Source organism: Sphingomonas sp. P2_B6, from assembly GCF_056404755.1.
The window spans coordinates 56,081-109,966 of the sequence record NZ_JBFUDK010000003.1 but is presented as its reverse complement, the minus strand read 5'-3'; the positions used below and the strand labels follow the sequence as shown (position 1 = coordinate 109,966).

General features: G+C 66.9%; 63 protein-coding genes (1 of these 63 running past the window's edge). 34 read left to right on the top strand and 29 right to left on the bottom strand.

From position 1 onward, the window contains the following. The 3 genes in view from AC1DX5_RS05065 to AC1DX5_RS05055 are tightly spaced (at most 31 nt apart) and all read right to left on the bottom strand, a layout consistent with a single transcriptional unit that may run on beyond the window. Positions 1–1,151 carry the 5' portion of a glycosyltransferase gene (locus AC1DX5_RS05065; RefSeq protein ID WP_465170882.1) on the bottom strand. The gene continues 43 nt to the left of window position 1, outside the view, so the window shows 1,151 of its 1,194 coding nt (coding positions 1–1,151); the start codon lies at positions 1,149–1,151; its stop codon lies off the left edge, out of view. 8 nt (positions 1,152–1,159) lie between these two features. Continuing rightward, positions 1,160–1,654, bottom strand: coding sequence for a DUF2141 domain-containing protein (locus AC1DX5_RS05060; protein WP_465174004.1), 495 nt, complete (start codon positions 1,652–1,654; stop codon positions 1,160–1,162). 31 nt (positions 1,655–1,685) lie between these two features. Then, positions 1,686–2,612, bottom strand: coding sequence for a hypothetical protein (locus AC1DX5_RS05055; RefSeq protein ID WP_465174999.1), 927 nt, complete (start codon positions 2,610–2,612; stop codon positions 1,686–1,688). A gap of 188 nt (positions 2,613–2,800) precedes the next feature. Here AC1DX5_RS05055 and AC1DX5_RS05050 point away from each other — a divergent pair, with 188 nt between their 5' ends. Then, positions 2,801–3,898 carry a glycosyltransferase gene (locus AC1DX5_RS05050; protein ID WP_465170880.1) on the top strand — a complete coding sequence of 366 codons (1,098 nt, stop codon included), beginning with the start codon at positions 2,801–2,803 and terminating at the stop codon, positions 3,896–3,898. On the opposite strand, the gene maiA is transcribed toward AC1DX5_RS05050, so the two are convergent. The 6 genes from maiA to pyrE all read right to left on the bottom strand — a co-directional run bounded on the left by maiA (position 3,882) and on the right by pyrE (position 8,380). Next, entirely contained in the window at positions 3,882–4,517 is a 636-nt protein-coding gene (gene maiA / locus AC1DX5_RS05045; protein ID WP_465174998.1) for a maleylacetoacetate isomerase, read from the bottom strand. The two genes, AC1DX5_RS05050 and maiA, sit on opposite strands and share 17 nt — an antisense overlap. Then, positions 4,514–5,581: an AI-2E family transporter gene (locus AC1DX5_RS05040; RefSeq protein WP_478014417.1), complete on the bottom strand. Its 1,068-nt coding sequence runs from the start codon at positions 5,579–5,581 to the stop codon at positions 4,514–4,516. Before AC1DX5_RS05040 ends, maiA begins: the two co-directional genes overlap by 4 nt. A 2-nt stretch (positions 5,582–5,583) precedes the next feature. Then, positions 5,584–6,534: a signal peptidase I gene (gene lepB / locus AC1DX5_RS05035; protein WP_478014416.1), complete on the bottom strand. Its 951-nt coding sequence runs from the start codon at positions 6,532–6,534 to the stop codon at positions 5,584–5,586. 8 nt (positions 6,535–6,542) lie between these two features. Continuing rightward, positions 6,543–6,947: a holo-ACP synthase gene (gene acpS, locus AC1DX5_RS05030; protein WP_465170876.1), complete on the bottom strand. Its 405-nt coding sequence runs from the start codon at positions 6,945–6,947 to the stop codon at positions 6,543–6,545. 123 nt (positions 6,948–7,070) lie between these two features. Beyond that, entirely contained in the window at positions 7,071–7,799 is a 729-nt protein-coding gene (locus AC1DX5_RS05025; RefSeq protein ID WP_465170875.1) for a pyridoxine 5'-phosphate synthase, read from the bottom strand. Continuing rightward, positions 7,796–8,380, bottom strand: coding sequence for an orotate phosphoribosyltransferase (gene pyrE, locus AC1DX5_RS05020; protein WP_465170874.1), 585 nt, complete (start codon positions 8,378–8,380; stop codon positions 7,796–7,798). The genes AC1DX5_RS05025 and pyrE overlap by 4 nt, the downstream gene beginning before the upstream one ends. A gap of 197 nt (positions 8,381–8,577) precedes the next feature. Between pyrE and coxB the strand changes: the two genes are divergently transcribed. The 11 genes from coxB to AC1DX5_RS04965 all read left to right on the top strand — a co-directional run bounded on the left by coxB (position 8,578) and on the right by AC1DX5_RS04965 (position 17,938). Continuing rightward, positions 8,578–9,708 (top strand): cytochrome c oxidase subunit II, encoded by a 1,131-nt coding sequence (coxB, locus tag AC1DX5_RS05015; protein ID WP_465174996.1) that lies wholly within the window; start codon positions 8,578–8,580, stop codon positions 9,706–9,708. Positions 9,709–9,711: 3 nt separating this feature from the next. Beyond that, positions 9,712–11,376: a cytochrome c oxidase subunit I gene (gene ctaD / locus AC1DX5_RS05010; protein WP_465170872.1), complete on the top strand. Its 1,665-nt coding sequence runs from the start codon at positions 9,712–9,714 to the stop codon at positions 11,374–11,376. A gap of 80 nt (positions 11,377–11,456) precedes the next feature. Further along, positions 11,457–12,362, top strand: a complete 906-nt coding sequence (locus AC1DX5_RS05005; protein WP_465170871.1) for a heme o synthase — start codon at positions 11,457–11,459, stop codon at positions 12,360–12,362. Then, positions 12,362–12,496 carry a hypothetical protein gene (locus tag AC1DX5_RS05000; RefSeq protein ID WP_465170870.1) on the top strand — a complete coding sequence of 45 codons (135 nt, stop codon included), beginning with the start codon at positions 12,362–12,364 and terminating at the stop codon, positions 12,494–12,496. Before AC1DX5_RS05005 ends, AC1DX5_RS05000 begins: the two co-directional genes overlap by 1 nt. After that, a complete protein-coding gene (locus tag AC1DX5_RS04995; RefSeq protein WP_478014415.1) occupies positions 12,493–13,029 on the top strand; it encodes a cytochrome c oxidase assembly protein in 537 nt (178 codons plus the stop codon). Before AC1DX5_RS05000 ends, AC1DX5_RS04995 begins: the two co-directional genes overlap by 4 nt. Positions 13,030–13,064: 35 nt before the next feature. Then, positions 13,065–13,979, top strand: a complete 915-nt coding sequence (locus tag AC1DX5_RS04990; protein WP_465174994.1) for a cytochrome c oxidase subunit 3 — start codon at positions 13,065–13,067, stop codon at positions 13,977–13,979. A 7-nt stretch (positions 13,980–13,986) separates the two neighbouring features. After that, positions 13,987–14,493 carry a DUF3291 domain-containing protein gene (locus AC1DX5_RS04985; protein ID WP_478014414.1) on the top strand — a complete coding sequence of 169 codons (507 nt, stop codon included), beginning with the start codon at positions 13,987–13,989 and terminating at the stop codon, positions 14,491–14,493. Further along, positions 14,435–14,866, top strand: a complete 432-nt coding sequence (locus AC1DX5_RS04980; protein WP_478014413.1) for a DUF983 domain-containing protein — start codon at positions 14,435–14,437, stop codon at positions 14,864–14,866. The genes AC1DX5_RS04985 and AC1DX5_RS04980 overlap by 59 nt, the downstream gene beginning before the upstream one ends. A 53-nt stretch (positions 14,867–14,919) precedes the next feature. Continuing rightward, positions 14,920–15,480, top strand: coding sequence for an SURF1 family protein (locus AC1DX5_RS04975; RefSeq protein WP_478014616.1), 561 nt, complete (start codon positions 14,920–14,922; stop codon positions 15,478–15,480). A gap of 42 nt (positions 15,481–15,522) precedes the next feature. Then, positions 15,523–16,923, top strand: coding sequence for a threonine synthase (thrC, locus tag AC1DX5_RS04970; protein ID WP_478014412.1), 1,401 nt, complete (start codon positions 15,523–15,525; stop codon positions 16,921–16,923). 145 nt (positions 16,924–17,068) lie between these two features. Then, on the top strand, positions 17,069–17,938 hold the full coding sequence (locus tag AC1DX5_RS04965) for a class I SAM-dependent methyltransferase (RefSeq protein ID WP_465170864.1): 870 nt from the start codon (positions 17,069–17,071) through the stop codon (positions 17,936–17,938). A 124-nt stretch (positions 17,939–18,062) separates the two neighbouring features. On the opposite strand, the gene AC1DX5_RS04960 is transcribed toward AC1DX5_RS04965, so the two are convergent. The 3 genes from AC1DX5_RS04960 to AC1DX5_RS04950 are packed head-to-tail and all read right to left on the bottom strand — an operon-like array spanning position 18,063 to position 19,698. Further along, positions 18,063–18,707: a heme exporter protein CcmB gene (locus tag AC1DX5_RS04960; protein ID WP_478014411.1), complete on the bottom strand. Its 645-nt coding sequence runs from the start codon at positions 18,705–18,707 to the stop codon at positions 18,063–18,065. Then, a complete protein-coding gene (ccmA, locus tag AC1DX5_RS04955; protein WP_478014410.1) occupies positions 18,704–19,288 on the bottom strand; it encodes a heme ABC exporter ATP-binding protein CcmA in 585 nt (194 codons plus the stop codon). Before ccmA ends, AC1DX5_RS04960 begins: the two co-directional genes overlap by 4 nt. Beyond that, the gene (locus tag AC1DX5_RS04950) at positions 19,285–19,698 is read right to left on the bottom strand and encodes a metallopeptidase family protein (protein WP_478014409.1); all 414 of its coding nucleotides are present in this window, start codon (positions 19,696–19,698) and stop codon (positions 19,285–19,287) included. Before AC1DX5_RS04950 ends, ccmA begins: the two co-directional genes overlap by 4 nt. A gap of 49 nt (positions 19,699–19,747) precedes the next feature. Here AC1DX5_RS04950 and AC1DX5_RS04945 point away from each other — a divergent pair, with 49 nt between their 5' ends. After that, positions 19,748–20,041, top strand: a complete 294-nt coding sequence (locus AC1DX5_RS04945; RefSeq protein WP_465170860.1) for a 4a-hydroxytetrahydrobiopterin dehydratase — start codon at positions 19,748–19,750, stop codon at positions 20,039–20,041. Between the two features lie 121 nt (positions 20,042–20,162). Here AC1DX5_RS04945 and AC1DX5_RS04940 read toward each other — a convergent pair whose 3' ends face one another. After that, positions 20,163–20,969: an SDR family oxidoreductase gene (locus AC1DX5_RS04940; protein WP_478014408.1), complete on the bottom strand. Its 807-nt coding sequence runs from the start codon at positions 20,967–20,969 to the stop codon at positions 20,163–20,165. Positions 20,970–21,026: 57 nt separating this feature from the next. Here AC1DX5_RS04940 and AC1DX5_RS04935 point away from each other — a divergent pair, with 57 nt between their 5' ends. Together AC1DX5_RS04935 and AC1DX5_RS04930 are read left to right on the top strand one after the other, a co-directional pair. Then, a complete protein-coding gene (locus tag AC1DX5_RS04935) occupies positions 21,027–21,803 on the top strand; it encodes an ATP-binding cassette domain-containing protein (RefSeq protein ID WP_478014407.1) in 777 nt (258 codons plus the stop codon). Next, on the top strand, positions 21,800–23,332 hold the full coding sequence (locus AC1DX5_RS04930) for an ABC transporter permease/substrate-binding protein (protein ID WP_478014406.1): 1,533 nt from the start codon (positions 21,800–21,802) through the stop codon (positions 23,330–23,332). The genes AC1DX5_RS04935 and AC1DX5_RS04930 overlap by 4 nt, the downstream gene beginning before the upstream one ends. Before the next feature lie 114 nt (positions 23,333–23,446). Here AC1DX5_RS04930 and ubiG read toward each other — a convergent pair whose 3' ends face one another. Continuing rightward, positions 23,447–24,178, bottom strand: a complete 732-nt coding sequence (gene ubiG, locus AC1DX5_RS04925; RefSeq protein WP_478014615.1) for a bifunctional 2-polyprenyl-6-hydroxyphenol methylase/3-demethylubiquinol 3-O-methyltransferase UbiG — start codon at positions 24,176–24,178, stop codon at positions 23,447–23,449. Positions 24,179–24,235: 57 nt separating this feature from the next. Between ubiG and AC1DX5_RS04920 the strand changes: the two genes are divergently transcribed. Together AC1DX5_RS04920 and AC1DX5_RS04915 are read left to right on the top strand one after the other, a co-directional pair. After that, positions 24,236–25,495: an aspartate kinase gene (locus AC1DX5_RS04920; RefSeq protein WP_465170856.1), complete on the top strand. Its 1,260-nt coding sequence runs from the start codon at positions 24,236–24,238 to the stop codon at positions 25,493–25,495. Positions 25,496–25,628: 133 nt separating this feature from the next. Further along, entirely contained in the window at positions 25,629–26,615 is a 987-nt protein-coding gene (locus AC1DX5_RS04915) for an NAD(P)H-dependent flavin oxidoreductase (RefSeq protein ID WP_478014614.1), read from the top strand. Between the two features lie 317 nt (positions 26,616–26,932). On the opposite strand, the gene AC1DX5_RS04910 is transcribed toward AC1DX5_RS04915, so the two are convergent. The 5 genes from AC1DX5_RS04910 to AC1DX5_RS04890 are packed head-to-tail and all read right to left on the bottom strand — an operon-like array spanning position 26,933 to position 30,251. Then, the gene (locus AC1DX5_RS04910) at positions 26,933–27,337 is read right to left on the bottom strand and encodes a VOC family protein (RefSeq protein ID WP_478014405.1); all 405 of its coding nucleotides are present in this window, start codon (positions 27,335–27,337) and stop codon (positions 26,933–26,935) included. 57 nt (positions 27,338–27,394) lie between these two features. After that, positions 27,395–28,828, bottom strand: coding sequence for a hypothetical protein (locus tag AC1DX5_RS04905; protein WP_478014404.1), 1,434 nt, complete (start codon positions 28,826–28,828; stop codon positions 27,395–27,397). Continuing rightward, on the bottom strand, positions 28,828–29,562 hold the full coding sequence (locus tag AC1DX5_RS04900; RefSeq protein WP_478014403.1) for an ABC transporter ATP-binding protein: 735 nt from the start codon (positions 29,560–29,562) through the stop codon (positions 28,828–28,830). The genes AC1DX5_RS04905 and AC1DX5_RS04900 overlap by 1 nt, the downstream gene beginning before the upstream one ends. Before the next feature lie 46 nt (positions 29,563–29,608). Continuing rightward, a complete protein-coding gene (locus AC1DX5_RS04895) occupies positions 29,609–29,821 on the bottom strand; it encodes a helix-turn-helix transcriptional regulator (RefSeq protein ID WP_478014402.1) in 213 nt (70 codons plus the stop codon). Next, a complete protein-coding gene (locus tag AC1DX5_RS04890; RefSeq protein ID WP_478014401.1) occupies positions 29,814–30,251 on the bottom strand; it encodes a hypothetical protein in 438 nt (145 codons plus the stop codon). The genes AC1DX5_RS04895 and AC1DX5_RS04890 overlap by 8 nt, the downstream gene beginning before the upstream one ends. Before the next feature lie 124 nt (positions 30,252–30,375). Between AC1DX5_RS04890 and ybgC the strand changes: the two genes are divergently transcribed. From ybgC to AC1DX5_RS04845, 9 genes are all read left to right on the top strand, one after another. After that, complete coding sequence (gene ybgC, locus AC1DX5_RS04885; protein ID WP_465170851.1) at positions 30,376–30,843, top strand: tol-pal system-associated acyl-CoA thioesterase; 468 nt, start codon at positions 30,376–30,378, stop codon at positions 30,841–30,843. Positions 30,844–30,875: 32 nt separating this feature from the next. After that, a complete protein-coding gene (gene tolQ / locus AC1DX5_RS04880) occupies positions 30,876–31,544 on the top strand; it encodes a protein TolQ (protein WP_465177184.1) in 669 nt (222 codons plus the stop codon). Continuing rightward, entirely contained in the window at positions 31,545–31,982 is a 438-nt protein-coding gene (tolR, locus tag AC1DX5_RS04875) for a protein TolR (protein ID WP_478014400.1), read from the top strand. A 28-nt stretch (positions 31,983–32,010) separates the two neighbouring features. Beyond that, positions 32,011–32,898, top strand: a complete 888-nt coding sequence (locus tag AC1DX5_RS04870; protein ID WP_478014399.1) for a cell envelope biogenesis protein TolA — start codon at positions 32,011–32,013, stop codon at positions 32,896–32,898. Between the two features lie 5 nt (positions 32,899–32,903). Then, positions 32,904–34,298 (top strand): Tol-Pal system beta propeller repeat protein TolB, encoded by a 1,395-nt coding sequence (gene tolB / locus AC1DX5_RS04865; protein WP_478014398.1) that lies wholly within the window; start codon positions 32,904–32,906, stop codon positions 34,296–34,298. A gap of 113 nt (positions 34,299–34,411) precedes the next feature. Next, complete coding sequence (gene pal / locus AC1DX5_RS04860) at positions 34,412–34,918, top strand: peptidoglycan-associated lipoprotein Pal (protein WP_465170847.1); 507 nt, start codon at positions 34,412–34,414, stop codon at positions 34,916–34,918. A gap of 127 nt (positions 34,919–35,045) precedes the next feature. Next, positions 35,046–35,948, top strand: a complete 903-nt coding sequence (locus AC1DX5_RS04855; protein WP_465170846.1) for an SPFH domain-containing protein — start codon at positions 35,046–35,048, stop codon at positions 35,946–35,948. Positions 35,949–35,957: 9 nt separating this feature from the next. Then, positions 35,958–36,176 carry a type II toxin-antitoxin system antitoxin gene (locus AC1DX5_RS04850; protein WP_465170845.1) on the top strand — a complete coding sequence of 73 codons (219 nt, stop codon included), beginning with the start codon at positions 35,958–35,960 and terminating at the stop codon, positions 36,174–36,176. A gap of 100 nt (positions 36,177–36,276) precedes the next feature. After that, on the top strand, positions 36,277–36,549 hold the full coding sequence (locus AC1DX5_RS04845; RefSeq protein WP_478014397.1) for a hypothetical protein: 273 nt from the start codon (positions 36,277–36,279) through the stop codon (positions 36,547–36,549). Positions 36,550–36,702: 153 nt separating this feature from the next. Here AC1DX5_RS04845 and AC1DX5_RS04840 read toward each other — a convergent pair whose 3' ends face one another. From AC1DX5_RS04840 to AC1DX5_RS04825, 4 genes are all read right to left on the bottom strand, one after another. Further along, the gene (locus tag AC1DX5_RS04840; protein ID WP_478014396.1) at positions 36,703–37,563 is read right to left on the bottom strand and encodes a S1/P1 nuclease; all 861 of its coding nucleotides are present in this window, start codon (positions 37,561–37,563) and stop codon (positions 36,703–36,705) included. A 48-nt stretch (positions 37,564–37,611) separates the two neighbouring features. Beyond that, positions 37,612–38,529 (bottom strand): isoaspartyl peptidase/L-asparaginase family protein, encoded by a 918-nt coding sequence (locus AC1DX5_RS04835; RefSeq protein WP_478014395.1) that lies wholly within the window; start codon positions 38,527–38,529, stop codon positions 37,612–37,614. Then, positions 38,526–39,701, bottom strand: a complete 1,176-nt coding sequence (locus AC1DX5_RS04830) for an acyltransferase family protein (protein WP_478014394.1) — start codon at positions 39,699–39,701, stop codon at positions 38,526–38,528. The genes AC1DX5_RS04835 and AC1DX5_RS04830 overlap by 4 nt, the downstream gene beginning before the upstream one ends. A gap of 108 nt (positions 39,702–39,809) precedes the next feature. Further along, positions 39,810–40,973, bottom strand: a complete 1,164-nt coding sequence (locus AC1DX5_RS04825; RefSeq protein ID WP_478014393.1) for an acyltransferase family protein — start codon at positions 40,971–40,973, stop codon at positions 39,810–39,812. 128 nt (positions 40,974–41,101) lie between these two features. Here AC1DX5_RS04825 and AC1DX5_RS04820 point away from each other — a divergent pair, with 128 nt between their 5' ends. The 6 genes from AC1DX5_RS04820 (at position 41,102) to AC1DX5_RS04795 (ending at position 45,426) form a co-directional block, all read left to right on the top strand. Continuing rightward, entirely contained in the window at positions 41,102–41,902 is an 801-nt protein-coding gene (locus AC1DX5_RS04820) for a LytTR family DNA-binding domain-containing protein (RefSeq protein WP_478014392.1), read from the top strand. Positions 41,903–41,963: 61 nt separating this feature from the next. Further along, on the top strand, positions 41,964–43,082 hold the full coding sequence (gene ispG / locus AC1DX5_RS04815) for a flavodoxin-dependent (E)-4-hydroxy-3-methylbut-2-enyl-diphosphate synthase (protein ID WP_465174970.1): 1,119 nt from the start codon (positions 41,964–41,966) through the stop codon (positions 43,080–43,082). A 135-nt stretch (positions 43,083–43,217) separates the two neighbouring features. Continuing rightward, on the top strand, positions 43,218–44,123 hold the full coding sequence (locus tag AC1DX5_RS04810; protein ID WP_478014391.1) for a DMT family transporter: 906 nt from the start codon (positions 43,218–43,220) through the stop codon (positions 44,121–44,123). Next, positions 44,120–44,599, top strand: a complete 480-nt coding sequence (locus tag AC1DX5_RS04805; protein WP_478014390.1) for an N-acetyltransferase family protein — start codon at positions 44,120–44,122, stop codon at positions 44,597–44,599. Before AC1DX5_RS04810 ends, AC1DX5_RS04805 begins: the two co-directional genes overlap by 4 nt. A gap of 1 nt (position 44,600) precedes the next feature. Beyond that, on the top strand, positions 44,601–44,921 hold the full coding sequence (locus tag AC1DX5_RS04800; RefSeq protein WP_478014389.1) for a DMT family transporter: 321 nt from the start codon (positions 44,601–44,603) through the stop codon (positions 44,919–44,921). A gap of 145 nt (positions 44,922–45,066) precedes the next feature. After that, a complete protein-coding gene (locus tag AC1DX5_RS04795; RefSeq protein ID WP_478014388.1) occupies positions 45,067–45,426 on the top strand; it encodes a TfoX/Sxy family protein in 360 nt (119 codons plus the stop codon). On the opposite strand, the gene AC1DX5_RS04790 is transcribed toward AC1DX5_RS04795, so the two are convergent. The 4 genes from AC1DX5_RS04790 to AC1DX5_RS04775 form a co-directional block, all read right to left on the bottom strand. After that, entirely contained in the window at positions 45,350–46,063 is a 714-nt protein-coding gene (locus AC1DX5_RS04790; protein ID WP_478014387.1) for a hypothetical protein, read from the bottom strand. The two genes, AC1DX5_RS04795 and AC1DX5_RS04790, sit on opposite strands and share 77 nt — an antisense overlap. A gap of 7 nt (positions 46,064–46,070) precedes the next feature. Further along, positions 46,071–46,628, bottom strand: a complete 558-nt coding sequence (gene ppa / locus AC1DX5_RS04785; RefSeq protein WP_465170832.1) for an inorganic diphosphatase — start codon at positions 46,626–46,628, stop codon at positions 46,071–46,073. Positions 46,629–46,722: 94 nt separating this feature from the next. Next, complete coding sequence (locus AC1DX5_RS04780) at positions 46,723–48,642, bottom strand: M61 family metallopeptidase (RefSeq protein WP_478014386.1); 1,920 nt, start codon at positions 48,640–48,642, stop codon at positions 46,723–46,725. A gap of 590 nt (positions 48,643–49,232) precedes the next feature. Further along, entirely contained in the window at positions 49,233–50,171 is a 939-nt protein-coding gene (locus tag AC1DX5_RS04775) for a LysR substrate-binding domain-containing protein (protein WP_478014385.1), read from the bottom strand. Positions 50,172–50,264: 93 nt separating this feature from the next. On the opposite strand from AC1DX5_RS04775, the gene AC1DX5_RS04770 reads away from it, so the two are divergent. Both AC1DX5_RS04770 and AC1DX5_RS04765 read left to right on the top strand, forming a co-directional pair. After that, positions 50,265–51,344 carry a hypothetical protein gene (locus AC1DX5_RS04770; protein ID WP_478014384.1) on the top strand — a complete coding sequence of 360 codons (1,080 nt, stop codon included), beginning with the start codon at positions 50,265–50,267 and terminating at the stop codon, positions 51,342–51,344. Beyond that, the gene (locus AC1DX5_RS04765) at positions 51,341–52,222 is read left to right on the top strand and encodes a TolB family protein (RefSeq protein ID WP_478014383.1); all 882 of its coding nucleotides are present in this window, start codon (positions 51,341–51,343) and stop codon (positions 52,220–52,222) included. The genes AC1DX5_RS04770 and AC1DX5_RS04765 overlap by 4 nt, the downstream gene beginning before the upstream one ends. A 12-nt stretch (positions 52,223–52,234) precedes the next feature. On the opposite strand, the gene AC1DX5_RS04760 is transcribed toward AC1DX5_RS04765, so the two are convergent. Beyond that, complete coding sequence (locus tag AC1DX5_RS04760; RefSeq protein WP_465174961.1) at positions 52,235–52,876, bottom strand: glutathione S-transferase family protein; 642 nt, start codon at positions 52,874–52,876, stop codon at positions 52,235–52,237. A gap of 264 nt (positions 52,877–53,140) precedes the next feature. After that, the gene (gene bdcA / locus AC1DX5_RS04755) at positions 53,141–53,854 is read right to left on the bottom strand and encodes an SDR family oxidoreductase (RefSeq protein WP_465170826.1); all 714 of its coding nucleotides are present in this window, start codon (positions 53,852–53,854) and stop codon (positions 53,141–53,143) included. Between the last annotated feature and the right edge of the window lie 32 nt (positions 53,855–53,886).

Sequence of the window (53,886 nt, the reverse complement as noted above, 5' to 3'; positions counted from 1 at the left end):
ACCAGCTCGGCATAATAGGCCATCAGCTCGACCGTATGCTCGCGATCGCTGCGCACCTTGCCGGCGGCGACCTTCGCGGCGCGTCGCAGCATGGCGGGATCGCGCTCGAACAGGCGATGGATCGCCAGCGCGGCGGACTGCGCATCGCGGGCGGTATAGAGCTCGGAGCAGAGCGGATCGGCGATCTCCGCGCAGCCGCCGGTGTCGGGCGCGATCAGCGGCAGCCCGGCTGCCATCGCTTCCGAGGCGACCAGCCCGAACGGCTCGGCTTCCGATCCATGGATCAGCGCGTCGCAACTCGCCACGATCCGGGCGAGTCGCTCGCGGTCATAGACCGGGCGGAACATGCGGATATGCGGCGACCCGGCGATCCTTTTCTCGATCGCGCGGCTCTCGATGCCCGCGCCGAGCAGGATCAGCCCGACCGGCAGGTCGGCGCCGGCACGCTCGGCCGCGTCGATCACCAGCCGCCAGCGCTTCTCCGGATGGTGCCGGCCGAGACCGAGCAGCAAATGGCCCTCGGGCGGCAGGCCGCATTGCGCGAGCAGCGCCGCCCGCAGCGTCTCGTCGCGCAGCGCCGGCGAGAAATGGCCGCGCTCGATACCGAGCGGCATGGCCGCGTCGATCCGCACGCCGCGCGCCTTCAGCCGCTTTTCCAGCGCCGGGCCGTTGGTCACCACCGCGTCGTAATTGTCGAGGAAGCGGCTCATATAGCGGCTGTACCAGGCAAAGGCGCGTTCGATCCGGTCAGGCGCGGCCAGCCCCTCGAACCAGCGCATCGCGTAGGCAGCGACATTGTCGTTGTGCATGAAGAACACCTTGGCGGCGTCCCCTTGCCATTGCCCGACGATCCAGGCGGGGCGCCACGGCGACGATGCCTCGACCAGGTCTGGCTTCAGCGCGTCGAGCAGCTTGGTGACCGGCGCCGCATCCCAGAACAGGCCGTAATTCTTGTCGAAGATCAGGCGCGAGGCCTTGACGTAAATGATCTTGCCGCCGCCCGGACGCTCCTCGACCTCGTCCTGGCGGCCCGGGGCGATCACAATCAGCTCATGCCCAAGTTCGGACATGATTCCCATCTTGCGGTCGATATAGGTCCGCACCCCGCCGCCGGTCGGCGAGTAGAACTCGTTGACGTCGACGATTCGCATGGCGACCCTCAGTCCTTCGGCTTGATCGGCCCGAAGCCGCCAAGGCCGCGCAGATATTGCGCCTGGATATCGGTGGTGGTCACGCCGGAGCCGACATTGATCGTCGCCATGTTAAGCTTGGGGCGCGTGCGCCCCAGCTTCACGTTGCTGGGGAAGCCGGCGCCGTCGCTCCAGAAATCGAACTTGTTCTTTCCATCCCGATTATGGGTGAACAGCAGCGCATATTGGCCCGGCGCCGGCGCCTTGATGCACATGATCACGGCGCCCGCCTGCGGTGTCGGCACGCGCACCCGGCGGAAGAACTTGCCTTCCTTCAACAGGTCACGGTCGTCCTTCAGGAAATCCGCGTCGGTCGCCGGATACAACTCCAGCTTCAGTTCGCCGACACGATCCTTCAGCCCGCTGACATTGACCCGGATTGCCGGGCCGTTGCCATTGATGCAGGCAGGGCTGTCCGGACCGAGCACACCGGCCTGGGCCTCGACCGTCAGGGGGATCAGCATCGCACCGCTCAGGGCGATGCCCGCGATAAATTTATGCAACGACATTCTTCGTCCTCAGCAAACCATGCAGGCTGAAGGAAGCGATCAGGGCGATGTGCACGAGCAATACGAGGGCCGCGGTCATCGCCATCAATTCCGAAAGCTCTGCATCCTGCCCGATCAATAGGATCGCGAAATTGGCGAAAAGAAGGTCCTTGTTCGGCACCAATGGGAGGCGCGAGACCAGCAGCCGCGCCGCGCCGAGGATCAGCCACATGCCGATGGAGACGGTAGGCAGCGCGTAATGCCAGGCGAAGGCGAGGAAGATCGATCCCGAGATCAGGCGGATGCAATGGACCATGAAGATCCACCACAGGGTCCCCCGCGGCAGCGAAAAGACCCGCTTCGAGAAGATCAGGAAGGGCAGCGACATCGCGAAGGTGATCGCCGCCGAGGTTTCTACCGTGTGGAGCTGAAGCGGGGTGAGCAGGCCCGCGCCAAGCGGCAGCGCGAGCGCGATCATCGCCAGCGTGACGGCATTGCCGGCGATGGCGGACAGGATGGAAACGTCCTTCACTGCGCCGAACGGTGCCGCCACCATCTGCGCGCGCTGCCGCGCCCAGGCGTAGAAATAGGCTTCGCCCGAATAGCCGAGCACCACGTCGTTCGCGATCCGCTTCTTCAGCAGCGCGGTCAGTCCTGACAGCGGGATGCGCCATAGCCGCCTGAAAATGATATAGTCGCCCACCGGCGGCGCGAGATAGAGCAGCGCGAACGCGACATAGAAGAGCGGATTGTGCGGCACGGCGCGGCTCAGGCCCGCGAGCCCCGATCCGAACAGCTCGCGGCCCAGCCCGGCGATCATCGCGATCGTCACGATCGCCCCGATCACCATCGGCCAACGCCGCTTCAGCGTCTGCACGGGCTCCAGCCCGGCGAGGTCGGGGACCGTCACCAGTGGCGCTTTGGCATTGTCCATCATAGGAATTTTAGATCCCAGTCCGTCCACATTAGACCCGTTTTGTTTTGTTTCCGGTCTCGACCGGGTAGGCGCGCCCTAGTTAAATTGCGTGTCCAGGGCAATTTTCAACCTGCACCAAAATAATGTCCGTATTGTGCTGCGCTGCGAAATTTTCGCCGCAATAAGGGCTTATGGTGTTCTTTCCGATGCTGAAACCCTCGCCCGAAGCGGCCAGCATTCTGGCCTATGCGCAGACGCTGAACGGCGGCGGGGTGGAACGGGTGCTGTTGCGACTCGCCCGCAGCTGGGGCGATCTGGGGCGTCGCGTGACGCTGGTGATCGGCGAGGCAAGCGGGCCCCTCGCGGCGGAACTGCCCGCCAATGTGGATGTCCGGATCCTGGGCGATCCGTCCCATATCGGCCTGCGTGCGGTCGCCGGAATCGCCCGGAGCGTGACGCCCGATCTGATCTTCTGCCCCGGCAATCATTATACCGGCATCGCGCTCCTCCTGCGCGCGCGGCTGGGCCGGCGCTGCCCGCCGATCGTCGCCAAGGTATCGAACCGGCTCGACCGGACCGATCAGGGCGCGCTCGTCTCATTCGGCTATCCCCTTTGGCTGCGCCTCCATCCGCGCTTCATCGACCATGTCGTCGCGATGACGCCGGCGATGCGCGAAGAGGCGATCGCGGCGATGGGGATCGTGCCCGACCGCGTCAGCGTCATCGCCAATCCGCCGGCACCGGGATCGTCCGGGGAGCTACCTTCATGGCTGCCGGCTGGCCGTTTCCTGCTCGGCGTGGGCCGGCTCGCGCCGCAGAAGCGCTGGGACCGGATGATCGCGGCGCTGCCCCGGCTTGCCTCCGACGACGTACATCTGGTGATCCTGGGCGAGGGCGCCGAACGGTCCGCGCTCGAAGCCCAGATCGCCGCGCTCGGGCTGCGGCGCCGCGTTCACCTGCCGGGCTATGTCACCGAGCCACGCTCAGCGCTGGCCCGCGCGGCCGCGGTGGTGCTGACGTCCGATTTCGAGGGCGTGCCGGGCGTGCTGCGCGAGGCGCTGGCCGAGGGCACGCCCGTCATCTCCACTGAATCGAGCGTCGCCGTGCGCGAGATCGTGAGCGACCCGACCCTGGGCAGCGTCGTGCCGCCCGGCGACGACCAGGCGCTCGTCGCGGCGCTGGATCACTGGCTCGCGCCGGGTCGCGCCCGTCCCGCGCCGACGCCCGAACCGGGCGTCGATTCGGGGCAAGCCTATCTCGACCTGTTCGATTCGGTCGTGGCGGACGTCAGGCGGCGGGCCTGACCCTGTCGGGATGCGCGGCCGCGATCTCGGCGATCGCATTGGCCGCTGCGTCCGCCGCCACCAGCCGCGGAAACGCGTCGAGCGTCACCTCCAGGCGGCGCGCATTGAACATCTGCGGCACCAGGCAGACATCGGCGAGATTGGGCGCGTCGCCGCCCAGCAACGGCCCGTCACCCGTCTCGGCGAGTTTCTCCAGGGCCGTGAAACCTTCCACGATCCAGTGGCGATACCAATCGTCCTTCGCCGCCTTGTCGGCACCGAACTGGCTCTCCAGCCGCTTCAGGATGCGCAGATTGTTCACCGGGTGGATGTCCGCCGCGATCACCAGCGCCTGGGCGAGCACGCGCGCGCGGGCAAGGGGATCGTGCGGCACCATCGGCGGATCAGGGTAGAGCGCGTCGAGATAATCGATGATAGCGAGGCTCTGCGTAATCGGCACGCCGTCCACCTCGAGCGTCGGCACGAAACCCTGCGGGTTACGCGCGAGATTCTCCGGCGCGCGGTGCACGCCCTCGAGCAGCGCGATATCCTGGCTCTGATAGGGCACGCGCTTCAGGTTGAGCGCGATGCGCACGCGGTACGCTGCCGAGGAACGCCAATAATCATAGAGCTTGATCATGTGCCGCCCGAATCCTCCGCGATGGCGCGTTCCGAATTGCGCTCGAGCGCGACCTTGATCATCGCGACGATCGGGTCGGCCAGCGCAAGCCCGAGCACGCCGAACAGGGTGCTGGCCAGGATCTGCGACGACAGGGTCAGCGCCGGGGGCAGGTCGACGGTCCGCCGCGCCACCATCGGGATCACGACATAGCCGTCGAAAGTCTGGACGCCGAAATAGACCGCGATCGCCCATAGCCCGGTATCGACCCCGGCGCTGAAGCCGACCGCTACCATCARCACGCCGCTGGTGAAGGCGCCGATATTGGGAATGAAGGCAAGCATGCCGGTCAGGATGCCGAGCAGCAGGGCCATCGGCACGCCGACCGCCCACAGGCACAGCCAGGTCAGCACGCCTTCGAACAACATGCCGGCCAGGCGCCCGGCAAGCAGCCGGCGCATCGTCGCGGCCATGCGCTCGATCGTGATGGCGAATTCGGCGCGCACGTCGGACGGCACCATCCATTGCAGCCCGCGATCATAGATGCGCGGCTCCATCGCCACGAACAGGCCGATCACCACCACCATGAACAGGCTGGTCAGCGCGCCGACCGCGGTGCCGACCCAGGACGTGAGCTTGCCGAACGAGCCCATCGCCTGCTGGGCCAGCCCGTTCAGGTCGGCCCGGCGCGGCATCAATCCGCTGGCCGATGCCCAGTCGATCAGGCGGTTCGCCTGCACCTCCAGGGTCACGCGCAGCTGCTCGGCCTGTGCCGCGACCTGGACGCCGGTCATGTAGAAGACGCCGAGGATGAAGGCCACGGCGCAGACCATCACGATCATCAGCCGCAGCCCGCGTCCGATCGGCAGGATCCGCCCGAGCAGCCGCACGCCGCCATCCAGCATCGCGGCGAACACCAGGCCCGCGAAGATGATCAGCAAGGGCTGGATCAGCAGCACCACCAGCGCCATCGCCGCGGCGAGGCCCAGCCATACCGTGGCGCGCTTCAGCTCCTTGCGGACAAAGGGATCGCGCAGCTCGTTCGGGCCGGGTTCGGGATCGATCGGGGCTGACGCCTGCTCCATCGTCATTCCTTCGGATTGTCCCGCGCCGCGTGAAGCGAGGTGCCCGCGCGGCCCGGCCGGAAGCTCTGGCCCCAGGTGAAGGGGTTCCAGCTGCCATTGCCGCTCTTCGAGAAGGTGATGAATTCGGCGCGCCCGCCCAGATTCTCCCAGGGCACGTCGCCGCCCAGGCCCATCGCGGCAATGGCGAAGCGGCTGTCGGCGCTATGGTCGCGATTGTCGCCCATCAGGAACACATGGTCCGGGCGGATCGTGATCGGGCCGTAATTGTCGCCGTCGCTCGGGCCGCTCTCGACCGTGTCGTAATGGCGGCCATTGGGCAGGGTCTCGGTGACCAGCGTCAGGCGGCAATATTGCCTGCCGTCCGTGCCGGTTTCGAGCGCGCCGGGATATTGCTCGGGATCGCACACCGTCTTCTTGTCGACCGGGATCAGCGAATCGTGCGGGGTCCCGCGCTTCACCGCCACGCCGTTGATGAACACGGTGCCGTCGATCACCTGCAACCGGTCGCCCGGCAGGCCGATCAGCCGCTTGATATAATCGGTGTTGCGGGTCGGCGGGGTGACGATGACGACGTCGCCGCGCTCGGGCATCTTCCCGAACAGGCGGCCATGGATGAAGGGCAGCTGCACGCCCCAGCTCTCGACTTCCTGGTGCAGCACCAGGCTGCGGAACATCGCCACGGGATTGGGGATGGTCGGCGAGACGAAGGACCAGCCATAGGCATATTTGGTCACGATCAGCTGATCGCCGACCTGAAGCCCGGGCAGCATCGATTCCGACGGGATGTAAAAGGGCTTGGCGATGAAGCTGTGGAAGCCCAGCACCGCCAGGATCAGCCACAATATGCCCTTCACTTCGCCCCACCAGTCAGTGGTCGGGCGCTTCTCCACGGTCTCCGGCGCGGGTGCGGCCTCCTGATCGGGCACTCCCTGCAACGCCAACTCCTCACTCATGTATCGTCCTACTCGGTCCTGATCGCTTCGATCACCACAAAGGCCTGCGCCCAGGGATGGTCGTCCGTCAGCGTCAGATGCACATGGGCGACGTGGCCTGCGGGGGTCAGCGCGTCAAGCCTCGCCCGGGCGCCGCCGGTCAGCGCCAGCGTGGGCGCGCCCGAGGGCGCGTTGATCACGCCGATATCCTTCATGAACACGCCGCGCTTGAAACCGGTGCCCACCGCCTTGGAGAAAGCCTCCTTCGCGGCGAAGCGCTTGGCCAGGGTGCCGGCCTTGGTGAAGGGACGGCGATCGGCCTTGGCACGCTCGATCTCGGTGAAGACGCGCTGCTCGAACCGCGCGCCGAATCGATCGAGCGACGCCTGGATCCGCTCGATATTGCAGAGGTCCGAGCCGAGGCCGATGATCACTTCAATTCCCCCCCCGCTTGCGGGAGGGGTTAGGGGAGGGCATGTCGTCAAGGGGGTCGCCATCGGAACAGGCCCTCCCCCGACCCCTCCCGCAAGCGGGAGGGGAGAAGGTGCGTCGCCCCCTCACCGCGCCGAATCCATCGCGGCGCGCATCGTGCGTACTGCCGCGCCCAGCCCGACGAACATCGCTTCGCCCACCAGGAAATGGCCGATATTCAGCTCGCGCACCTGCCGGATCGCGGCGATCGGGGCGACATTGTCATAGGTCAGGCCGTGCCCGGCATGCACTTCGATGCCGTTCTTCGCGGCGAGCGCGGCCGCGTCGGTAAGCCGGCGCAGCTCCTCCGCCTGCGCCTCGCCCTCCAGCTCGGCATAGCGGCCGGTATGCAGCTCGACCACTGGCGCGCCGAGGCGCAAAGCCGCCTCGATCTGGCGCGCGTCGGGCTCGATGAACAGCGAGACGCGGATCTTCGCCGCGCCCAGTTCGCTGACCAGCGACGCGAGCTGGTTATGCTGCCCCGCCGCGTCCAGCCCGCCCTCGGTGGTGCGCTCCTCGCGCTTCTCGGGAACGATGCAGGCGGCATGCGGGCGGTGGCGCAGCGCGATCGCGAGCATCTCGTCGGTCGCCGCCATTTCGAGGTTGAGGGGGATGGTCAGCTGTTCGGACAGCCGCGCGATATCGTCGTCGGTGATATGACGCCGGTCCTCGCGCAGATGCGCGGTGATGCCGTCGGCGCCGGCTTCCGCCGCGACGATCGCCGCACGGACCGGATCGGGATAGCCCGCGCCGCGTGCGTTGCGGACGGTCGCGACATGGTCGATATTGACGCCGAGCCGCAGGAAATCGCTCATGCCGCTGCCCGGCTGCCTGGCTTGATCGCGGGCAAGGCCGCCAGCTCGGGCGGCAGCGATTCGGCATTATAGGTCGGCACGTCGACCCGAATCAGCGGGAAGAAGGGCACGCCCAGATCGGCGGTCCCGCCCGACCGGTCGACCAGCGCCGCCGCCGCGATCGTCTCGCCCCCGGCGCGCCCGATCGCCGCGATCGCCTCACGGGATGAGAGACCGGTGGTGACGACATCCTCCATCATCAGCACTTTCGCACCCGGCGTCAGGCGGAAACCGCGGCGCAGCTCGAACACGCCCTCGGGGCGTTCGAGGAACATCGCCTCGACCCCCAGCGCCCGCGCCATTTCGTGCCCGGCGATCACCCCGCCCATCGCGGGCGAGACCACCACGTCGATGCGCGAGCGGATCGCGGTGGGGATGCGCGTCGCCAGCTCGGTGGCCAGGCGCGCGCCGCGCGCGGGATCCATCAGCACGCGCGCGCATTGCAGATAACGTGAGGAGCGCAGCCCCGAGGACAGGATGAAATGCCCTTCCAGCAGGGCGTCGGCGGCACGGAACTCGGCCAGGATCTCGTCGTCGGTCATCAACACGGTCTTTCGTGAAAGCGAGCGGTTGATAGGAGCCCCATAAGGGCCGTGCAACGCCCACAACCCATGGTGTGTCAAAAAACGACCCGACACGCTTGAGACACCAGCACCTCCCGCGTATAGGCCCATCGCAACGAGCGTATTCCCGCTCGCGCGCCGTGGATGGAAAGGCGCAATCAGGGGTGACGAGACGCATGCGCAGTAAGGGGTTGAAGTCGATCGTGCTGGCGGCAGGACTCGCGATAGCGGGTATCAGCCACGCCGCGGCACCGGCGCCACAGGCGGCCACGCCTACCACCACGGCGGCTCCGGCGACGACCAGCGCTGCACCGACGACCGCGGCGCCGGCGGCGGCTGTGCCGACCGATCCGATGCTGGCGCTCGACGGCGGTCCGGACGTGAAGCCGAAATTCGGTGTCGGCATGCCGGTCAACGGCCACTGGACGCTGCAGGATCAGGTGACCCCCAATGGCCGCCGCGCCCACTGGTTCCATGACGCCATCCTGTTCCCCGTGATCGTCGTCATCTCGCTGTTCGTGCTGTTCCTGCTGATGTGGGTGATGTTCCGCTATCGCCGCTCCGCGAACCCGGTGCCCTCCAAGACCTCGCACAACACCTTTATCGAGATCATCTGGACCGGCGTCCCCGTCATCATCCTCGCGCTGATCGCCGCGCCCTCGATCGGGCTGCTGGCGGCGCAGTTCAAGCCGGCGCCGGCCAATGCCGTCACGCTCAAGGCGATCGGCAACCAGTGGTACTGGAGCTATCAATATCCGGATCATGGCGGGTTCGAGATCACCGCGAACATGCTGAAGGAGAAGGACCAGGTCCAGCCGGGCGAGCGTTCGCGCACTGACGCCGACGGGCCGAAGCTGCTGGCGACCGACAACCGCGTCGTGCTGCCGATCAACACGCCGATCCGCCTGATCACGACCGCGAACGACGTGATCCATAGCTGGGCGATCCCGGCCTTCTGGATCAAGCTCGACGCCGTCCCCGGCCGCCTGAACGAGACGAGCTTCACCATCGAGAAGGAAGGCGTCTATTTCGGCCAGTGCTCGGAGCTGTGCGGCGCGCGCCATGGCTTCATGCCGATCACCGTCGTGGCGGTGAAGCCCGCGGTGTTCGCTGCCTGGGTGAAGGCGAAGGGCGGCACCATGCCGGCCCCGGGCGGCGCCAAGCCGTCCGACGCCGAACTGGCGCCGCCGGCGGACAACGCCGCCGCCAACACCGCCGGGCCGGTCGAGAATGCGACCGCCGCCGTTCCCGAGACCAATCAGGCTGCCACGGCGAACCCCGCCGGCGCCGGCAACGCTGGACAGTAAGCAATGACCGACACCGCCCTTCACCCGTCCGCGTTCGACGCGCATCATGACGATCATGCGCATCACGATGCGGATCACAAGCCGGCGTTCTTCGCGCGCTGGTTCATGTCGACGAACCACAAGGACATCGGCACCCTTTACCTGATCTTCGCGATCGTCGCGGGCATCGTTGGCGGCGGCATTTCGGGCCTGATGCGCCTCGAACTGGCTGCGCCGGGCATCCAGTATCTCGGCGCCTGGGCCAGCTGGTTCCATGGCAGCCCGCAGAGCCTCGACGAATCGCTCCACTTCTGGAACGTGCTGATCACCGCGCACGGCCTGATCATGGTGTTCTTCATGGTCATGCCCGCCATGATCGGCGGCTTCGGCAACTGGTTCGTGCCGCTGATGATCGGCGCGCCGGACATGGCGTTCCCGCGCATGAACAATATCAGCTTCTGGCTGCTGGTTCCGGCGTTCATCCTGCTCTTCTCCTCGCCCTTCTTTGGCGGGGCGGGCACCGGCTGGACGGTCTATGCGCCGCTTTCCACTTATGGTGAGCCCGGGCCTTCGGTCGACATGGCGATCCTCTCGCTCCATCTCGCGGGCGCCAGCTCGATCCTGGGCGCGATCAACTTCATCACCACCATCTTCAACATGCGCGCGCCGGGCATGACCCTGCACAAGATGCCGCTGTTCGTCTGGTCGGTGCTGGTGACGGCGTTCCTGCTGCTGCTCTCGCTGCCGGTCCTCGCCGCGGCGATCACCATGTTGCTGACCGACCGCAACTTCCACACCACCTTCTTCGATCCGGCCGGCGGCGGCGACCCGATCCTGTACCAGCATCTGTTCTGGTTCTTCGGTCACCCCGAGGTGTACATCATGATCCTGCCGGGCTTCGGCATGATCAGCCACATCATCTCGACCTTCTCGAAGAAGCCGGTGTTCGGCTATCTCGGCATGGCTTATGCCATGGTCGCGATCGGCGTGGTCGGCTTCGTCGTGTGGGCGCACCACATGTTCACCACCGGCCTCAGCGTGAACGTGAAGATGTACTTCACCGCCGCGACGATGGTCATCGCGGTCCCGACCGGCATCAAGATCTTTTCCTGGATCGCGACGATGTGGGGCGGCTCGCTCAGCTTCAAGACGCCGATGGTCTGGGCGATCGGCTTCATCTTCATGTTCACCGTGGGTGGCGTGACCGGCGTCGTGCTCGCCAATGGCGGCGTCGACGACGTGATGCAGGACACCTATTACGTGGTGGCGCACTTCCATTACGTGCTGTCGCTCGGCGCGGTGTTCAGCCTGTTCGCCGGCTTCTACTACTGGTTCCCGAAGATGTCGGGCCGGATGTACAACGAGTTCCTCGGCCAGCTGCACTTCTGGGTGTTCTTTATCGGTGTGAACGTCATGTTCTTCCCGATGCACTTCCTCGGCGTGCAGGGCATGCCGCGGCGTATTCCGGACTACAATCCGGAATATGAGTATTTCAATCACATGGCCTCGATCGGCTATATGATCATGGGGCTGTCGATGCTGGTGTTCTTCGCCAACATCATCTGGTCTCTGTTCGCGGGCAAAAAGGCAGGCGACAATCCCTGGGGCGACGGCGCGACGACGCTCGAATGGACCCTGTCGAGCCCACCGCCCTACCATCAGTTCGAGACGCTGCCGCGGATCGACTGACGCGCGGGGCCGCCTGTGGCGGCACCACCAACCGATAGCGGCGCCGGATTCGACCGGCGCCGCTACGCATTGAAATGACGATGAACACGACGACCGCACAGCCACTCCTGCTTCCCGCCGACTGGCGCGATTTCCTCGCGCTCACGAAGCCGCGGGTGATGACGCTCGTCGTCTTCACTGGCCTGTGCGGGATGCTGGCGGCGCCGGTCGGGATCGATCCGGTGCTCGGGTTCACCGCGATCCTGTGCATCGCGCTCGGCGCGGGTGCGGCGGGCGCGCTCAATCAATGGTATGAGGCCGATATCGACGCGGTGATGAAGCGCACCGCCAGGCGGCCGCTTCCCGCCGGCCGCATGGACCGGCAATCGGCGCTGCATTTCGGCGTAGGGCTGGCGGCCTTCTCGGTGATCCTGATGGGGCTGGCGGTGAACCTGATCGCCGCCGCGATCCTGACCGTATCGATCCTGTTCTACGTCCTGGTCTATACCGTCTGGCTGAAGCGCCGGACGCCGCAGAATATCGTCATCGGCGGTGCCGCGGGCGCCTTTCCGCCGCTGATCGGTTGGGCCGCCGCGACCGGTGACGTCGCGACCCTGCCGGTGCTGCTGTTCACCCTCGTCTTCCTCTGGACCCCGCCGCATTTCTGGGCGCTCGCGCTGTTCATGAAGTCCGATTACGCCGCTGCGGGCGTGCCGATGATGCCCGTCGTGGCGGGCGAGCGCACCACCCGGCTGCAGATCGGGCTCTACACCATCCCGATGGCGGCGGTGGCGATCGCGCCCTGGGCGCTCGGCCTGACCGGGGCGATCTATGGCGGCGTCGCCGTCGTGACCACCCTGGTCTTCGCCGCGCTGGCGCTGCAGGTCAGCCTGCGCACCACCGGCACGGGCGATGCGATGAAGCCGGAAAAGCGGCTGTTCGCCTGGTCGATCCTCTATCTTTTCATTCTTTTCGGCGCGCTGGTCGTCGACAGATGGGTCGGCTGATGCAGAATGACGACGATCAGATCCGCGCCCGCCAGCGTTCGCGCGCGGTCGTCATGGCCCTGTTGCTCGGCGCCTTCGTCATCCTGGTGTTCGCCATCAGCATCGTGAAGATCAAGGCGGGGGTCGCGCATTGACCCGTACGCTGCGCACCGCGATCCTCGCCGGCATCGGCGTCTGCTGCATGACCGGGCTCGGCTATGCCAGCGTGCCGCTGTACCGCATGTTCTGCGAGGCGACCGGGCTCAACGGCACCACGCAGCGCGGGCTGGTCGCGCCGGGCGCGGTCGGCGACGCGCAGGTGCGCATCGATTTCGACACGAACGTGTCGCCCAAGCTGCCCTGGACGTTCAAGCCCGAAGTGCCGTCGGAGACGATCGCCATCGGCGCGCGCGACATGGCGTTCTTCACCGCGACCAACAGGAGCGACAAGCCCGTCACCGGCACCGCGACGTTCAACGTCACGCCGGCCCAGGCAGGCAAATATTTCACCAAGATCCAGTGCTTCTGCTTCACCCAGCAGACGCTGAAGCCGGGTGAGACCGCGCGCATGCCGGTCATCTTCTTCGTCGACCCGAAGATCCTCGCCGATCCGGACGCGGCCGACGTGAAGAATATCACCCTCAGCTACACTTTTTACCCTGTGGATTCCGCGAAAGCCGCAAGCTAGAGCGTTGTCGACAGCCTAATAACGGGGACCGAAGAATGGCCGGCGCCAAGAACCACGACTACCATATCCTGCCACCCGATATCTGGCCGTTCGTCGGCGCCTTCTCGGCGCTCACCATGGCGATCGGCGGCATCATGTGGATGCACTCCGCGGCCGTGTTCGGCATCGGCGGCGGTGTCGTCTTCTTCATCGGCGTCGCGGCGGTGCTGCTCACCATGTTCTCCTGGTGGGGCAATGTGATCAAGGAAGCGCATGCCGGCGATCATACGCCGGTGGTGCAGCTCCACCTGCGCTACGGCATGATCCTGTTCATCGCCTCGGAAGTGATGTTCTTCGTCGGCTGGTTCTGGGCGTTCTTCGATTTCTCGCTGTTCCCCGCACCGGTGCAGCTCGCCGACGGCACCGTCAGCCTGATCGCCGATGCCGCGCGCGGCACCTGGCCGCCCAAGGGCCTCGAGGTGATCGACGCCTTCAAGTTCCCGCTGCTCAACACCATCATCCTGCTCACCTCGGGCACGACGGTCACCTGGGCGCACCACGCGCTGATCCACAATCAGCGTGGCGGCGAAAAGACCGGCCTGTGGGGCCTGCTCGGCGTGGGCAACCGCGACGGCGTGCTCAAGGGCCTGTGGCTGACCATCGTGCTCGGCCTGCTCTTCTCGTCGATCCAGGCCTATGAATATGCCGAGGCGCCCTTCCCCTTCCAGGGGATCAACTATGGCGCGTCCTTCTTCATGGCGACCGGCTTTCACGGCTTCCATGTCATCATCGGCACGATCTTCCTGATCGTCTGCCTGATTCGCGCCTATAAGGGCGACTTCACCCCGCGCCAGCATTTCGGCTTCGAAGCCGCCGCCTGGTACTGGCATTTCGTCGACGTGGTGTGGCTGTTCCTGTTCGTCTCGATCTATGTCTGGGGCGGCTGGGGCGCACCGGTCCACGGCGGCTAAGGCCGGCGTGACGTCGCGCTGGCATCTTGCCCAGGTCAATATCGGCCGGCTCGTCGCGCCGGCCGATGACCCTCAGGTCGCCGGCTTCTTCGAGCAACTGGACCGGATCAACGCGCTGGCCGAGGCGAGCGCGGGATTCGTCTGGCGGCTGAAGGGCGAGGGCAACAGCGCCACCGATCTTCAGCCGACCCCCGATCCCAGGCTGATCGTCAACATGTCGGTCTGGGCGGATGCCGAATCGCTGTTCGACTATGTCTATCGCAGCGCCCACACGCCGGTGATGGCGCAGCGCAGGGCCTGGTTCGACCGGTTCGACGGGGCCTATCAGGCGCTGTGGTGGATTCCCGCGGGCTCGACCCCCACCGTCGACGAAGCCTTCGCCCGGCTCTGGCTGCTCGACCGCTTCGGCCCGAGCGAGCGGGCCTTTACCTTCAAGCTGCGCCATCCCGCGCCCGATGCGCCGGGCATGCCCGTCGACATGCGGCCCGATCCATGGTGCATCGGTCACGCCTGAGCCTGTCTCCTCGCCGCGCCCCGCGCCCGCTGATGTGGCGATCAAGGGCCTGTGTCCCCAGTGCGGCAGCCGGACCTTGTTTGCCGGCATGACGAAATTCGCGGATCGCTGCACCGTTTGCGGACTCGATTTCACCCGGTTCAATGTCGGCGATGGGCCGGCCGCCTTCCTCACCCTGATCGTTGGCGGGCTGCTCGTCGGCGTGGCGGTGACCCTGCAGCTGACGGTCGAGCCGCCGCTCTGGCTGCTGGCGCTGATCCTCATCCCGCTGGCGGCGGTCGCCGTGACGGGATCGCTGCGTATCGCCAAGGGCGCGCTGCTCGCCTTCGAATATCGCAACTCGGCGCACGAAGGCCGGATCTCCGACTCGTGAAGCCGCGCTTCCCCATCGTCGCGACCATCCTGGTCGGCCTCGCCATCGCGGCGATGATCGCGCTTGGCGTGTGGCAGCTTGAGCGTAAGGGGCAGAAGGAAGCGCTGCTCGTGCGCCTTGCCGCCAATCGCGCGCTGCCGCCGATCGCCTTTCCGCGTATTCCGGTCGACGATACCCTGCTGTTCCGCCGCGCCAGCGCCTTCTGCCTCCAGGCGGTCAGCTTCAAGGTCGAGGGCGGGCGCAACGCCGCGGGCCGGACCGGCTGGCGCCAGATCGCCCAGTGCCGCACCGGCGCCGAAGGCCCCGGCCTCACCGTGCTGATGGGCGTGGCCAAGGCACCCGACGCCAAGCCGGCCTGGGGCGGCGGCGAAGTGACCGGCTATATCAGCCATGCCCCCGATCACCGGCCGATGATCGCCACCTGGTTCTCGCGCCAGCCCAAGACCCTGATGCTCGTCGCCGACCCGCCGGTGGCCGGGCTTGACGCCAATCCGCAGCCCGATCTTGCCTCGGTCCCCAACAACCATCTCGCTTATGCGGTGCAATGGTTCCTGTTCGCGCTCGTTGCCGGAGTGATCTATACGATAGCGCTGCGTCGCCACCTGAAAGCTTGACGCGCTTGTGACTTTGCCGCGCCGCGGTTAGGCGCAACGGCCATGCGCTATATCAGCACCCGTGGGGCGGCACCCGTCCTGGACTTCGAACAGGTCACGCTCGCCGGCCTTGCCAGCGATGGCGGCCTTTACGTGCCCGAGACCTGGCCGAGCCTGACCGCCGACGAGATCGCCGGTCTGCGCGGCCTGTCCTATGTCGACACCGCCGTCGCGGTGATGGCACCCTTTGTCGAGGGCACGCTTTCCCGCGAGGAACTGCGTGATCTGTGCGCTCAGGCCTATGGCCGGTTCTCGCACAACGCCGTCACGCCGCTCGTCCAGCTCGACCACCGGCACTGGCTGCTCGAGCTGTTTCATGGCCCGACCCTCGCCTTCAAGGATGTCGCGCTGCAGCTGCTCGGCCTGTTGTTCGAGCGGTTCCTGGCTGGCTCCGACAAGCATGTCACGATCGTCGGCGCGACCTCGGGCGATACCGGCTCGGCCGCGATCGACGCGCTGGCCGGTCGCACCGGCGTCGACGTGTTCATGCTTCACCCGAACGGCCGGGTGTCGGACGTGCAGCGCCGCCAGATGACCACGGTGCTCGCGCCCAATATCCACAATATCGCGATCGACGGCAGCTTCGACGACGCCCAGGCGCTGGTGAAGGCGATGTTCAACGATCCCGGCTTTTCCGGGAAATTCCAGCTTTCGGCGGTCAATTCGATCAACTGGGCCCGGCTGATGGCGCAGGTGGTCTATTATTTCTACGCCGCCGTCCGCCTCGGCGCGCCCGACCGTCCCGTCGCCTTCTCAATCCCGACCGGCAATTTCGGCGACGTCTTCGCCGGCTATGTCGCGGCGAGGATGGGCCTGCCGGTGGCGAAGCTGGTCGTCGCGACCAACGTCAACGACATCCTCCACCGCGCGCTCGCGCACGGCGATTATTCGCAAGGCACGGTGGTGCCGACGCCCAGCCCGTCGATGGACATCCAGGTCTCGAGCAATTTCGAACGGCTGTTGTTCGATCTCGGCGGCCGCGACGGCAACGCGACTCGCGAACAGATGCGCGGTTTCGAGGCAAGCAAGGCGATGCGCCTGACCAACGCCCAGCGCGAAGGCGCCGCCGGCCTGTTCGTCAGCGACCGCATCGATCTCGACGACATGGCGCTGGCGATGCGCTGGGCCTGTGACGGCTCCGGCCAGGTGATCGATCCGCACACCGCGATCGGCCTCGCCGCCGCGCGCCGCGCCGATCTTGCCGCCGACATACCGGTGGTCACCCTGGCGACCGCGCATCCGGCGAAATTCCGCGAACCGGTCGAGCGCGCGACTGGCGTGCGCCCGTCGCTCCCGGCCCGGATCGGCGACCTGTTCGACCGGCAGGAGCGCTATGCGACCTTGCCCGGCACGTTCGAGGCGGTCACCGGCTATATCGCCGAACGGGCGGTGGCGAAGGCGTGATGATGTTCTCCCCGTTCGTTTCGAGCGAAGTCGAGAAACAGGTACCAGGCGCAGGTTTCTCGACTTCGGCCCGAAGGGCCGAAGCCTGTCCTGAGCGCCTGCCTACGCGGGCAGTCGAAGGGCTCGAAACGAACGGAGAAGGGGTGTGAACCTCGTAACACTCATCGGCGAGCCCTGGGCTGACTATGGGCTGATCGACTCCGGCCATGGCCGCAAGCTCGAACGCTATGGCCGCTTCCGGTTCATCCGCCCCGAGGGCCAGGCGCTCTGGGCTCCGGCGCGCGACGACTGGCGCGCCCAGGCGGAGTTCGTGCCCGGATCGGACGAGGAAGGCGGCGGCCGCTGGGAATTCGCCGAACCGGTCCCCCGCGATGGCTGGCCGCTCAAATGGGATCAGGTCAGCTTCCAGGCGCAGACCACGCCGTTCCGCCATCTCGGCTTCTTCCCGGACATGGCGCCGGTATGGAGCTGGATGCGCGAGCAGGTCGCCGGGATGGAAGCGCCCGAATGCCTCAACCTGTTCGGCTATACCGGCGTCGGTACGCTCGCCATGGCCGCCAAGGGCGCGAAGATGGTCCATGTCGACGCCTCGAAGAAATCGGTCGAGGCGGCCCGCGCCAATGCGGTGCTCTCCGGCATGGCCGACAAGCCGATCCGCTGGATGACCGACGACGCGACCAAGTTCGTCGCCCGCGAAGTCCGTCGCGGCCGGCGCTATGACGGCATCCTGCTCGATCCCCCCAAATTCGGCCGCGGGCCGGAGGGCGAAGTGTGGAAGCTGGAGGAAGGCCTGCCCGGCCTGATCGCCGATTGCCGCAAGCTCCTCGACGGCGAATCGCGCTTCCTGTTCCTTACCGTCTATGCGGTGCGCATGTCGGCGCTGGCGATCGGCGAGCTGCTCAATCAGGCGCTGGGCGATCTCGGCGGCAGGGTGGAAGCCGGAGAACTGGCGGTACGCGAAGAAGCGCGCGGGCTGCTGCTACCAACGGCGATCTGGGCGCGGTGGTCGCGATAAATTCCTCGGGACGATCCCAACTTCCCGTTCGTTTMGAGCGAAGTCGAGAAACAGGCACCAAGAGCAGGTTTCTCGACTTCGCTCGAAACGAACGGGGGAAAGACGCTTCCTGCCCGAAGTAATCTCACTCCATCCCCGCCCGCATTGCTGCCCCCGCCACGAACGGCGCCCCGGCCACCAGCATCAGACTCACCGCCGCCAGCAGCTTCACCGCCCCTATCCCGCCATCGATCGATCCGGCCCCGAAGATCAGCAGCGGCACCGCCAGCGGCAGCATCACCAGCCCGGCCACCGCTCCGGCCCCTCTTAATCCCGACACCAAAGCCGATGTCGCGACCGCCAACGCCGCCAGCCCCGGCGTCCCGATCAGCAACCCCAGTTCCACCCGCAACACGGTCTCGCCCGACAGGTCCAGCAGCCCCGCCGCGATCACCGCCGCCAGCATCAATGGCGGCCCGAAGGCGAGCCAATGCCCCAGGATCTTCGCCGCCGCGACGCTCGCCATGCTCAGCCCGCGCACCGCGAACTGATCGAGCACGCCGCTTTCCGCATCGGGCCCGATCAGCCGTTCGACCGGCATCAGCGCCGCCAGCAATGCGGCGGCCCAGATCACTCCGCCGCCGACCCGCGCCAGCAACGCCGCATCGGGCCCGATCGCAAAGGGAAACAGGATCGCGACGAGCAGGAAGAAAGCGAGCGTGTAGGTCACGCTCCCCCCGGCCCAGGCCCGGGCGAGGTCGCGCGCGACCAGGGTCAGGAAGGGTCTCATGCAGCCCCCAGCACGATCGGCATCGCGCCCGGCACCTCGATCGGCAGATGCGTCGCGACCAGCGCGGTCCCGCCGCGCGCACGATGCGCGGCGATCAAAGTCTCCAGTACCCGCACGCTCGCATCATCCAGCCCATTGGCCGGCTCGTCGAGCAGCCAGAGCGCAGCGCCGCTCGCCACCACCCGCGCCAGCGCGGCACGGCGTCGCTGCCCGGTCGAGAGCAGCCGCACCGGCACCTCGGCGAGCGCGCTCAGCCGGGTCGCCTCCAGCGCAGCCCCGACGCGCGCGCCCGGATCGCCGTCATCGTCGTCCAGCGCCGCCCAGAAGCGCAGCGCGCTGCCCAGTCGCCGCTCCCCGTCGAGCGCGGCAGCCTCGGCCATCAATGCCCGCGCGGGCGGTCCCTCGACCGCACCCGTCGCCGGCTTGAGCAACCCCGCCGCGATCCGGATCAGGCTCGATTTGCCGACCCCGTTCGGCCCGGTCACCAATGCCGCGCCGCCCGCCGGAATCGCGAAGGACAGGTTCTCGAACAGCACCCGCCCACCACGCGCGCAGGTCACCTCGCGGAACGCCAGCGTCACGCGTCCCCCACCATATCCTCCAGCGCATGCATGTCGTCGTCGGACAGGCCGAAATGATGCCCCACTTCATGGATCATCACATGCGCGACCAGCTCGTCCAGTCCGACGCCGGTCTCGATCCATTCCTCCAGGATCGCGCGGCGATAGAGATGGATGCGGTCGGGCAGCGACCCCGATTCCATCGAGGATTTCTCACCCACCGGCCGGCCGTGATACAGCCCGGTCAGGTCGAGCGGATGCTCGATGCCCAGCGCGTCGAGCGTTTCCTCGTCGGCAAATTCCTCGACGATCAGCACGACATCGCCCAGATGCGCGCGGAATTCGGCGGGCAGGGCGTTGAGCGCCTTCAGCGCGATCGCGCGGATCGCATCGGCATCGGGCGCGCTGCGCGGTTGAACGGATGCTGCCATGGGCTATGCCTTAAGGCCAAGGCGCGGGGTGCGCCAGCAGGAGGAAATGGTGCCAATCGAGCAACTGACCGAGGAAGAACGCACGGACGCGCTGGACGAGCTCGACGAATGGGATTTCGACGAAGCCCGCGACGCGATCACCCGCACCTTCACCTTCGCCGATTTCAGCGAGGCCTTCGCCTTCATGACCCGCGTCGCGCTGCTCGCGGAAAAGGCGGACCATCATCCCGAATGGTCGAACATATGGAACCGGGTCGAGATCCTGCTGACCACCCACGACGCAGGCGGCCTCTCCCAGCGCGATGTCGACATGGCCGAGGCGATCGATTTGCTGATGGGCTGAGACCCGTCCCCTTCGAGCAGGCCAAGCACCGATAGTGCGGCGCACCGGATGACAAGGTCGAAGAAGGAATGCGCGCGGAGGCGCATCCGTGATAGCGCTGCCTTAGGGGAGGGGCTCGCCTTCAGGCGTTTTTCCCCGAAACCCCCCGCCGCATCATCTTGCGCAGCGCGCCGGGTGCCCAGCGGGCCGCGAACGCCATGCGCCGCGCGGTCTTGCCCACATAGCTATGCAGCCGGTCGCCATGCACGGCGTCCCACGCCGCCTGGGCGACCGCGCTCACCGGCGTCAGCTCGAGCCCAGCCGCGGTCACCGTTTCGCGGATCGACCGGTTCGATCCCCCCGCGGGCGAATTGAGCAGCGGTGTCTCGATGAAGCTCGGCACCAGGTCGCGCACCTTGATGCCGGCGCCATGCCATTCGCCGTCCAGCGCTTCGGTCATCGCGCGCACGCCGAACTTGGTCATCGAATAGGGCACCAGCCCGGACGAGCCGTAGATCGCCGAGGCGGAGGCGGTGTTGAGCAGGCACGATCCCGGTGTCCGCGCGAGATAGGCATAGCCGATCCGCGCCCCGTTGAGCACGCCGGTCAGGTTGATCGCGACGGTCCGGTCGATATCCTCGAAGCTCATCTCGGCGAGCGGTCCGCCCGTCCCGATCCCGGCATTGTTGAACAAGACGTCGAGCGTGCCGCCGGCGGGCGCGGTGAAGGCGTCGAGACTCGCTACCCAGGCATCGCGGTCGCGCACGTCCATCTGATAGGTCTCGGCCATGCCGGCGGGCAGCATCGCCGCGGTCTCGGCAAGGCCCTTCGCATTGACATCGGCCAGCCCGACGCGCCAGCCCTGCGCCGCGAACAGCTTCGCCGTCGCCTGGCCGATGCCCGATCCGCCGCCCGTGATGAAGATCGATTTCTGCGCCGCGTCCGCCATGCTGCCCCTCCCGTCGCCGTTTGACGTTCGCGGCATCCTCCCGCACAAACTGCGCCGATGCCAGAACAATCGCCCGGTCCCTCGGTCGCCTTTGACGGCGTCACCAAATCCTATGGCGACACGGTCGCGCTCGCCGGCGTCTCGCTGGAGATCGCGGGCGGCAGCTTCGTCGCGCTGGTCGGCGCGTCGGGCTCGGGCAAGTCGACCCTGCTCAAGATGGTCAACCGCCTGATCGAGCCCAGCACCGGCCGGATCGCGATCGCCGGCGAGGAGGTGACCAACGCCGAGCCGTACGCGCTGCGCCGCCGGATCGGTTATGTCTTCCAGAATATCGGCCTGTTCCCGCATATGAATGTCGCCGAGAACATCGGTATCGGCCTGCGCCTCGCGGGCGAGAAGGATCGCGCCGGCCGCATCGCCGATCTGCTCGATCTGGTCGATCTGCCGCGCGATTTCGGCACGCGCATGCCCGACGCGCTGTCGGGCGGGCAGCGCCAGCGCGTCGGCGTCGCCCGCGCGCTCGCCACCGCGCCGGGCCTGATGCTGATGGACGAACCGTTCGGCGCGCTCGATCCGGTCACCCGCGACCAGCTCGGCGCCGCGATCCGCGCGCTGCACGACCGGCTCGGCCTCACCACCATCATGGTCACGCACGACATGGCCGAGGCGCTGCTGCTCGCTGACCGCGTGCTGGTGATGGCCGCCGGAAGAATCGTCGCCGACGCCACGCCCAGGGCGTTGCTCGCGGGCGAGGGCGGGGCGGAGGCCGATGCCCTGGTTGCCGTCCCGCGCGAACAGGCCCGTCGCCTTCACGCACTGGAGGGCGGCGCATGAGCCCTTTTCTCGAAGCGCTCTCCCGCGTGCCCGATCTGCTCGCGGCGCATCTGCTGCTCGCTGCTTCGGCGTTGGCGCTCGGCCTGGTCATCAGCCTGCCGCTCGCCATCTGGTCCGCCCGTCACCCCACCGTCGCGCGCGTCGCGCTCGGCTTCGCCAGCCTAGTCCAGACCATTCCGTCGCTGGCGCTGCTCGCGCTCTTCTATCCGCTGCTGCTGTCGCTCTCGACTCTGGTCGGCGGCGGCATTCCCGCGCTCGGCTTCCTGCCCTCATTGCTCGCGCTGACGCTCTACGCGCTGCTCCCGATCCTGCGGAACGGCGTCACCGGCCTCAACGGCATCGACCCGGCGGTGATCGAGGCGGCGGACGGCGTCGGCATGACGGCCTGGCAGAAACTCCGCCTGGTCGAGGCACCCTTGGTCGCGCCGATACTGATGGCCGGCATCCGCACCGCCGCGGTCTGGACGATCGGCGCCGCGACGCTTTCCACCACCGTCGGCCAGCCGAGCCTCGGCGACATGATTTTCGCCGGCCTCCAGACGCAGAACTGGGCGCTGGTGCTTGCCGGCTGCCTCACCGCGGCGGCGCTGGCGCTGGCGGTCGACGCCTTGCTCGGCGTGATCGAACACGGCATCGCCGCGCGCCGCCCGCTACGGGTATGGATCGCCACGGCCATCCTCGCGGTCGGCGTGCTCGCGGCGCTTGCGCCGCTCTGGCCGAAGGGCGGGCAGACTGTCGTGGTCGGGGCCAAGGGTTTCTCCGAGCAATATATCCTCGCCCGCGTCATCGGCCATCGGCTGGAGAAAGCGGGCTACCGGGTCGAGTATCGCGAAGGGCTCGGTTCAGTCGTCGCCTTCTCGGCGGTCGCGGGCGGCGATATCGACATCTATGTCGATTATTCCGGCACGATCTGGACCAACGGCATGAAACGCACCGACGTGCCGCCGCGCGCCGCGATCGTGAAGGGCGTGGCAGACTGGGCGCGAACGAATCACGGCGTGCCTCTGCTCGGCACGCTCGGTTTCGAGAACAGCTATGCCTTCGCCATGCGCGGCGACGATGCGGCGCGGCGCGGCATCCACAGCATCACCGATCTGGCCCCGCTCGCGCCGCAACTGCGCCTCGCCACCGATATCGAGTTCCTCGAACGCCCCGAATGGGCCGCGGTGAAACGCGCCTATGGCCTGCGCTTCAGGGAGGCGCATCCCTATCAGCCGACCTTCATGTTCCGTGCGCTGACCAGCGGCACGGCGGACGTGATTCCTGCCTTTTCCTCGGACGGCCGCATCGCGGCGGACAAGCTCGCCGTGCTGACCGATCCGAAGGGGGCGATCCCGGGCTATGACGCGATCCTGCTGGTCTCGCCGAAGCGCGCAAGGGACCGCGCCTTTGTCGATGCCGTGACGCCGCTGATCGGGCACGTGCCCGTAGAGGCGATGCGTGAGGCGAATTACATGGTCGACCGCGACGACGATAAGGCCTCGCCCGAAGAAGCGGCGCGCTGGCTGGAGAAGAAGCTGGGCCTCTAATTTTTTCTTCCCCGGCGGAGGCCGGGGCCCAGTTGAGAAAGCTTTAATGGTCGATCGAGAGGTTCGCCCAACTGGACCCCGGCCTCCGCCGGGGAGGGGCAAGGTTCGAACAGCTCAGCCCCGAACCGCCGTCACGAAATAATCCAGCTTCATATCGTCCGACACGACGAACCCCTTCGCCACCGAAAAACTCAGCCCGCGCGTCTCGACCAGCTTCAGCCCCGCCGCTTCGACCAGCGCCACCAGTTCGTCAGGCGTCAGGAACTTCCCCCAGTCATGCGTGCCCCTGGGAATCTGCCCCGTGCCCTCGCCGATCGTGATCAACGCCAGCCGTGACAATGCCGTGCGGTTGGGTGTCGACAGCACCATCAGTCCCTCGTCCGCCAGCGCCCCCGCCAGCCCGGCGATGAACGCGCCCGGGTCGGTGACATGCTCGATCACTTCCATGCTCGTCACCAGGTCGAAGCGCGCGGCGCCCAGCCCTTCGATCCCGCCGGTGCGGTAATCGATCGTCAGCCCGGACAGCTGCGCATGGGCATGGGCAGCCGCGATATTCTCCGCCGCCGCGTCGATCCCGGTCACCGCCGCGCCCAGCCGTGCCAGCGGCTCGCACAACAGCCCGGCGCCGCACCCGACATCCAGCGCGGTCTTGCCGGCCAGCGGGGTGAAGCTCGTCTCGTCCAGCCCCCAATGCTGGTCGATCCGCTCGCGCAAATAGCCCAGCCGCACCGGGTTCAGCCGGTGGAGCATCGCCGACGATCCCTTCGGGTTCCACCACTCCGCCGCCATCGCGCCGAAATGCGCGGCTTCGTCGGGATCGATCGTCGTTACGGGGTCGCTTGCCATCACCATGCGGCCTTCCTATCAGGGCGCCCCGCTCACCCCAAGGAATTCTGCACCTCCATGGCCCGTATCGTGATGAAGTTCGGCGGCACCTCCATGGCCGGGATCGAGCGGATCCGGAGCGTCGCCGCGCGCGTCAAACGCGAGGTGGAGGCAGGCAACCAAGTCGCGGTGGTGGTGTCGGCCATGGCCGGCGAGACCGATCGGCTGGTCAATTTCTGCCGCGAGGCCTCGTCGCTCTACGATCCGCACGAATATGACGTGGTCGTCTCGGCCGGCGAGCAGATCACCAGCGGGCTGCTGGCGGTCGCATTGCAGGCGATCGGCGTGCCCGCGCGCAGCTGGCTCGGCTGGCAGCTCCCGATCCGCACCTCGGACGGCCATGGCTCGGCGCGCATTGCCGATATCGACACCACCGCGCTCAACGTCTCGCTGGCCAAGGGCGAGGTCGCGGTGATCCCCGGCTTCCAGGGCGTCGCCTCGGGCGAGCGCGTGACCACGCTCGGCCGCGGCGGCTCGGATACCTCGGCGGTCGCGATGGCGGCGGCGATGAAGGCCGATCGCTGCGACATCTATACCGACGTCGACGGCGTCTACACGACCGACCCCCGCATCGTGCCGCGCGCGCGCAAACTGAAGCGGGTCACCTATGAGGAAATGCTCGAGCTTGCCAGCGTCGGGGCCAAGGTGCTCCAGACACGCTCGGTGGGTCTTGCGATGAAGGAACAGGTCCGCGTCCAGGTGCTCTCGTCCTTCACGGGCGAGGACGCACCGATGGCGGACACATTGCCCGGTACGATGATCGTGGGCGAAGAGGAGATCGACGATATGGAACGCCAGCTCATCACGGGCATCGCACACGACAAGAACGAAGCGAAGATCACCCTTACGGCGGTGCCGGACCGTCCCGGCGCGGTCGCCTCGATCTTCACGCCGCTCGCCGACGCCAACATCAATGTCGACATGATCGTGCAGAACGTCGCGCATTCGACCGGCTCGACCGACGTGACCTTCACCGTGCCCGGCGCCGATCTCCCGCGCAGCCTCGAAGTGCTCGGCAATGCCCAGGGCGATATCGGCTATGCCACCCTCGTCCACGACACCCGCGTCGCCAAGATATCGGTGGTCGGCGTCGGCATGCGCAGCCATGCCGGCGTCGCTGCGACGATGTTCAAGACGCTGGGCGAGCGCGGCATCAACATCCAGGCGATCACCACCTCCGAGATCAAGGTCTCGGTGCTGATCGAAGAGGATTATACCGAGCTGGCGGTGCGTGTGCTGCACACGGCTTACGGGCTGGATGCCGAGGACGCGGCCTGACTAAATCCCCCTCCCGCTTGCGGGAGGGGCTAGGGGAGGGCATGTGCGCCACATGACCGATACCATCGCACATGCTGACACGCCCTCCCCCAACCCCTCCCACTCCGTGGGAGGGGAGAGATTGACTCGCCGCATGGCGCGTGGCGCCGCCTTCCTCGGCTCCGAAACCGCCATCCTGTGCGGCGCCATGTCCTGGGTGTCGGAGCGCAACCTCGTCTCCGCCATCTCCAACGCCGGCGGTTTCGGCCTGATCGCCTGCGGCGCGATGACGCCCGAGCTGCTCGACGCGGAGATCGCCGGCACCAAGGCACTCACCGACAAGCCGTTCGGCGTGAACCTCATCACCATGCACCCGATGCTGTTCGACCTGATCGAGGTCTGCAACAAGCACGATGTCGGCCATGTCGTGCTCGCGGGCGGCCTGCCGCCGACCGGCTCGATCGATGCGATCAAGGCGAATGGCGCCAAGCTGATCTGCTTCGCCCCCGCGCTCTCGCTCGCCAAGAAGTTGATCCGCTCGGGCGTCGACGCGCTCGTCGTCGAGGGCATGGAGGCCGGCGGCCATATCGGCCCGGTGTCGACCAGCGTGCTCGCGCAGGAAATCCTGCCCGAAGTGTCCGAGCAGGTGCCGGTGTTCGTCGCCGGCGGTATCGGCCGGGGCGAGGCGATCGCGGGCTATCTCGACATGGGCGCGGCGGGCGTCCAGCTCGGCACGCGCTTCGTCTGCGCGACCGAATCGATCGCGCACCCCAATTTCAAAAAGGCGTTCCTGCGCGCGTCGGCCCGCGATGCGGTGGCGAGCGTACAGATCGATCCGCGCCTGCCGGTCATCCCGGTGCGCGCGCTGAAGAATGCCGGGGGCGAGCTGTTCACCGCCAAGCAGCGCGAAGTTGCGCAGCTGCTCGACGAGGGCAAGGTCGAGATGGCCGAGGCCCAGCTCCAGATCGAGCATTATTGGGCCGGCGCACTGCGCCGCGCGGTGATCGACGGCGATGTCGAGCATGGCAGCCTGATGGCCGGCCAGTCGGTCGGCATGGTGACGAAGGAAGAGCCGGTCGCCGAGATCATCGCGTCGCTGATGGCCGAGGCAGCACATGCGCTGGAGAAGCGCGCGGCCTGATGGTGCGCGGGCGCATCGATTCAACACTGCTGCGATAGAGTGCAGCTTGGGGCGGCCGGCACGACATGCGTGTGCCGTGCCGCTCTTTCTTATTGTTGGACTGAATTGGGGTGGCGTTTAGCGCCCGGAACAGCGGAAAATACTGTCGTTTTCCGCTGTTCCGGCGACGATTTACCGCTGTTATGCATAACAGCGGTAAATCGCCACAAACCATTGATCGAAAGGGAGAATTCTTCCCGGAAAATCCAACATAACAGCGGAAAGAAAAAACGGGACCGCAATAACAGCGGAAAACCCGAGTCGCTGTTGGAAGATTTCTATTCCTTGATCGGCGATCCGATCGACCAGAGATGGCCGAACGGATCGGTCAGCTGGCCGTAACGGTCGCCCCAGAACTGGTTGTCGACTGGCATGGTGACGGTGGCGCCGGCGGCGACCGCGCGCTCGGCCCAGGCATCGGCATCGTCGACCTGCAGATGAAGCCCCACACCCTTGGGCTCGGGCTCGTCATAGCCGCGCCATTCGGGGAATTCGTCGGACAGCATGATCCAGCCGCCATTGATCTTCAATCCGGCCTGGAGCAGCCGCTCGCCGTCCTCGGCCAGGTTCTTCTCGGTCACTTCGGCGCCGAACGCGCGGGTGTAGAAATCCAGCGCTTCCTGCCCGCGCTTGCCGCGGATCGTCAGGAACGGGGTGACGCCATTGGTGGGCCGGTCGACCATCTTCTCTCTCCTGGGGTGATTCGGATGCCCGAGGCTACCCCGGCGAGATGCCTGCCGTCAGCCGAGAAAATAGACCGAAACCGCCGCGATCCCGCCGACGATCATTGCGACGATGATCGAGAGAATACCGCCAACGACGGAGCCGGAGCGGCGGCGGGCAAAGGCGCTGCGCTGTCCCGGCTTGCCCAGCTTCAGCTCGATGAAACCGGCCGCGCCGCCGCCGATCACGGTGCAGACCAGGGTCACCAGCGCGCCGAGCGGGGTCTGGAGCGCGATCGCGACTGGCAGGATTATCCCCATCGGCGCCGCCATGGCGAAGGCGGCCATCAGCTTGACCCGGTCAATCGCTGCCTTGGTCACCGGCGCGACCGCGATCAGGTCGGGCGCGTCCTCGGCCGAGACGGTCAGCCAGGCGAAGCTGCCGACCAGCTGGCCGGCAAGCAGCACGCTGGCAAAGGCCAGGCCCGGCGCCATCGGCACATGATTGCCCCTTCCGAACGCGATGAACACGATCGGCGCCAGATAGATCAGCCGCAGCAGGATCTGGAAGGCGAGCGCGGGGTCGCGGGCGAGCAGCCGCCACTCCTTGGCGAAGACCGACCGGAACAGGCTGGCATGGAACAGCCGGCCGGTCGCGCGTCCGGTCGGCTTCGCCCGCGAGAGGCGCGTGGCGCCGTCCTGATAGCCGCTCAGGAACATCCGCTGGAGCGTCACCCCGGCCAGCGCGAACAGCAGCACGCCGATACCGAGCAGCACGAGGATCGCGACCGGATCGCCGAATGCGGCATGGCCGGGCAGGCCGGACAAGCCGCTATTGCCCACCCCGTCCTCGGTGAAGCGATCGAACAGGATCGACACGCTCGACTGGCGCTTGTCGCCATGGCTGGCGAGCTGGGAGATGATGAAGAAGGCGCCGCCGAGCAGCGCCGCGGCGATCTGGCCGACGGTGCGCGCCGCGCGCGGCCCCGCCAGCTTCGCCAGGCCGAGCGTGATGCCCAGCCCGATCGCCGCCGCCGCCAGCGCCAGCGCGACGAGCAGGGCAACGAACCCGAACAAGGGGGGATGCCCGAGCACCGCGATCGGCACCACCAGCGTCAGTAACAGCACCGCATAGGTCAGCGCGATGGTGCCGGTGATGCCGAGCAGCTTGGCGAGCAGCACCGTCCGCCCCTCGATCGGGGCGGAGAAGAGCAGGTCGAGATCGCCATTCTCATAGAGGGTGCGCTGGCTGCCGATGATCGCCTGAGTCGTCATGAAGGTGAAGGCGATGATGCTGCCGGCCAGCACGCCGGTCATGATTTCGGGCAGCGGCGGGATCGGCTGGTCACGCAGCACCCAGCCGAGGAAACAGCCGAACGCCAGCCACGCCAGCATCAGTACATAGCCGATCCAGCGCGTCGCGCCCTTCTTCGGCCGCATCCGCCAGCCCAGCCGAATCTCGTGCAGCGCAAGCCAGGCGAAGCTGCCCGGCGCCGGGCGCAATCCGGGCATCAGGTGCCGCTCGTCAGGCGAATGAACGTATCCTCCAGCGTCTGGCCCTCGGTACCGGCACTGGTGCGCAACTCCTCCAGCGTCCCCTCGGCGAGCAGCCTGCCGCCGGCGATGATGCCGATCCGGTCGGCCATGCGCTCGGCCACCTCCAGGATATGCGTGGTGACGATCACCGTCTTGCCCGCATCGACCTGCGCGCGCAGCGCATCCTTCACCGCGCGTGCCATGGCGGCGTCGAGCCCGGTCAGCGGCTCGTCGAGGATCAGCAGCTTGGGGTTGTGGATCAGCGCGCCGGCCAGCGCGACCTTCTGCTTCATGCCGCGCGAAAAGCCCTCGCACCGCGTGTCCCGCTCATCCCACAGGTCGAGCCAGTGGAGCAGCCGCTCGGCTTCCTCCGCCGCGACGTGCGGGTCCATCCGCCACAGCCCGGCGACAAAGGCGAGATATTCGCTCGGCGTCAGCTTGTCGTACAGCATCGGCTCGTCGGGCAGCCAGGCCGTGATCGCCTTGGCCTCGTTCGGATGCTGCCGCGCGCTGATGCCATAGATATGGATGGTGCCGGCATCGGGCCGGGTCAGGCCGGTCACCATGCGCAAGGTGGTGGTCTTGCCGGCCCCGTTCGGGCCGAGCAGGGCGTAAAGCTGGCCCGCGCCGATCTCCAGGTCGAGACCGGTGATCACCGGCTTGTCGAAACTCTTGGAAAGGCCGCGAATCCTGAGGGCGGGTTCGGTCATGCGCGGCAGCGTATAATAAAGTACGACTTCGTCCAGATGGCGCCGATCAATCTTCCGGGCCGAGCCGAAAGATATCCTCGACCGCCCTGCCCAGCGCGCGCGCGAGCTTCAGCGCCAGCGTGGTGGAGGGGATGAACACGCCGTTCTCGACCGTGTTGATCGTCTTGCGGCTGACCCCGACCCGGTCGGCCAGCTCGGCCTGGGTGAGGCTGAGCCGGGCGCGTTCGTCCTTCAGGCTGTTGAGCAGCCGCTCAGCCATCCTTCAGGGCCCGGCGCTCGAGCGTGCCGAAGCGCAGCAGGGCAAGTGCGATCGAGAGGGTGATGATCAGCCGGGCGCCYTCGCGCGCCGAGATCGGTTCGTAGAAGCTGATGGCATAGACCAGGGCGGCGGTGCCGATCGCCCCCCAGAAGCCGAGCGCCATCGCCCGTTTGCGGTGGTCGAGCGTCGTCTCGTCGTTCAGCAGCGCGCGCATCCGCGGGCCACGCAACAGGCCGCCGGCAAAGGCAAGGAAAAACAGCAGCGCCGCGGCCCAGACGATCCAGGCGGTGAGATGGATGGTCTGCGGGCGGTTGAGCGGTGCGTCCGGAAAGCTGCCGGCCTGCGCCGCGACGAAGACGACCGCCATCACGGTCGCGGCGCGGGCGCGACCCCAGGCGATGCGGTCGGCAAGATTGGTCTGATTGGTCATGTCGAATCCCCGTTTGTAACTCTGAGGTTACATGTAACCCATGGGTTACTTCTTTGTCAAGCGGTGGCATATGCGCGGCGAACGGGGTTCCTTCCGGTGAATCGCTCGGTTAGGACGATGGGACATGGTGGCGCCGCAACAGGATCAACCGGTCGAAGGCCGCTTCGACGGGATCGAGCATCGATTCCCGGTCCGCGTCTATTTCGAGGACACCGATCTGTCGGGCGTGGTCTATCACGCCAATTATCTGCGCTACATGGAACGCGCCCGGTCGGACATGCTCCGGCTTGCCGGGATCGACCAGCGCGCGACGCAGGAAGCGGGCGAGGGCGCCTATGCCGTCAGCAGCCTCGCGATCCGCTATCGCCGTCCCGCGAAGCTCGATGATGCGCTGATCGTGGTGACCAGCGTGATTCAGGTGCGCGCCGCATCGGTCGATATTCATCAGAGAGTCATGAACGGTGCTGAGATACTGGCTGAAGCGGACGTGACCGCGGCGCTGGTCGCGCCATCGGGCAAGCCGAAACGGCAACCAAAGACATGGGTCGAGGCTTTTCGGCGCCTCGTTGACCAAGGGGACCAGCAAGCGTGAGCACTTTGTTCTTCAATACCGACGCGACGACCATGTCGCCGATCGCGCTCTTCCTCCAGGCCGATCTGGTGGTGAAGGTCGTGATGCTGGGCCTGTTGCTCGCCAGCATCTGGACCTGGGCGATCATCCTCACCTTCTGGCGCCGGATCGGGAGCACGCGCCGCAAGATCGACAAGTTCGAGCGCGATTTCTGGAAGGCCGAGGATATCGATGCCTTTCACCGCATCCAGGGCGACAGCGACCTGCCGATCGCCCGGGTCTTCGCGGCCGGCGTCAAGGAATGGCGCCGCTCCACCGCGAGCGGCACAATCGATCGCGAGGGCACGCGCGACCGGCTCGCCACCGCGATGGGATCGATGGTCGCGAGCGAGATCGACACGCTGTCGGACCGGCTGAACATCCTCGCCACGGTGGGTGCGGTCGCGCCGTTCGTCGGGCTGTTCGGCACCGTCTGGGGCATCATGCGCAGCTTCACCGGCATCGCCTCGGCGCAGAATACCTCGCTCGCGGTGGTCGCGCCGGGCATCGCGGAGGCCCTGTTCGCCACCGCGATCGGCCTGTTCGCCGCCATCCCGGCGGTGATCGCCTACAACCGCTTCAGCCACGGCATCAACCGGGTCGAGGCGCGGCTCAACCGTTTCGCCGACGGGTTCCACGCGACGCTCAGCCGCCAGCTCGAGACGGACGGGCGGGGGGCCTAGATGTCGATGCAGCTCCCCTCCCAGCGCGGGCGCGGCCGGCGGGCGCCGATGGCGGAGATCAACGTCACGCCGCTCGTCGACGTGATGCTGGTGCTGCTGATCATCTTCATGGTCACGGCGCCGCTGCTCACCGCGGGCGTGCCGGTGAACCTGCCCGACAGCCGCGCCAAGCCGCTCGACCAGGATCAGAAGCCCGTGCAGATCTCGATGGAGGCCGATGGCAAGATCCATGTCGATCAGGACGAGGTCAGCCAAGACCAGCTGCCCGATAGATTGCAGCAGCTCGCGTCGAAGGCGGAGGGCGGCAAACCACCGCAGATCTTCCTGCGCGCCGACAAGAGCCTCGATTATGGCCGCGTGATGCGCGTGATGGGCGAACTCAACCGCGCGGGCCTCAACCGCGTAGCGCTGGTGACGATTGGCGACGACGGCAACTGATCTCCGCCCGGGCGGCGGGGCCGGCGCGATGCGGCGCTCGGACGCGATTGCGCTTGGCATCGCGCTGGTCGGCCATGTCGTCCTGTTCGGCCTGCTGTCGGCCGGCTTCCTCACGCCGCCCAAACCGGCGACGCCGTTACAGGCGCCGATCGACGTCTCGCTGGTCGATGAGGTCGGTCTCGTCGCCAAGGCACCCCAGGCGGTGACGCCGCCGGCCGAATCGCGCGCGCCCGATCAGGGGCCGCCGGAAGACGCGGCGCCCGCCGCGCCCAGGGAGGAACCGCAGCCCGATCCCGCGCTGCCCAAACCGCAGCCCAAGGCCGCGCCGCCGCCCAAGCCCGCCCCCAATGCGGTGCCCGAGCCGAAGAAGCCGGTCGCGCCGACCCCGGACAAGTCGAAAAAGCCGCCGACGCGCGAGGCGGCGCCGGCCAGTCGCGCCGCCGCTTCCACGGCGCGGGCTACGGGTACTGACGCGGCGTCGGCCAGCGAGCGGCCGCGCGGCTCCCGGCTCGGGAATGATTTCCTGAAGGGCCTGTCCGACAAGCCCTCGACCAGCAAGTCGGTCGTGCCGCAGGCCGCGGTGATGAGCCAGCAGGCGGCGGCCGATATCGGCTCGGCGATCCGCCGCCAGGTCCAGCCCTGTGCCGATCGCCAGGTCAAGCCGGGGCCCGGCGCGGAGCGGATCATCGTGACGATCCGGCTGCGGATGGATCGCGACGGGTCGCTGATCGGCAACCCGCAGGTGATCGGCCATAGCGGCATCGATGCCGAGAATGGCCGATACCAGGACCGGGTCGACGACAATGCCATCGCCACCTTCAAGGGCTGCTCGCCGCTGCGCGGGTTGCCTGCCGAGCTTTATGATGTTCCCAATGGCTGGAGTGTCTTCAGCCTGCGCTACAAACTTCCGGGATGAGAACCATGATGACATCTTCCCCTATCGGCCTGCTGGCCGCCATGCTCGCCCTGTTGTCGCCGCTCGCGGCCCAGGCGCAGGATGCCCCCGTGGCGCCGCCGCCGGTGTCGGCGACCCAGACGCAACCCGCGCAGGATGGCGGCCTCGTGGTCGATGTGGTCGGCGGCACCTCGGCGCCGCTGGGGATCGCGATCCCGCCCCTGCCGACCGCCGCGGTGGTCAACACGCCGGCTGGACCGACCGACAAGCTCGGCCGCGACCTTGCCCAGATCATCACCAACGACCTGAAGAATAGCGGGCTGTTCAAGCCGGTCCCGCCGTCCGCGCTGCGGGACGTCGGCGTTCCCGAAGTCACGGCGCCGTCGTTCGATTTCTGGGGCGGGGCCGGCGCGCAGACTCTGGTCCAGGGCTATGTCCGCGCCAATGGCGACGGCACGCTGACGGTCGGCTGCTATCTCTACGACGTGTTCGCGCGCAGCGAGCTGACCCGGCAGGGCTTTGTGGTGCCGCCCAGCGACTGGCGCCGCGCCGGGCACAAATGCGCCGACATGGTCTATCAGAGGCTCACCGGCGAAGGCGCCTATTTCGACAGCCGCATCCTCTACGTCTCCGAAACCGGCCCCAAGGCGAAGCGTTTCAAGCGGCTCGCGATCATGGATCAGGACGGCGCGAATCATCGTTTCCTGACCAATGGCCAGTCGACCGTGCTGACTCCGCGCTTCTCGCCGGACCAGCGGTCGATCGTCTATATGAGCTATCTCAACGACCGCCCGGCCATCTATGTCTACGATATCGCCTCTGCCAGTCAGCGCCTGCTGGTCAACAATCCCAGCCTCACCTTTGCGCCGCGCTATTCGCCCGATGGACGCTGGATCGTCTTCTCCATGGCGGTGGCCGGGAACACCGACATCTACCGTGTCCAGGCATCGGGCGGCTCGCCGCAGCGCCTGACCAATGCGCCCGGCATCGATACCGGCGGCAGCTATTCGCCCGACGGCAGCAAGATCGCCTTCGAGAGCGATCGGTCGGGCAGCCAGCAAATCTATGTGATGAACGCCGACGGATCGAACCAGCAACGCATCAGCTTCGGCGGCGGGCGCTATGCGACGCCGGCCTGGAGCCCGCGTGGCGACCTGATCGCCTTCACCCGAATCTCCGGCGATTTCCGCATCGGCGTGATGAACCCGGGCGGCGGCGGCGAGCGCCTGCTGACCGACGACTGGCAGGATGAGGGGCCCAGCTGGTCGCCCAATGGCCGCGTGCTCACCTTCTTCCGCTCGCATCGTGGCGGGGCCGGCAATGCCGATCTCTGGTCGGTCGATCTGACCGGGGTCAACGAACGGAAAATTCCGACGCCGCTCGACGGATCCGATCCCGCCTGGGGACCGTTACGCCCCTGAAGCAATTTTGCGTCGCACGATTGCTGCACCGGCGTTGACTCCCATTCACCCTGGGGCAATGCCGGTGGGACGAGACGCAAGCGAAACGACTTTTTGATCGAAGGAGAAGCCACATGGCCAGACTGACGACCACGTTCATCGTTGCCGCTGCGCTCGTCGCGACCGCGGCATGCAGCCCCAAGCCGAAACAGATTCCGCCCGCCCCCGGCGTGGATACCGGCGTCGGCACCAATCCGGTCAACCAGGACAATGTCGTCCCCGGCTCGCGCGCCGACTTCGAGCGCTCGGTCACGAGCAACACGATCAACTTCGCGCTCGACAAATATGACATCGATTCGCGCGCCCGCGAGATTCTGGACAGCCAGGCCGCGTGGCTCGCCAAATGGCCCAATGTGCCGGTCAGCCTCGAAGGCCATTGCGACGAGCGCGGCACGCGCGAATATAATCTCGCGCTCGGTGATCGCCGCGCCAATGCCGCGAAGAACTATCTCGCGGCACGCGGCATCAACCCGGCGCGCATCTCGACGATCAGCTATGGCAAGGAGCGCCCGATCGCGCTCGGCTCGGACGAGCAGAGCTGGGCGCAGAACCGGCGCGCGGTGACCATCGTCCTCAACTAGCCCGCTCGCGGGCCATCCCATTCTTCACTGGCGCCGTCGGATCACCCGATCCGGCGGCGCTTCCGATTCCGCTTGCGGGTTCCCGAATAGCGATATAAATGTGATATCACATTAACGGGAGGGTCCCATGTCGGATTCAGTTGCCAGGAACACGGCGCTCACCTTGTCGAGCGAGCGCACCGCCGCGACGTCGAGCGGCTATCTCATGTTGCTGCTGATGCTGCTGGCCATCGCAGCCGGCGTGTACGCCGCCACGCTCATGCAGGATGATCCGGCGCTGGGCGGGGGGATCATCACGATGGCGGTGCTTGCCTTCGTGTTCATCCTGTGCGGCTTCTACATGCAGCAGCCCAACCAGGCGACGGCGATCACCCTGTTCGGATCGTACAAGGGCACCGATCGCAACACGGGACTGCGCTGGCTGCTGCCGTGGCTCGGCCGCAAGAAAGTGTCGCTCCGCGCGAACAACATGATTTCGGAACGGCTGAAGGTGAACGACCTGCGCGGCAATCCGATCGAGATCGCGGCGCAGGTCGTGTGGCGCGTGACCGACACGGCCCAGGCGCTGTTCGACATCGACGACTATAAGGCCTTCGTGATCGTTCAGATCGAGGCCGCCGTGCGCACCATCGGCGCACGCTATCCCTATGACGATTTCGAGCATCAGGAAGTCACGCTGCGCGGCAATCACGAGCAGGTCGGCGCCGAGCTGCGCACCGAGCTGATCGCCCGGCTTGCCGTTGCCGGCATCACCGTCGACGAATGCGGCTTCACCCATCTTGCTTATGCCCAGGAGATCGCCGGCGCGATGCTCCGCCGGCAACAGGCCCAGGCAGTGGTCGCCGCGCGCAAGACGCTGGTCGAGGGCGCCGTCGGCATGGTCGAGATGGCGCTGGAGATGTTGTCGGAGAAGAACGTCGTCGAACTGGACGACGAGCGCCGCGCGGCGATGGTCTCCAACCTGATGGTCGTGCTGTGCGGCGAACGCGATACCCAGCCGGTCGTCAATACCGGCTCGCTCTACCAGTAAGCCGGTCGCGTGAGCGTTCCTCCCAAGAAGGCGTTTCCGCTGCGCCTCGACGCCGCGCTCTATGCGGCGGTCGAGCGCATGGCGGCGGCCGACTTGCGGAGCGTCAACGCCCAGTTCGAATGCCTGCTGCGCGAAGCGCTGTCGAAGCGCGGTGTGAAGCTCGAGGCGCCGGTCCGCGCGAAACGCGGGCGGCCGGCGAAAACCCAGGATGAAGGAGATACGGAATGATCGGCATGCTCACGACACGCGCGCGGCTGCCCTGGCTGGTCGCGATCTCGCTTGCGCTGATCGGGCTTGGCCTGCTCGTGCGGTTCGGCTGAAGGAGGCGATGATGGCGTTCGAGGCTCTCAAGCGTTTCTATCAGGTGCGCGACGGCTATTGGTTCGTGCCCAAGCTGTTCGGCCTGGGCGCGACGCCGGTGACCTGGCAGGGCTGGCTGCTGACGCTCGGTTTCTGCGCCGCGCTGCTGCTCGATGTCCGGTTTCTTCCCGGGCTCGTGCCGAAGCTGGTCGTCGGCATCGCGCTGGTCGCCGCCTTCACGACGATCGCCGCGCGCAAGACCGATGGCGGCTGGCACTGGCGCTGGGGATCGCGCGACTAGAGTCGATACCGCTCATATCGGTGCGCTGCCCTTTATCCTCTTACCCCGTTCGTTTCGAGCGAAGTCGAGAAACCGGACTTGGCGCTCCATCAATGTTTCTCGACGTCGCTCGAAACGAACGGAAAGGGAGGGGCTGATCAGCGCGAATCGACGCTAGGAAAACGCCTGGTCGAGCAGCTTGGCGAGGCGCAGGCCGCCGCGTTCCACCTCGAGCCGGGCGACCGGCACCAGCGACTCGATCGTCGCATCGTCAAGGGTGGAGCGCTCCGGCGTCGGCGCGCAGGGATCGCCCTTCATCGCGCTGGTGTAGACGCTGTCATGCGCGACCTGCCAGCTTTCACGGCTCCAGTCGGTCACATCGCCCGCTGCGAGCGTCGCCCGCTCGGCAGCGGAATAGCGGCGGACCAGCGATGGCGGCGCGGAGATCGCGCGCTCGGCGAGATAGCCGTCCCAGATCGAGTGCAGGTTGAGCCGCGGCGTCGACAGGATGCCATAGGCGGCCTTGGCATCGTTGCCGCCCTTGTCGGTCTTGTCGCCGGCATGAAGCGGCTGGTGCAGATCGCCGACGAAATGGATCAGGAAGACAAGCGCCTGGACCCGGTCCTTCCTTGGCGTCGCCTTGTCGCGCAGCAGCTTCACGTCGCGCTCGATCTGCGCCGACACGCAATTGCCGTCCTTGCACGGCTCGACCAGGCTGAACGGCTGGCAGATGTTCACGTTCTGATAGTGCCAGCTATAGGCGAAATCGAACGGGCGCTTGCCGTCCGGGTCCTTGATATTCTTGATGCAATCGGCCCAGATGCTGGCGTCCTCGATCGTGCGCGCCGGGCAGGTCGGCGTGCCGAGCAGCTTCGACTGGCGCAGCAGCCGGTCGACCGCGATCCGGGTCGATGGCCTCACGTTCGCCCGCGCGATCTGGGCGATGGTCTGATGACCATATTCCCAATAAGCGGCAGCGGGGGACGCGGTGGCGGCAAGCGCGACGGCGGCGAGAGCGGGGAGGAGGCGACTCATGGCCGCCGCTCTACCCGGTCGCACATGCTTGCGAAAGCGGCGCGCGGCCTATTCGTCGCCGTAGATCGCAACGGTCCGTGCGCCGTCCGACCCTACCCTGGCGCGGAACATGCCGGCGGTGTTGAAGCTCCACACCGCTTCGCCGCCGGGCCCGGCGACGATCACGCCGCCCTTGCCCCCCAGCGCCTTCACATCGTCCATCACCGCATCGGCCGCGGCCTGGAGCGGCACGGCCGCGAGCCGCGCCCGGGCGCAGATCTCGTGCGCGACGCCCGCGCGGATGAAATATTCGCCCGACCCGGTCGCGGAGACGGCGCCCGCCCGGTCGTCGGCATAGGTGCCGGCACCGATCAGCGGCGAATCGCCGATCCGGCCCCAGCGCTTGCCGGTCACCCCGCCGGTCGAGGTCGCGGCGGCGACATGGCCGGCCGTATCGCGCGCCACCGCGCCGACCGTCCCATATTTCATGTCGACGTCGAACGCGTCGGCGCCGCGCGCCTGCAGTTCCTCCAGCTGACGGCGGCGCTCGGGCAGGACGAGCCAGTCCTGGCCCGCCTGTTCGAGCCCATGGTCGCGCGAGAACAGGTCGGCGCCTTCGCCGCCGAGCAGCACGTGCCGGCTCTGCTCCATCACCGCCCGGGCCAGGCTCACCGGATGGCGCGTGCCGGTCACCCCGGCGACCGCGCCGGCGTCCCGCCCGGTACCCTCCATGATCGCCGCGTCGAGCTCGGCCACGCCTTCGTGAGTCAGCGCAGCGCCGCGACCGGCGTTGAAATGGGGATCGTCCTCGAGCACCCGCACCGACGCTTCGACCGCGTCGAGCGCCGAGCCGCCGGTCGACAACACCGCCGATCCGGCATCCAGCGCCCGTCCGAGCGCCTTGCGCGCGCCTTCATCCTGTTCCGGCGTGATGCGATCGCGCGTCATCATGCCCGCGCCGCCATGGATCACCAGCGTCCAGATCACGACAGGCTTTCGACCGGCGTGAGCGAGACGGGGCGCGCTGCATGCCGTGGCGGGATGAAGCCGCGCAACCCGATCAGCGGCCGCAGCCAGCTGACCTCGCGCCCGACCAGATAAAAGGCCCAGCATCCCGCGATCGTCGTCGTGACGAGGATCACGAACTCCGCGAGTGGCGGCAGGCCATAAGGCAGCAGCACCCATTCGACCGCGACGATCACCGTCTGGTGGATGATGTAGAAGGGGAACACGGCTTCGGTCAGCGTACGGCGCCAGGGGTGGTCGCGGTTCCAGTAACGCTCCGCGATGCCGACCAGCGCGATGATCGCGCACCAGCCCTGGATCGCGCGCGCCGTCGCGAAGATATAGCCATAGGGCTGCGGCATGGCGCTACCCGGCCAGCGCAGTTCGATCGCGGCGACGATCGCATAGCTGAGCACCGCGAGGATTCCGGCCGCCTTCCACCAGCGCCCGATCGCCGCCATCGCTGGACCCGACCGGGCGAGCGCAAAGCCGAACAGGAAACCGGGCAGATAATGGGCATGCGCGATCGCATCGTTGAGCACGTCGTGCGTCTCGCGGCCGCCGGGCAGCAGATACATGTCGGCGAAGAGCAGCCAGGCGATCGGCAGGATCACGATTGTGGCAGTGCCGAAGATCCCGTCGAACAGCCCCTGCAGGCTGCGCCCGCGCATCAGCCACACCGCCACGGCGAGCGCGACCGTGTAGAACCAGAGATAACCGACGAACCACATATGCTGCCAGGTCGGCAGGATCAGGTTATGGAAGGTACCGAAGCGAAAATAATCGTGCAGCCAGAACCAGCCGAAGCCGCCGTCATAACCATGCTGGGTGGTCAGCTCGACCCAGGGCTGAATCGGGATGATGATGGTCATGCCGAACAGCAGCGGGATCAGCAGCCGTTTGTTGCGCGATCCGATGAACGAACCAGGACTCTCGCTCTTGGCGAGCAGCGCGCGGCTGGCATAACCCGACACGACGAACAGCAGCATCAGCCGCCAGCTGTTGGTCGCGTGCATCGGGATCGCCACCCAGTCGATCGGATGGGCGGTCTTCACATGGAAGTCCCACGGCACGAAGACCATGCCGACATGATAGAAGATGAGCAGGCCAAAGGCGCCGATACGGAGCCAGTCCAGGCCGTAATGCCGTTCCATGCGGGGCCATGTAGCGTTTCCTGAGCCAATGGCTAGTCAGACGGCGTGTCCGAAACGGCAGGCGGTGGCCCGGGCGGGGCGGTCGCCCCGGCCGGGATTCAACGGCCGCTAGGCGGTCTGGAGGTCGGCGGCGGCCGTTTCCGCTTTGGCGCGGACCTTCCGTCGCAGGCCGATCAGCGGCCGTAGCCAGCCGATTTCGCGGCCGATCAGGTAGAAGGCCCAGCATCCCGCCACCGTCGCCGGCACCAGGATGACGAACTCGGCGACGGGCCCGATGCCGAGCGGCTTCAGCCAATATTCGACGACGATGATCACCGTCTGGTGGATGAGGTAGAAGGGGAAGACCGCCTCGGTCAGCATCGGCCGCCATGTGCTGTCGCGATTCCAGAAGCGCTCCGCCACGCCGATCAGTGCCGCGATGCTGGCCCAGCATTGCACTTCGCGCGCGACATGGAAGGCTTGGGTAATCGGGCGCGATGGCATGGCGAAACCGGGATAGGCGATCTCGACCGAGGCGACGACGGCATAGCCCGCCACCGCCAGCACCGCCGCCGGCACCCAGAAGCGCGCCAGCGCCGCCCGCGCCGGGTGCGATCCGGCCAGGCCGAAGCCGAACAGGAAGGCGGGGAAATATTGCAGATGGGCTACCCCGTCAGTGAACAGGTCGTGGGTATCCTCGACCCCCGGGAACAGCGCCATGCGCAACACGAGCAGCCAGACGATCGGCACGCACAGCACGCCGGCTCCGCCGAACACACGGTCGAACAGTGCCTGCGCGCCGGACAGCTTCGGGCTCAACAACAAGGCGAGCACGAGCGTATATACCCAGAGATAGACGACGAACCACAGATGGTTCCAGGTCGGCAAAATGATCCCGTCGAGCTTGCCGAATCGGAAATAGTCGTGGGTGAGGAACCACAGGAAACCATGCGTATAGCCATGCTGGGTGACCAGCTCGACCCAGCTTTGCGGCGGTACGACCAGGGCAATGCCGAAGACTAGCGGCAGCAACAGCCGCGCATTGCGGTTGCGCAGGAAACCGCGAATGCTGGCGGATTTGGCGAACAGCGCCCGGCTGGCGAAGCCCGAGACGACGAATAACAGGCTCAACCGCCAGGCATTGGTCAGCAACATCGGGGCCGCGACCCAGTCGGCCGGGTCGGCGGTCTTCACATGGAAGCCCCAGGTCACGAAAACCATGCCCACATGATAGAAGATCAGCAGGCCGAACGCGCCGATGCGCAGCCAGTCCATTCCGTAATGTCGTTCCATCGCGTCTCTCCATGGTCGATCAGCAACGGCTAGCGAGCGCCTGTTCGGCCCGGTATCGGGAAGGGGCGGAAGGCGGTACCACTGGGACGATGGCGACGATGACGGGGACGAGCGGCGGCGGAGGCGGGATGAGCGGTGCGCAACGCCGGCTCGCGCTCCTGCTGGTCGCCGGCTTCGTGCTCACCCTCGCTACGGTCATGGTGGCGGACGTCGAATCGACTTTGAGCGACTTCGCCCTTGCCGGCATCCACGAGACCCGGACTCATGTCTGGCTGTGGGAAGCGACCAGCATCCTCGCCTGGCTGACGACGGCGCCCGTCATCTGGTGGCTGGTCAGCCGCGTCGGCCCGCCCCGCTTCTCCTGGCCGGTGGCGGTCATGCTGATCCTCGCCGCCAGCATACCGCTGTCGCTCTGGCATATCGGCCTGATGGTCGAGCTCCGGAAGCTTTATTATGCCGCCGAGGGCAGCGAGTACCGGTTCTTTAGCAAGGTCTCGGACCGCCTGCTCTATGAATATCGCAAGGACCTTGCCTCCTATCTCCAGTTCGTCGGATTCGCCGCGGTCAGCCGGTGGCTGGTGATGCGCGCCGCCACGCCCCAGCACGCCCCGGCGCCGCCACGCATCCTGAAGGTGGCCGACGGCGCGGTGACGCATCAGGTGCCAGTGGACGAGATCGATCACGTCAACGCAGCCGGCAATTATGTCGAGCTCGCCTGGGCCGGGCGCACCCTGTTGCACCGCGCGACCCTGGCGGCGGTCGCGGGCGAACTCGGGCCGGGCTTCGTCCAGATTCATCGCAGCCGCCTCGTCCGTCGCGCCGCGATACGCCGGGTCGAGACTGACCGGAGCGGCGACTTCATCGTGACGCTCGCCGACGGCACGAACCTGCGCGGCAGCCGCCGCTATCGGGATTCGGTGCAGGATTGAGGCTCGCGCTTTCGCAGGCGCGAAGGCGACGCTATATGGCTCGGTGAAACGAGGTAATCCCATGTCCATTCGTCCGTGGCGCGACATCATGCGCCGTCAGAGCCGCCAGATCATGGTCGGCAATGTGCCCGTCGGCGGCGATGCGCCGGTCACCGTGCAGACGATGACCAACACGCTCACCTCCGACGCCAGGGCGACGATCGACCAGATTCGCCGCTGCGAGGATGCTGGCGTGGACATCATCCGCGTGTCCTGCCCCGATGTGGAAAGCACCGCCGCGTTGAAGCAGATCGTCCGCGCGAGCCGCGTGCCGATCGTCGCCGACATCCATTTCCACTACAAGCGCGCGCTCGAAGCGGCTGACGCGGGTGCTGCCTGCCTGCGCATCAACCCGGGCAATATCGGCTCGTCCGACCGGGTGCGCGAAGTGGTCAACGCCGCCAAGGCCAATGGCTGCGCGATCCGGATCGGCGTGAATGCGGGATCCCTCGAAAAGGACCTGCTCGAAAAATATGGCGAGCCCTGCCCCGAGGCGCTGGTCGAATCCGCGCTCGACCATATCAAGATCCTGCAGGACCATGACTTCCACGAATATAAGGTGGCGGTGAAGGCATCGGACCTGTTCCTCGCGGTCGCGGCCTATCAGCAACTGGCCGAAGTGGTCGATTGCCCGCTGCATCTCGGCATCACCGAGGCGGGCGGCTTTGTCGGCGGCACGGTCAAGTCGGCGATCGGGATCGGCTCTTTGCTCTGGTACGGCATCGGCGACACGATCCGCGTTTCGCTCTCGGCCGAGCCCGAGGAAGAGGTGCGCGTTGGCTTCGAGATCCTCAAGAGCCTCGGCATCCGCAACCGCGGCGTGCGTGTCGTCTCCTGCCCGAGCTGCGCGCGTCAGGGCTTCGACGTGATTCGTACGGTGCAGGCGCTGGAAGAACGGCTCCAGCATATCCGTACGCCGATGTCGCTCTCCGTGCTTGGCTGCGTCGTCAACGGCCCGGGCGAGGCGCGTGAAACCGATATCGGCCTCACCGGCGGCGGCAATGGCAAGCACATGGTCTATCTGTCGGGCGTCACCGATCACACCGTCCAGAGCGAGGACATGATCGAGCATATCGTCAAGCTGGTCGAGGCGAAGGCCGCCGAGATCGACGCCGCCGACGAGGCACGCGCCGCCGCGTGAGGCGGCGTTCAGCGGGGGACGCATCATGGACAAGCTGAGTGCGCGCGGCCGCGTGGCGCAGGCGCTGGTCGGAGTCGCGGCCCTGGTGGTGCTTGCCCTGCTCACCGGGAGTAGCCGGCAGGACAGGCGGGCGACGTGAGCGAGCCATCCAGATATTCGACATCGACCACCGCCTTCGCGGTCGCGACCCTCGGCATCGCCACCTATGCGATGATGGACACCTTCATGAAGGGTCTCAGCATCGCCAGCGGCGCCTATAGTGCCGTCTTGTGGCGCTCGCTCGCCGGTGCTGCGCTGACCGGCACCATCTTCCTCCTCCGCGGCAATGCCTGGCCGGAGCGCGCCGCATTGAAGCTGCATGCCACGCGCGGTCTGGCCGCGGGCATGTCGGTGCTGCTGTTCTTCTGGGGGCTGGTCCGCGTGCCGATGGCGCAAGGTGTGGCGCTGACTTTCCTCGCGCCGCTGATCGCCTTGTACTTCGCGGCGGCGATGCTCGGCGAGCGTATCCGGCGCGCCGCGATCCTGGGATCGGCCATCGCCAGCATCGGGGTGTTCGTTATTGCCCTGGGTCAGGCCAGGGCGGGTGCCAGCAACGACACCTTGATGGGGTCGGGCGCGATCATCCTGGCTTCCTTTCTCTATGGCTACAGCCTGGTCCTGCTGCGCAGGCAGGCGCAACTCGCCGATCCGATCGAGGTGACGCTGTTCACCGGCGGCGTCATCGGCATGCTGCTGCTCATCGGCGCGCCGTGGTTCGCGGTGATGCCGACGATCGCGCAACTGCCCGCGATCGGCGCGGCCGCCCTGCTCGGCACGTTCTCGGCCGCCGCGCTGGCCTGGGCCTATGGCCGGGCCGAGGCGCAGATCCTCGCGCCCGTCGAATATACCGCCTTCCTCTGGGCCGCGATCCTTGGCTGGCTGGTTTTCGGCGAGCATGTCTCGCTCTATACCGTGGCGGGGGCCGGGCTGATCATCGCCGGGTGCCTCGCCGCCATTCGCGGCACCGCCGCTCCCGCTCCACAGACTGAGGCTGCCGCATGACCGAACTCCGTTTCGCCACTCCCGACGATGTCGCCACCATCATGCGTTTCGTCCGCGAACTGGCCGAGTTCGAGCGCGAGGCCGACAAGGTCGTCGCGACAGAGGAATTGCTGCACGACGCGATGTTCGGCGACCGCCCGGTCGCGGAGGCGGTGATCGCGGAGCGCGACGGCACGCCGCTCGGCATGGCGCTGTTCTTCCACAATTTCTCGACCTGGACCGGGTGGCGTGGCCTGTATCTGGAGGATCTGTACGTGACGCCGGAAGCACGCGGGCAGGGCGTCGGCGCGGCCCTGCTGCGGCATCTCGCGGCCATCGCGGTCGACCGGGGCTGCTCGCGCTTCGAATGGGCGGTGCTCGACTGGAACGAGAAGGCGATCGAGTTCTACAAGGCGATGGGCGCGGTGCCGATGAACGACTGGACGGTCAACCGCGTGTCCGGCGACGCGCTGACCAAACTCGCGGGGCGCGGCTGAGATGGCCTGGCTGCTGCTGGTCGTCGGCGGGCTGTTCGAGATCGGCTTCACCACGTGCCTGCGCCATGTCGATGGTTTCCGGAACCTGCCCTGGACGCTCGGCTTCCTCGCCTCGGTCGCGCTGTCGATGGGATTGCTCGAAGTGGCGGCGCGCTCGATTCCGATGGGCACGGCGTATATCATCTGGGGCGGCATCGGCGCGCTCGGCACGGTGGTCGTCGGCATCGCCTGGTACGGCGAATCGGCCGGGCTGGTGCGGTTGCTGCTGATGCTCGGTGTGGTGGCGTGTATCGCCGGGCTGAAGCTGACGGCGCAGGGTTAGCCCTGATTTCACACTCACACCCGTTCGTTTCGAGCGAAGTCGAGAAACATTGATGGAGCGCCTGGTCCGGTTTCTCGACTTCGCTCGAAACGAACGGAGAGATTTGAATGCAACTTTGAGGACTCGCTTGGGAGGAGCAAGGCTGATGGCATTCGACCGGGGACTGGTGGACTGGATCGCCGAGGCGATGGAGCCGATCGGCACCGTCACCATGCGCAAGATGATGGGCGGCGCGACCTTATATTGCGACGGCACCATCTTCGCGATCGTCTCCGATGAAGGGGCGTGGTTCAAGTCCGATGCGGTCAGCGATGCCGAATGGGACGAGGCCGGCTGCGCGCGCTTCTCTTATGAGATGAGCGAAGGCCGGGTTGAATCGATGAACTACAGGCGTGCGCCCGACGAGGTGTACGACGACGCCGACGAGCTCAGGCGCTGGGCGTCGCTGGGCCTGGCGGCGGGGCAGCGGGCGCCGCGAAAGGCGAAGGCCAGAAAGAAGCAATAAGCGCTGCGATCAGCAGGGTGACCCAGGCCAGCTGGAAGCCGGTCATCATCCAGCTGCTCGGCATCGTCATCAGCCCGGTCAGGGCGAACAGGCCTCCCATCGCGATGAAGCCGGCGAAGAGGCGCGCGAGCCGCCGCCCGCGCGTCATGATCTCGGCGATGCCGATCGTGCCCAGCGCCAGCAGGGCGAACTTCACATGCACTGCCCACCACAGGGCGCCGAGCAGGGCGGGCGTGCCCGGCAGATCGCGCAGGATCGCATAGAGCAGCGCGCCCTCGATCTGGTCGCTGACGGCGGCGACCATGAAGATCGCGATCATCGCCAGCTGCACCCGCCGCCGCGATCCCGCGGCGATGGCGGCGAGGATCAGGAACGCGGTGTAGAAGGGAATGAACCCCAGCGCGTCGAGCAGCAGCCCCGTCTTCTGCGCTGCGACCAGCGTCGACGTGCAGGGCTCGCTGCCGAACAGGGTAACGATATCGGCGGGGGTCCGCGCGAATTCGAAGCTCATGATCGGCCCGAGCCCGTTATCCGGGCCGCACGAGGCCATGCCGGGGATGCGCCCGAACGACGAGGAGCAGATGAAGGCGACGATCCCCGCCGCCGCGCATCCCCTCCAGGCCGTCCGGGGCATCACCTGCCGATCATCCCTTTTTGGCTTTCTTCGCCTTTTTGGCGGCCTTGGCCGCGGCGATTGCCTCGATCACGATGCGCCGTGCTTCCTCGGCATCGCCCCATTGGCCGATGCGCACCCATTTCTCGGACTCCAGGTCCTTGTAGTGCTTGAAGAAATGCTCGATCTGCGCGAGCACGATCGAGGGCAGATCGCCGCGCTCGCCAACGTCCGAATAATAAGGGAAGGTGGTGTCGACCGGCACGCAGACCAGCTTCTCGTCGCCGCCGGCTTCGTCTTCCAGCTTCAGCACCGCGATCGGGCGGGCGCGCACGACGCAGCCCGGCACGAAGGGCGAGCGCGCGATGACCAGCGCATCGAGCGGGTCGCCATCGGGCGACAAAGTGTGCGGCACGAAGCCGTAATTCGCCGGATAGCGCATCGGCGTGTGGAGGATGCGGTCCACGAACAAGGCGCCGGATTTCTTGTCGAACTCATATTTCACCGGCTCGCCGCCGACCGGTACTTCGATGATGACGTTGAGGCTGTTGGGCGGATCATCGCCAATCGAGATCAAGTCGATATTCATGTCTGTCCCTGGCTTTCGTGGGCGTCCGGCCGGGTCGGCCGGGGCGCGAAAGCCCCGGCAAGCCCGGATCGAGCGGTGTTGGGGTGCCCCCCTCCTATTTCGCCGTCAGCAGCGTATCGAGGCCACCCTCGCCGCTGCCGATCTTTTCAAGGCGCGGATAGCGCAGGCCGCCATGATAGTCGATGCTCACCGGCGCGATGCGGTCATTCGCCTTGACCAGCAGCACGATCGGCTCCTTGCCCGTCTTCGCCGCGGTGACGGCATCCTTGATCGCCTGGGCCGACCAGGCCTGGCCATTGACCGCGACGATCGTGTCGCTGACCGTCATGCCCGCCTTGAACGCCGGGCCGTCCCAGGTCACGCCCGTCACCGCGCCTTCATTGTTGAGCGCGAGGCCGAGCGAATAGCTGAGGTCGGTGCGCTTGCCCGTCGTCTCGGCCTGCTTGAACGAAGGCGTCGGCTCGTCGGTGTAGATCAGCTTGTAGCCATTGTTGATGAAGCCCTGGAGTGGCGCGGGCTCGCCCGTCTCGGTGATGCGCTTCTTCAGGAAGCCCGACCAGTCATAGGGCTGGATGGTATTCAGCGTCGCCGCCACATCGTCGAACGTGTAGGTGACCTGGCCCCAGTCACCGTCCCTGCCGCGGAAGAAGGTGCCGGCGAAATCGTCGATCGATTTGGTGCCGCCCGACAGTTTGCGCAGGATCGAATCGACTTCCATCCCGATCAGCAGGCCTTCGTTGTAATAATCCTCCGACCGCTGGTTGCTCAGCCAGCCCTTGGGCCGGCGCTGCGAGATGACGGGATCATTGGTGGTGTCGACCATGTTGCGCCAGTTGCGCGCCGGGCGATTGTCCAGCGCCGCCATGATCGCGGCATATTGGTCGAGCGTGTCCTGCTTCGACACCAGGCCGGAACGCGCCTGCAGGACATAGCCCCAGAATTGCGTCTGGCCTTCATAGACCCACAGCAGCGACCCACGCATCGGCGTACGGTAATCGGGCGTCCACAGATCGGCGCCGCGACGATATTTGCCGTCCCAGCTATGGGTATATTCGTGCGGCAGCAGGTTGCGCGATCCCGGGCCGTCCTTCCATTTCAGGAAATAGCCGAGCTTCACTCCGTCCTCGGAGCTGCGGTGATGCTCGAGGCCGATGCCGCCCATCTGGTCCGACAGGGAGAGCAGGAATTCATATTTGTCGTAATGCTGGGTGCCGAACAGCTTCACCGCCTGGTCGACCAGGCGCTTGTGCGCGTCGATCTGCTCGGGGGTAGCGGCCAGTTCCTCGGCATTGTCGGCATAGACGTTGAGGTTGACGCGCGGGCTGAGCGGCCATTGCCTGTAATAGCGGCCGGCCAGCACGGGCGAGTCGACCAGCACTTCGTAATTGGTCGGCTCATAGGTGTAGGTCGATCCCACCGCCCTGGACGGCAGGCCGGACGAGGCGTGCCAGCCCTCCGGATATTTCACCGTCGCCTTCACCGGGATCGCCCTCGTGAAATAGCCGGCGGGATAGAGGCTCATCGAGTTGAACTGCAGGCGAAGCATGTCCGGCGAGACGACGATCGATCCCTGGTCGCTCGCGGTGGCGGAGGCGAATTGCAGGCCGATATCGAGCGTCCTGGCGCCCGACGGCACGTCGATATGATAGGCGAACACATCGACCGGATCGCGCGTCCAGTGAATCTCCTTGCCGTTCGCGCGGATGTGCAGGTTCACTACCTTGTCGAGCTCGCCGCGCGGCGAATGCGCGCCGGGCAGCCATTTCGGGAAGAGCAGGACCATCGGACCGGACCTGGCGACGGGTATGGTTTGCTTCGTCGTGAAGATGCCGTGCCTGATGTCGGTCGCGTCCACGTCGATCGTCATCGTGCCCGGATAGGGAATGTCGCGCGCGTCCGGGATGGTGTTCACATAAGGCACCGGCTGCGGCTTCGAATTCTCGGCGAGCGCCGGGCCAATGAGAAGAGGGCCGGCGGACGCGAGCAGGGACACGAACAGGACGCGACGGATCATCAAGGATGGCCTTTCGGCAAAAGAGGAGATGAAGCGGCTTAATGGGCTGAGGCGGCCCGAGTCCAGCGCCGGGAACCGGCGTTCGAGGGGAATTCCGTAGCGTTCGCGATGTGGGTCAGGCCCGGCGTAATTTTGTGGCCTTGGGCTCGATCGTGGCGACATTTTCGATGGCGAGCGGCCAGTCGCTCCTGACAGTAAAAGACAAGAAATCCAGTTGGCACCTGCATCGCTCCGGCGATTCCGGTCCAGTAATCTTTGATTTATGCGACCCACCTGCCTGCGGGGCGAAATCGGGCGCTTCTTGGGCGTTGCGCGGGTTTTATTGAAGAATGAGAGCGTGAGGCGTGCAGCGACTTGCCGAGAAGCGCGGTGGCGCGTCGCGCTAGTTTTGGACATAGTGTCGATGATCTTGCCGAATTCCGCGAGGGGTATCAGATTTTCAATGAGCGTTACTGCGAACGAGAAAGCGATACTTGGCATGCTGGTGGTCCGGTTACGACGGGAGGGGCTCCCGGCGATTCAAGCATGATCGCCGCTGCGGTTGAATCAGTCGCGAGTCAGCACCGGCAGATCGACCGGGCGGCGGACCGCTATCCAGCCTGAGGGGCAATCGCGCGCCGGATGAAGGCGGCACCCGCCGTGCACGCCGCCGCCGCTTCCTCGCTCAGCCACTCGCGGAAGCTGGCGATCTTGCGGCTGTGCTGCCGCGCCACCGGATAGGCCAGCCAGAAGGCGCGGCCGTCGCTCGCCACCATGTCATGCGCGGGCACGAGGCGGCCCGCGTCGATCTCGCCGCGGAACAGGATCGGCGACGCGATGGCGATGCCGTGCCCGGCCAACGCCGCCGCCACATCCATATGCTCATGTGCCAGGCTGGTGCCGAAGTTGGCGGGTGGGGGCCCTTCGACAAAGCCGAGCGCGCGGTACCACAGGGTCCACCAGTCGGGGCGCCCGAGCAGCGGTACCTCGATCGGGCGGCGCGGATCGCCGAGGCCGGCCGCGGCGTCCTTCAGGGCCGGCACGCAGAGCGGCATGAAGAGGCTCGGCATCAGCCGGATCGAGCGCAGCCCGGTCCAGCGGCCATGGCCGTTGCGGATCGCTGCGTCGAACCGCCCGGCGGCGAGGTCCTCGGCGACCGCCGACAGGTCGAGATCGAGCGATATCTCGGGATGCCGCGCGCGGAACCGCCCGAGCCGGGGTGTCAGCCAGCTCGTGCCGAAGGTGGGCAGCGCGGTGAGCGACAGTCGCGCCTCGTCCATGTCGGCGGCACGTACGAAGCTGGCGCGCAGGCCGGCAAACGCGTCGATCGCCTCGCGCGCGACGACCGCGCCGGGCTCGGTCAGCTCGACGCGGTGCGGATGGCGGCGGAACAGCGCGACGCCGATCTGCGCCTCGAGCTGGCGCACATGATAGCTGACCGAGGCGGCCGAGGTGCCGAGTTCCTGCCCTGCTTTCGTAAAGCTTCCCAGGCGCGCCGCCGCCTCGAACGCGCGGATCGATGAGAGCGACGGAAAGCGGTGGTCGACCATAAGGTTGACTTAGCCTCTTGCCGCCATCTTCGCCTAGTCAATTGCGCTGCCGCTGCCATCCTGCCCCGCATGGCCATGAGGCGGGAGTGAGCGATGGAGAGGGAATCGAGCCAGCCGGCGCGGCGCGAGATCGTCGCGGCCCTGGCGGCAATGGGCGGTATTGCGGCGTGCGGCCTGCCCGGCCTTGCCGCGGCGCAGGGCGATCTTGCCGCCCGGGCGCATGACTGGGACTGGCTGATCGGCAACTGGGACGTGTGGCACCGCCGCCTGCGCGACCGGCTCGCCGGCAGCACCGAATGGGACGAATTCGCCGGCAGGAGCGCGCTGTGGCTGACCCTGGCCGGGCTCGGCACGATCGACGACAACAGCCTCGATCTGCCCGGCGGGATCTATCGCGGGCTCAGCATCCGGGCGTTCGATCCGGCGGCGGGCACATGGTCGATCTGGTGGCTCGATTCGCGTTACCCGACCGCGATCGACGCGCCGGTGCGCGGTGGGTTCAACGGGGATAGCGGGACCTTCATCGGCGAAGACATGTTCAAGGGGCGCCCGGTCACCGCGCGTTTCCGCTGGTTCGAAACGCATGGCCGCCGGCCGCATTGGGAACAGGCGCTGTCGACCGATGGCGGCAAGAACTGGGAAGTGAACTGGGTCAATTTCTTCACCCGCACTGCCGCGACGCCCACCCCGCTGCCGCCCTCCGGCGTGGCGCCGCATGACTGGGATTTCCTGGTCGGAAGCTGGGACGTGCGGCACCGCAAGCTGAAGCGCCGGCTGGCCGGCAGCAATGACTGGGACGCGTTCGGCGGCACTCTGGTCAACTGGCCGGTGCTGGGCGGGCAGGGCAATGTCGGCGACAACAGGATGGACTTCCCCGCCGGCCATTACCGCGGCGTCGGCATACGCGCCTTCGATCCGGTGACGCGGCTCTGGTCGAGCTGGTGGCTCGACGGCCGCAATCCGGGAACGATCGCGCCGCCGGTGCGCGGCGGTTTCGCCGGTGGCGTGGGGACCTTCATCGGCGACGATGTGCAGGACGGCCGCCCGGTCAAGGCGCGCGTGCTGTGGTCGCGGATCACACCCACATCGGCGCGCTGGGAACAGGCGCTGTCGATCGATGACGGGAAGAGCTGGGAGACCAACTGGGTCAGCGACTTTACGAGGCGCGCATGAGGGCCGTCACGCTGCTGGCTTGTGTGCTGCCCCTGCTGCTCGGTGCCGCCGCGCCGCTCGAGATCGTCGGCGAGGCGACCCTGTTCGCGCCGGGCATTGCCTCGACCGATTATTCGGAGGTCCGGCTGACGATCAGTCCCGACGGGCGGACGGCCTTGTGGTTCAGCCGGAACCGGCCCGGCGGCCCGGGCGGCTACGACATCTGGATGTCGCGGCGCACTGGAACAGACTGGGGCGCCGCCGAGCCGGTGCCATTCAATGCGCCGGTCCGGGATTTCGATCCGGCTTTTTCGGCTGACGGACGCTTCGTCTATTTCTGCTCGGACCGGCCGGGCGGGATGGGCGGCGACGATCTCTACCGCGTGGCCGTCACCGCCGGCGGCTTCGGCGCGGTCGAATCGCTCGGCGCCCCGAACAGCAGGGGCAACGAGTTCGCCCCGATGCTGTCGCCGGACGGGTCGACCCTGCTCTTCTCGAGCGACCGGCCCGGCGGCGCAGGCCGTCACGACCTTTATGTCGCGACCCGGAAAGGCGCCGGCTTCGCGCCGGGCCGCCCGGTGGCGGGCGCGATCAACACCAGCGGCGACGAGTTCGACGCGACCTTCCTGTCCGACGGTACCACCATCGTCTTCGCCCGGGCAGGCGATTTCCGCACTGATCGGGTTGACCTGTTCCACGCCTCGGCGAGACGAGGGCGGTACGACGCGGGCACCCCGCTGCCCGGAAGCGTCAACAGCGGCGCCGAAGGGAAGGGGGACAGTTACGGCGCGATGCTGGACTGGTCCCGACCCGCCAGCCTTGCCTTCTCCGCCCGGCGGCCCGGCGCGAAGGGCATGGACCTCTACACGGTTGCCTATCGCCTTGAGCAGGGCTCCTGACGGGGCGGCCGCTCAATCCGCCGCGGCGAAGTGCGCCATCTGGTCGGCATGGGCCTTGGCGAAGGCGGGCCGTGCCGTGGCGCGGGCGACATAGGCGCGGACGGCGGGGAATGCCGCCAGCCCGTCGAACCGGTCGACCAGACGCAACACGTCCGACATCATGATGTCGGCGATGGAGAAGCTCCCGGCCAGCCATTCGCGTCCGGCCAGCACTGGCTCGAGGTGCTTGAGCCGGTGCTGGTCGAGGAACCCGCTGAACAGCTTCCACGCCGGGGACTCGCGGTCCTCGCCCGTGAACACCAATAGCGACCAGGGCAGGCTCGCCATCTCGACGGAGTTGAGCGCCGCGAACAGCCATTGCTTGGCGTCGCTGCGTGCCTGCGGGTCAGCCGGCAGCAGCGCCTCGCTCCTCTCGCCCAGGTGAAGCAGGATCGCGCCGCTCTCGAAGATCGAGATGTCGCCATCGGTCAGCCATGGCGCCTGGCCGAAGGGCTGGTGCGCGAAATGCTCGGCCGTGCGGTCGCCGAACGGCACGCTCTCGACACGATAGGGCAAGCCTGCCTCTTCCAGCGCCCACCGTACCCGGAGGTCGCGAACATAGCCGCGCGGCGCCTCGGGAACCCAGTCGAACGTGGTGATAGTCAGGTCGCCCATCCGGCATCTCCATCCGTCGTTGCTCGTGCCGAACGCGTAGACCGTTCGTCTCGGACGTTGCCAGGGGCCGCGCCGGGCGTTTCATAAATGCTGCCCGACGTCGCGCGCTGTCGCCCATCCTAGCCGCTGACCGTCACGGTCGCAAATTGCCGGACGACCCGGTCGATGGCCCGGCGCGCGAGATCGCTTCGAAGGGCCTGCCCTCCGGGCAGGCCCTTTCCTGGCTCAGTCGGTATGGGTTGCCGCGAACGGCGCGCGGGCCGGCTAGGCGCCGAACGCGCCGTCGATCGTGTGCATCGCGCCTGTCACGAAACCCGCCTCGGGCCCGGCAAGCCATGCCACCATTCCCGCGACCTCTTCGGGCCGTCCGTGGCGCTTGATCGCCATGAAGCTGTGCATCAGATCCTTCATCGGCCCGTCCTCCGGGTTCGCATCCGTGTCGATCGGCCCGGGCTGCACGACGTTGATCGTGATGCCGCGTGGCCCGAAATCCCGCGCAAGCCCGCGTGCCATGCCCTGCAGGGCGGACTTGCTGAGCGCATAGGATGCCATGCCCGCGACGGGCATCCGATCCCCGTTGACGGAACCGATCACGATGATCCGTCCACCTTCCGGCATCTGCCGAGCCGCCTCGACCGAAGCGTGATAGGGGGCATGGACGTTGACCCGAAACAGCCGGTCGACGGCGTCCGGGTCCTGTTCCAGCGCATCGCCGAAAATGGCAAACCCGGAATTGACGACCAGTATGTCGAGCGGCCCGGTGTCGCGCACGCGCGCTATCACTGCGTCGCGGTCGGCGCTGTCGGTCAGTACGGCCGTGCTGCCGGTCTCCGCCGCCAGTTGCTCGGCCGCATCGCGCGACCCCGCATAAGTGAAGGTCACTGTCGCACCTTCGGTTGCGAAGCGCCGCACGATCGCGGCTCCAATTCCTCGGCTGCCGCCGAGCACCAGAACTGACTTTCCTTGAAACGCAGCCATCGGGTCCTCCTTGAGGTTTAATGTAGGGCGCG

Excerpts from the sequence above, each read along its gene's own strand:
- AC1DX5_RS05060 (WP_465174004.1), bottom strand. The coding sequence starts at position 1,654 with ATGCTGATCCCCCTGACGGTCGAGGCCCAGGCCGGTGTGCTCGGTCCG.
- maiA (WP_465174998.1), bottom strand. The coding sequence starts at position 4,517 with ATGATCAAGCTCTATGATTATTGGCGTTCCTCGGCAGCGTACCGCGTG.
- lepB (WP_478014416.1), bottom strand. The coding sequence starts at position 6,534 with ATGAGTGAGGAGTTGGCGTTGCAGGGAGTGCCCGATCAGGAGGCCGCA.
- ubiG (WP_478014615.1), bottom strand. The coding sequence starts at position 24,178 with ATGGCAAGCGACCCCGTAACGACGATCGATCCCGACGAAGCCGCGCAT.
- ybgC (WP_465170851.1), top strand. The coding sequence starts at position 30,376 with ATGGTGGCGCCGCAACAGGATCAACCGGTCGAAGGCCGCTTCGACGGG.
- AC1DX5_RS04990 (WP_465174994.1), top strand. The coding sequence starts at position 13,065 with ATGGCCGGCGCCAAGAACCACGACTACCATATCCTGCCACCCGATATC.
- AC1DX5_RS04980 (WP_478014413.1), top strand. The coding sequence starts at position 14,435 with ATGCGCCGGGCATGCCCGTCGACATGCGGCCCGATCCATGGTGCATCG.
- pyrE (WP_465170874.1), bottom strand. The coding sequence starts at position 8,380 with ATGACCGACGACGAGATCCTGGCCGAGTTCCGTGCCGCCGACGCCCTG.
- tolR (WP_478014400.1), top strand. The coding sequence starts at position 31,545 with ATGTCGATGCAGCTCCCCTCCCAGCGCGGGCGCGGCCGGCGGGCGCCG.
- AC1DX5_RS04915 (WP_478014614.1), top strand. The coding sequence starts at position 25,629 with ATGGCGCGTGGCGCCGCCTTCCTCGGCTCCGAAACCGCCATCCTGTGC.
- coxB (WP_465174996.1), top strand. The coding sequence starts at position 8,578 with ATGCGCAGTAAGGGGTTGAAGTCGATCGTGCTGGCGGCAGGACTCGCG.
- AC1DX5_RS04795 (WP_478014388.1), top strand. The coding sequence starts at position 45,067 with ATGGCATTCGACCGGGGACTGGTGGACTGGATCGCCGAGGCGATGGAG.
- AC1DX5_RS04910 (WP_478014405.1), bottom strand. The coding sequence starts at position 27,337 with ATGGTCGACCGGCCCACCAATGGCGTCACCCCGTTCCTGACGATCCGC.
- AC1DX5_RS04900 (WP_478014403.1), bottom strand. The coding sequence starts at position 29,562 with ATGACCGAACCCGCCCTCAGGATTCGCGGCCTTTCCAAGAGTTTCGAC.
- AC1DX5_RS05005 (WP_465170871.1), top strand. The coding sequence starts at position 11,457 with ATGAACACGACGACCGCACAGCCACTCCTGCTTCCCGCCGACTGGCGC.
- AC1DX5_RS04870 (WP_478014399.1), top strand. The coding sequence starts at position 32,011 with ATGCGGCGCTCGGACGCGATTGCGCTTGGCATCGCGCTGGTCGGCCAT.
- AC1DX5_RS04935 (WP_478014407.1), top strand. The coding sequence starts at position 21,027 with ATGCCAGAACAATCGCCCGGTCCCTCGGTCGCCTTTGACGGCGTCACC.
- AC1DX5_RS04765 (WP_478014383.1), top strand. The coding sequence starts at position 51,341 with ATGAGGGCCGTCACGCTGCTGGCTTGTGTGCTGCCCCTGCTGCTCGGT.
- AC1DX5_RS04895 (WP_478014402.1), bottom strand. The coding sequence starts at position 29,821 with ATGGCTGAGCGGCTGCTCAACAGCCTGAAGGACGAACGCGCCCGGCTC.
- AC1DX5_RS04905 (WP_478014404.1), bottom strand. The coding sequence starts at position 28,828 with ATGCCCGGATTGCGCCCGGCGCCGGGCAGCTTCGCCTGGCTTGCGCTG.
- ppa (WP_465170832.1), bottom strand. The coding sequence starts at position 46,628 with ATGAATATCGACTTGATCTCGATTGGCGATGATCCGCCCAACAGCCTC.
- AC1DX5_RS05000 (WP_465170870.1), top strand. The coding sequence starts at position 12,362 with ATGCAGAATGACGACGATCAGATCCGCGCCCGCCAGCGTTCGCGCGCG.
- tolB (WP_478014398.1), top strand. The coding sequence starts at position 32,904 with ATGATGACATCTTCCCCTATCGGCCTGCTGGCCGCCATGCTCGCCCTG.
- AC1DX5_RS04920 (WP_465170856.1), top strand. The coding sequence starts at position 24,236 with ATGGCCCGTATCGTGATGAAGTTCGGCGGCACCTCCATGGCCGGGATC.
- AC1DX5_RS04950 (WP_478014409.1), bottom strand. The coding sequence starts at position 19,698 with ATGGCAGCATCCGTTCAACCGCGCAGCGCGCCCGATGCCGATGCGATC.
- AC1DX5_RS04840 (WP_478014396.1), bottom strand. The coding sequence starts at position 37,563 with ATGAGTCGCCTCCTCCCCGCTCTCGCCGCCGTCGCGCTTGCCGCCACC.
- thrC (WP_478014412.1), top strand. The coding sequence starts at position 15,523 with ATGCGCTATATCAGCACCCGTGGGGCGGCACCCGTCCTGGACTTCGAA.
- AC1DX5_RS04940 (WP_478014408.1), bottom strand. The coding sequence starts at position 20,969 with ATGGCGGACGCGGCGCAGAAATCGATCTTCATCACGGGCGGCGGATCG.
- AC1DX5_RS04770 (WP_478014384.1), top strand. The coding sequence starts at position 50,265 with ATGGAGAGGGAATCGAGCCAGCCGGCGCGGCGCGAGATCGTCGCGGCC.
- ispG (WP_465174970.1), top strand. The coding sequence starts at position 41,964 with ATGTCCATTCGTCCGTGGCGCGACATCATGCGCCGTCAGAGCCGCCAG.
- AC1DX5_RS04930 (WP_478014406.1), top strand. The coding sequence starts at position 21,800 with ATGAGCCCTTTTCTCGAAGCGCTCTCCCGCGTGCCCGATCTGCTCGCG.
- AC1DX5_RS05025 (WP_465170875.1), bottom strand. The coding sequence starts at position 7,799 with ATGAGCGATTTCCTGCGGCTCGGCGTCAATATCGACCATGTCGCGACC.
- AC1DX5_RS04855 (WP_465170846.1), top strand. The coding sequence starts at position 35,046 with ATGTCGGATTCAGTTGCCAGGAACACGGCGCTCACCTTGTCGAGCGAG.
- AC1DX5_RS04805 (WP_478014390.1), top strand. The coding sequence starts at position 44,120 with ATGACCGAACTCCGTTTCGCCACTCCCGACGATGTCGCCACCATCATG.
- AC1DX5_RS04975 (WP_478014616.1), top strand. The coding sequence starts at position 14,920 with ATGATCGCGCTTGGCGTGTGGCAGCTTGAGCGTAAGGGGCAGAAGGAA.
- AC1DX5_RS04825 (WP_478014393.1), bottom strand. The coding sequence starts at position 40,973 with ATGGAACGACATTACGGAATGGACTGGCTGCGCATCGGCGCGTTCGGC.
- AC1DX5_RS05050 (WP_465170880.1), top strand. The coding sequence starts at position 2,801 with ATGCTGAAACCCTCGCCCGAAGCGGCCAGCATTCTGGCCTATGCGCAG.
- ctaD (WP_465170872.1), top strand. The coding sequence starts at position 9,712 with ATGACCGACACCGCCCTTCACCCGTCCGCGTTCGACGCGCATCATGAC.
- pal (WP_465170847.1), top strand. The coding sequence starts at position 34,412 with ATGGCCAGACTGACGACCACGTTCATCGTTGCCGCTGCGCTCGTCGCG.
- bdcA (WP_465170826.1), bottom strand. The coding sequence starts at position 53,854 with ATGGCTGCGTTTCAAGGAAAGTCAGTTCTGGTGCTCGGCGGCAGCCGA.
- AC1DX5_RS04960 (WP_478014411.1), bottom strand. The coding sequence starts at position 18,707 with ATGAGACCCTTCCTGACCCTGGTCGCGCGCGACCTCGCCCGGGCCTGG.
- AC1DX5_RS04760 (WP_465174961.1), bottom strand. The coding sequence starts at position 52,876 with ATGGGCGACCTGACTATCACCACGTTCGACTGGGTTCCCGAGGCGCCG.
- AC1DX5_RS04800 (WP_478014389.1), top strand. The coding sequence starts at position 44,601 with ATGGCCTGGCTGCTGCTGGTCGTCGGCGGGCTGTTCGAGATCGGCTTC.
- AC1DX5_RS04775 (WP_478014385.1), bottom strand. The coding sequence starts at position 50,171 with ATGGTCGACCACCGCTTTCCGTCGCTCTCATCGATCCGCGCGTTCGAG.
- AC1DX5_RS04830 (WP_478014394.1), bottom strand. The coding sequence starts at position 39,701 with ATGGAACGGCATTACGGCCTGGACTGGCTCCGTATCGGCGCCTTTGGC.
- AC1DX5_RS05055 (WP_465174999.1), bottom strand. The coding sequence starts at position 2,612 with ATGGACAATGCCAAAGCGCCACTGGTGACGGTCCCCGACCTCGCCGGG.
- tolQ (WP_465177184.1), top strand. The coding sequence starts at position 30,876 with ATGTCGCCGATCGCGCTCTTCCTCCAGGCCGATCTGGTGGTGAAGGTC.
- AC1DX5_RS04820 (WP_478014392.1), top strand. The coding sequence starts at position 41,102 with ATGAGCGGTGCGCAACGCCGGCTCGCGCTCCTGCTGGTCGCCGGCTTC.
- AC1DX5_RS04780 (WP_478014386.1), bottom strand. The coding sequence starts at position 48,642 with ATGATCCGTCGCGTCCTGTTCGTGTCCCTGCTCGCGTCCGCCGGCCCT.
- AC1DX5_RS04845 (WP_478014397.1), top strand. The coding sequence starts at position 36,277 with ATGATGGCGTTCGAGGCTCTCAAGCGTTTCTATCAGGTGCGCGACGGC.